48 protein-coding genes and 1 tRNA gene are annotated in these 47,905 nt (G+C 56.6%); 15 read left to right on the top strand and 34 right to left on the bottom strand.

The genetic code is table 11. From position 1 onward, the window contains the following. The 3 genes from T363_RS0106030 to T363_RS0106020 form a co-directional block, all read right to left on the bottom strand. On the bottom strand, positions 1-221 hold a 221-nt coding region (locus T363_RS0106030; protein WP_031474218.1), incomplete at its 3' end, for a helix-turn-helix domain-containing protein. Positions 222-459: 238 nt separating this feature from the next. After that, a tRNA-Arg gene (locus T363_RS0106025) sits at positions 460-536 on the bottom strand. Positions 537-550: 14 nt separating this feature from the next. Beyond that, positions 551-1,132: an epoxyqueuosine reductase QueH gene (locus T363_RS0106020; protein ID WP_034971825.1), complete on the bottom strand. Its 582-nt coding sequence runs from the start codon at positions 1,130-1,132 to the stop codon at positions 551-553. Between the two features lie 105 nt (positions 1,133-1,237). Between T363_RS0106020 and T363_RS16705 the strand changes: the two genes are divergently transcribed. The 3 genes from T363_RS16705 to T363_RS0106005 are packed head-to-tail and all read left to right on the top strand — an operon-like array spanning position 1,238 to position 3,117. Next, positions 1,238-1,363 (top strand): hypothetical protein, encoded by a 126-nt coding sequence (locus T363_RS16705; RefSeq protein ID WP_278246991.1) that lies wholly within the window; start codon positions 1,238-1,240, stop codon positions 1,361-1,363. Between the two features lie 30 nt (positions 1,364-1,393). Then, complete coding sequence (locus T363_RS0106010; RefSeq protein ID WP_031474214.1) at positions 1,394-2,236, top strand: aminotransferase class IV; 843 nt, start codon at positions 1,394-1,396, stop codon at positions 2,234-2,236. Positions 2,237-2,259: 23 nt separating this feature from the next. Continuing rightward, complete coding sequence (locus tag T363_RS0106005) at positions 2,260-3,117, top strand: NAD(P)/FAD-dependent oxidoreductase (protein WP_031474212.1); 858 nt, start codon at positions 2,260-2,262, stop codon at positions 3,115-3,117. 168 nt (positions 3,118-3,285) lie between these two features. On the opposite strand, the gene trxA is transcribed toward T363_RS0106005, so the two are convergent. From trxA to T363_RS0105990, 3 genes are read right to left on the bottom strand one after another with little or no spacing between them, the layout of a single operon-like run. Further along, positions 3,286-3,591, bottom strand: coding sequence for a thioredoxin (gene trxA, locus T363_RS0106000; protein ID WP_031474210.1), 306 nt, complete (start codon positions 3,589-3,591; stop codon positions 3,286-3,288). 18 nt (positions 3,592-3,609) lie between these two features. Continuing rightward, entirely contained in the window at positions 3,610-4,419 is an 810-nt protein-coding gene (locus T363_RS0105995; RefSeq protein ID WP_031474208.1) for a DNA-3-methyladenine glycosylase family protein, read from the bottom strand. After that, on the bottom strand, positions 4,416-4,793 hold the full coding sequence (locus tag T363_RS0105990; RefSeq protein ID WP_031474206.1) for a DUF3783 domain-containing protein: 378 nt from the start codon (positions 4,791-4,793) through the stop codon (positions 4,416-4,418). Before T363_RS0105990 ends, T363_RS0105995 begins: the two co-directional genes overlap by 4 nt. 195 nt (positions 4,794-4,988) lie before the next feature. Between T363_RS0105990 and T363_RS0105985 the strand changes: the two genes are divergently transcribed. After that, positions 4,989-5,783 carry a ZIP family metal transporter gene (locus T363_RS0105985; RefSeq protein WP_031474204.1) on the top strand — a complete coding sequence of 265 codons (795 nt, stop codon included), beginning with the start codon at positions 4,989-4,991 and terminating at the stop codon, positions 5,781-5,783. Positions 5,784-5,860: 77 nt separating this feature from the next. On the opposite strand, the gene T363_RS0105980 is transcribed toward T363_RS0105985, so the two are convergent. Both T363_RS0105980 and T363_RS0105975 read right to left on the bottom strand, forming a co-directional pair. After that, positions 5,861-7,198: an MATE family efflux transporter gene (locus tag T363_RS0105980; protein ID WP_034971821.1), complete on the bottom strand. Its 1,338-nt coding sequence runs from the start codon at positions 7,196-7,198 to the stop codon at positions 5,861-5,863. 16 nt (positions 7,199-7,214) lie between these two features. Continuing rightward, positions 7,215-8,222, bottom strand: a complete 1,008-nt coding sequence (locus T363_RS0105975; RefSeq protein ID WP_031474200.1) for a linear amide C-N hydrolase — start codon at positions 8,220-8,222, stop codon at positions 7,215-7,217. Positions 8,223-8,354: 132 nt separating this feature from the next. On the opposite strand from T363_RS0105975, the gene T363_RS0105970 reads away from it, so the two are divergent. Beyond that, positions 8,355-9,203 carry a MerR family transcriptional regulator gene (locus tag T363_RS0105970; protein WP_031474198.1) on the top strand — a complete coding sequence of 283 codons (849 nt, stop codon included), beginning with the start codon at positions 8,355-8,357 and terminating at the stop codon, positions 9,201-9,203. A 63-nt stretch (positions 9,204-9,266) separates the two neighbouring features. On the opposite strand, the gene rlmD is transcribed toward T363_RS0105970, so the two are convergent. Continuing rightward, positions 9,267-10,619, bottom strand: coding sequence for a 23S rRNA (uracil(1939)-C(5))-methyltransferase RlmD (rlmD, locus tag T363_RS0105965; RefSeq protein WP_031474196.1), 1,353 nt, complete (start codon positions 10,617-10,619; stop codon positions 9,267-9,269). An 81-nt stretch (positions 10,620-10,700) separates the two neighbouring features. Between rlmD and T363_RS0105960 the strand changes: the two genes are divergently transcribed. Further along, positions 10,701-10,925, top strand: coding sequence for a hypothetical protein (locus tag T363_RS0105960; RefSeq protein WP_031474194.1), 225 nt, complete (start codon positions 10,701-10,703; stop codon positions 10,923-10,925). Positions 10,926-10,976: 51 nt separating this feature from the next. Here T363_RS0105960 and T363_RS0105955 read toward each other — a convergent pair whose 3' ends face one another. The 3 genes from T363_RS0105955 to T363_RS0105945 form a co-directional block, all read right to left on the bottom strand. Further along, positions 10,977-14,294: an S-layer homology domain-containing protein gene (locus T363_RS0105955; protein ID WP_031474192.1), complete on the bottom strand. Its 3,318-nt coding sequence runs from the start codon at positions 14,292-14,294 to the stop codon at positions 10,977-10,979. A 101-nt stretch (positions 14,295-14,395) separates the two neighbouring features. Then, positions 14,396-15,181 carry a hypothetical protein gene (locus T363_RS0105950; RefSeq protein ID WP_031474190.1) on the bottom strand — a complete coding sequence of 262 codons (786 nt, stop codon included), beginning with the start codon at positions 15,179-15,181 and terminating at the stop codon, positions 14,396-14,398. Next, positions 15,174-15,731 carry an RNA polymerase sigma factor gene (locus T363_RS0105945; RefSeq protein ID WP_031474188.1) on the bottom strand — a complete coding sequence of 186 codons (558 nt, stop codon included), beginning with the start codon at positions 15,729-15,731 and terminating at the stop codon, positions 15,174-15,176. Before T363_RS0105945 ends, T363_RS0105950 begins: the two co-directional genes overlap by 8 nt. Positions 15,732-15,966: 235 nt before the next feature. Here T363_RS0105945 and glgB point away from each other — a divergent pair, with 235 nt between their 5' ends. Then, positions 15,967-17,733: a 1,4-alpha-glucan branching protein GlgB gene (gene glgB, locus T363_RS0105940; RefSeq protein WP_031474186.1), complete on the top strand. Its 1,767-nt coding sequence runs from the start codon at positions 15,967-15,969 to the stop codon at positions 17,731-17,733. Positions 17,734-18,032: 299 nt separating this feature from the next. Here glgB and T363_RS0105930 read toward each other — a convergent pair whose 3' ends face one another. The 13 genes from T363_RS0105930 to csaB all read right to left on the bottom strand — a co-directional run bounded on the left by T363_RS0105930 (position 18,033) and on the right by csaB (position 31,328). Next, entirely contained in the window at positions 18,033-18,554 is a 522-nt protein-coding gene (locus T363_RS0105930) for a type III secretion system chaperone family protein (RefSeq protein WP_031474182.1), read from the bottom strand. Between the two features lie 100 nt (positions 18,555-18,654). Next, a complete protein-coding gene (gene purD / locus T363_RS0105925) occupies positions 18,655-19,905 on the bottom strand; it encodes a phosphoribosylamine--glycine ligase (RefSeq protein WP_031474180.1) in 1,251 nt (416 codons plus the stop codon). Further along, a complete protein-coding gene (locus T363_RS0105920; protein WP_031474178.1) occupies positions 19,902-20,441 on the bottom strand; it encodes a hypothetical protein in 540 nt (179 codons plus the stop codon). Before T363_RS0105920 ends, purD begins: the two co-directional genes overlap by 4 nt. Continuing rightward, on the bottom strand, positions 20,438-21,022 hold the full coding sequence (locus T363_RS0105915) for a hypothetical protein (RefSeq protein WP_031474176.1): 585 nt from the start codon (positions 21,020-21,022) through the stop codon (positions 20,438-20,440). Before T363_RS0105915 ends, T363_RS0105920 begins: the two co-directional genes overlap by 4 nt. Next, positions 21,019-22,194 carry a phosphoribosylaminoimidazolecarboxamide formyltransferase gene (locus T363_RS0105910; protein ID WP_031474174.1) on the bottom strand — a complete coding sequence of 392 codons (1,176 nt, stop codon included), beginning with the start codon at positions 22,192-22,194 and terminating at the stop codon, positions 21,019-21,021. The genes T363_RS0105915 and T363_RS0105910 overlap by 4 nt, the downstream gene beginning before the upstream one ends. After that, positions 22,191-22,916 carry an IMP cyclohydrolase gene (locus T363_RS0105905; RefSeq protein WP_031474172.1) on the bottom strand — a complete coding sequence of 242 codons (726 nt, stop codon included), beginning with the start codon at positions 22,914-22,916 and terminating at the stop codon, positions 22,191-22,193. Before T363_RS0105905 ends, T363_RS0105910 begins: the two co-directional genes overlap by 4 nt. Before the next feature lie 18 nt (positions 22,917-22,934). Further along, positions 22,935-23,558 carry a phosphoribosylglycinamide formyltransferase gene (purN, locus tag T363_RS0105900; RefSeq protein ID WP_031474170.1) on the bottom strand — a complete coding sequence of 208 codons (624 nt, stop codon included), beginning with the start codon at positions 23,556-23,558 and terminating at the stop codon, positions 22,935-22,937. Positions 23,559-23,685: 127 nt separating this feature from the next. Further along, positions 23,686-24,723, bottom strand: coding sequence for a phosphoribosylformylglycinamidine cyclo-ligase (purM, locus tag T363_RS0105895; protein WP_031474168.1), 1,038 nt, complete (start codon positions 24,721-24,723; stop codon positions 23,686-23,688). A 52-nt stretch (positions 24,724-24,775) separates the two neighbouring features. Beyond that, positions 24,776-26,197, bottom strand: a complete 1,422-nt coding sequence (locus T363_RS0105890; RefSeq protein ID WP_031474166.1) for an amidophosphoribosyltransferase — start codon at positions 26,195-26,197, stop codon at positions 24,776-24,778. A gap of 81 nt (positions 26,198-26,278) precedes the next feature. Further along, entirely contained in the window at positions 26,279-26,989 is a 711-nt protein-coding gene (gene purC / locus T363_RS0105885) for a phosphoribosylaminoimidazolesuccinocarboxamide synthase (protein WP_031474164.1), read from the bottom strand. Between the two features lie 123 nt (positions 26,990-27,112). Continuing rightward, a complete protein-coding gene (gene purE / locus T363_RS0105880; protein ID WP_031474162.1) occupies positions 27,113-27,604 on the bottom strand; it encodes a 5-(carboxyamino)imidazole ribonucleotide mutase in 492 nt (163 codons plus the stop codon). A gap of 286 nt (positions 27,605-27,890) precedes the next feature. After that, positions 27,891-29,078, bottom strand: a complete 1,188-nt coding sequence (locus tag T363_RS0105870; protein ID WP_031474160.1) for a glycosyltransferase — start codon at positions 29,076-29,078, stop codon at positions 27,891-27,893. Between the two features lie 30 nt (positions 29,079-29,108). Beyond that, positions 29,109-31,328, bottom strand: coding sequence for a polysaccharide pyruvyl transferase CsaB (gene csaB, locus T363_RS0105865; RefSeq protein WP_051643126.1), 2,220 nt, complete (start codon positions 31,326-31,328; stop codon positions 29,109-29,111). 182 nt (positions 31,329-31,510) lie between these two features. Between csaB and T363_RS0105860 the strand changes: the two genes are divergently transcribed. The 6 genes from T363_RS0105860 (at position 31,511) to T363_RS0105830 (ending at position 38,053) form a co-directional block, all read left to right on the top strand. Then, positions 31,511-32,956: a lipopolysaccharide biosynthesis protein gene (locus tag T363_RS0105860; protein WP_031474156.1), complete on the top strand. Its 1,446-nt coding sequence runs from the start codon at positions 31,511-31,513 to the stop codon at positions 32,954-32,956. Positions 32,957-33,135: 179 nt separating this feature from the next. Then, entirely contained in the window at positions 33,136-33,825 is a 690-nt protein-coding gene (locus T363_RS0105855; protein ID WP_031474154.1) for a phosphoribosylaminoimidazolesuccinocarboxamide synthase, read from the top strand. A gap of 280 nt (positions 33,826-34,105) precedes the next feature. Then, on the top strand, positions 34,106-35,431 hold the full coding sequence (aspS, locus tag T363_RS0105845; protein ID WP_031474150.1) for an aspartate--tRNA(Asn) ligase: 1,326 nt from the start codon (positions 34,106-34,108) through the stop codon (positions 35,429-35,431). A 182-nt stretch (positions 35,432-35,613) separates the two neighbouring features. Beyond that, positions 35,614-36,150, top strand: coding sequence for an RNA polymerase sigma factor (locus tag T363_RS0105840; RefSeq protein WP_031474148.1), 537 nt, complete (start codon positions 35,614-35,616; stop codon positions 36,148-36,150). Beyond that, positions 36,128-37,495 (top strand): hypothetical protein, encoded by a 1,368-nt coding sequence (locus tag T363_RS0105835; RefSeq protein ID WP_031474146.1) that lies wholly within the window; start codon positions 36,128-36,130, stop codon positions 37,493-37,495. Before T363_RS0105840 ends, T363_RS0105835 begins: the two co-directional genes overlap by 23 nt. A gap of 315 nt (positions 37,496-37,810) precedes the next feature. Further along, positions 37,811-38,053 (top strand): hypothetical protein, encoded by a 243-nt coding sequence (locus T363_RS0105830; RefSeq protein WP_031474144.1) that lies wholly within the window; start codon positions 37,811-37,813, stop codon positions 38,051-38,053. Positions 38,054-38,338: 285 nt separating this feature from the next. Here T363_RS0105830 and T363_RS0105825 read toward each other — a convergent pair whose 3' ends face one another. The 5 genes from T363_RS0105825 to T363_RS16235 form a co-directional block, all read right to left on the bottom strand. Continuing rightward, the gene (locus T363_RS0105825) at positions 38,339-39,094 is read right to left on the bottom strand and encodes a GNAT family N-acetyltransferase (protein WP_078096932.1); all 756 of its coding nucleotides are present in this window, start codon (positions 39,092-39,094) and stop codon (positions 38,339-38,341) included. Next, positions 39,091-40,155 carry an aminopeptidase P family protein gene (locus tag T363_RS0105820; protein ID WP_031474140.1) on the bottom strand — a complete coding sequence of 355 codons (1,065 nt, stop codon included), beginning with the start codon at positions 40,153-40,155 and terminating at the stop codon, positions 39,091-39,093. The genes T363_RS0105825 and T363_RS0105820 overlap by 4 nt, the downstream gene beginning before the upstream one ends. A 10-nt stretch (positions 40,156-40,165) precedes the next feature. Continuing rightward, on the bottom strand, positions 40,166-40,600 hold the full coding sequence (gene aroQ / locus T363_RS0105815) for a type II 3-dehydroquinate dehydratase (RefSeq protein WP_031474139.1): 435 nt from the start codon (positions 40,598-40,600) through the stop codon (positions 40,166-40,168). 65 nt (positions 40,601-40,665) lie between these two features. Beyond that, complete coding sequence (locus T363_RS0105810) at positions 40,666-41,532, bottom strand: TIM barrel protein (protein WP_031474138.1); 867 nt, start codon at positions 41,530-41,532, stop codon at positions 40,666-40,668. Beyond that, on the bottom strand, positions 41,525-42,037 hold the full coding sequence (locus tag T363_RS16235; RefSeq protein WP_051643125.1) for a YqeG family HAD IIIA-type phosphatase: 513 nt from the start codon (positions 42,035-42,037) through the stop codon (positions 41,525-41,527). Before T363_RS16235 ends, T363_RS0105810 begins: the two co-directional genes overlap by 8 nt. 159 nt (positions 42,038-42,196) lie before the next feature. Between T363_RS16235 and T363_RS15505 the strand changes: the two genes are divergently transcribed. Next, positions 42,197-42,970 (top strand): glycoside hydrolase family 18 protein, encoded by a 774-nt coding sequence (locus T363_RS15505; RefSeq protein ID WP_051643124.1) that lies wholly within the window; start codon positions 42,197-42,199, stop codon positions 42,968-42,970. On the opposite strand, the gene ybaK is transcribed toward T363_RS15505, so the two are convergent. From ybaK to T363_RS0105775, 4 genes are all read right to left on the bottom strand, one after another. Then, on the bottom strand, positions 42,954-43,436 hold the full coding sequence (gene ybaK / locus T363_RS0105795) for a Cys-tRNA(Pro) deacylase (protein ID WP_031474133.1): 483 nt from the start codon (positions 43,434-43,436) through the stop codon (positions 42,954-42,956). The genes T363_RS15505 and ybaK overlap by 17 nt on opposite strands. 390 nt (positions 43,437-43,826) lie before the next feature. Further along, positions 43,827-45,095 (bottom strand): DNA recombination protein RmuC, encoded by a 1,269-nt coding sequence (locus T363_RS0105785; RefSeq protein WP_031474131.1) that lies wholly within the window; start codon positions 45,093-45,095, stop codon positions 43,827-43,829. Positions 45,096-45,118: 23 nt separating this feature from the next. Continuing rightward, entirely contained in the window at positions 45,119-45,784 is a 666-nt protein-coding gene (locus tag T363_RS0105780; RefSeq protein WP_051643123.1) for a GTP pyrophosphokinase, read from the bottom strand. Between the two features lie 430 nt (positions 45,785-46,214). Next, positions 46,215-47,456, bottom strand: a complete 1,242-nt coding sequence (locus T363_RS0105775; protein WP_031474127.1) for a tyrosine-type recombinase/integrase — start codon at positions 47,454-47,456, stop codon at positions 46,215-46,217. A 172-nt stretch (positions 47,457-47,628) separates the two neighbouring features. On the opposite strand from T363_RS0105775, the gene T363_RS0105770 reads away from it, so the two are divergent. Continuing rightward, the coding region (locus T363_RS0105770) for a helix-turn-helix domain-containing protein (protein WP_031473167.1) at positions 47,629-47,905 on the top strand (277 nt) is incomplete at its 3' end.

Genomic DNA, 47,905 nt, shown 5'->3' with positions numbered 1-47,905 from the left:
AGATACTCTTCAATGCAATGAATCTTAAATTCCTTGGAATACCTTCTGTTTCCACTTACAAAGGCTTCAATACCGTTCGCTTCGTACTTGGATATCCATCTATATATCTCGTCACGATTCATTCCATAAACATCTTGTAATTGAGAATAGGCAACCTTACCCGACTTATACGCTTCTATGATTTCTATTTTCTTCTCTGGAGTGAATTTTATTTTGCCCATAAAAAATCCTCCTAAAGTAGATTTTGGTTTTTTCCATGGTCTACTTTAGGAGGATCATATCATGTTTTACAGGCGGCAGCCTTGCTTTTTGTGTTTGAACGGGTCTCTCACCGCTCCGGTTATGCACCTTTTCGGTACTTCAATAGATGCCGCAAAAAACGCTAACTTTTCGTTTCGGTTTCCAATATCAAAAAAGTTACAAAAAAGCCGCCGTTTCAAACGAAACAGCGGCTTAATTTGGTACGCCCGATGCGATTCGAACGCACGGCCTTTGGAGTCGGAGTCCAACGCTCTATCCAGCTGAGCTACGGGCGCGGGTACAAATAGTATTATACCATTTCTCCTGCGTTTTGTAAAGTGTTCTCATCAGGCTTTTTCTTTTTCCGTTTTTTATAGCGATCCTCTTCCGAAAAGACGCAGCCGCAATACTTCTGCATATACAGCCCCAGTTCCCGTGCTTTCTCCTGTCCTTCCCGAAAACGGGGCGAAAAATCACGGTGCAGATAGGTCACGCCATACTTTTCGGCTGCCCGCTCCGCAGCGCGGCGCATCAGTTCGTGGTTTTGATACGGGCTGACAAACAGTGTCGAAGTAAACTGATCAAACCCATGCTCCGCCGCATAGCGCGCGGTTGCATCAAACCGCAGATCATAGCAAAATGTGCACCGGTTATCAAAATTCGGATATACGCCTTGAATAAACCGCCGCAAACCGTATTCATTTTCGATCTCCAGCTTAAGATCTATGCTCTTCGCATACTCCACCAGCGTATTTTTACGCATTTTATATTCGGTGAACGGATGGATATTCGGATTAAACCAAAAGCCCACCGGTTCAATGCCCTCCTGCCGCAGCGTGTCGATACAGGCGATCGAGCATGGCGCACAACAGATGTGCAGTAGTGTTTTCATACAAAATCACTCTCCTGTCGGATATTCTATCACATTTTCCGCCGCTTGCAAAGCCCGCCCGAAACCGCTATACTGTTCTTACAGAATAATGAAGGAGGCAGTCCCATGCAAGCATATCAATTTTTGATCGGCGCTATGTTTATTGCAGCCGCGATCCTGATCGCCGGAGTGCTGATCGCCGACGCGATCGCAGGCGGTCCGTTTTCTGCTATGCTCGCTACCCTGCACTAACCAAACACCTAAACTGGAGGTTTACCGAGCATGAAAGATATCGCATATTACAACGGGCAGATCGGCCCGATCGACGAGGTGAAAGCGCCGGTCACCGACCGCGGCTTTTATTTCGGAGACGGCGTGTATGAAGCCGCCATTGTCCGCGGCGGACGCATTTTTGCACTGTCCGACCACCTCGACCGCTTTTACAGCAGCCTTTCCCTGCTGCGCATCGCGCCGCCGCTGGAAAGGGACGCATTTGCCGCGCTGCTGCTCAACTTATGTCAAAAAGTCGATGGCGACGGCATCCATGTCCTTTACTGGCAGGTCACACGCGGCAATGCACACCGCCGCCACACCTTCCCGCAGGATGTTAAGCCCAGCCTGATGGCCTTTGTGGAACCGGCCGGCCTTGATCCGGTGGACAAGCCCATGCGTCTGCTCTCCATGGAGGATACGCGCTTTTTCCACTGCAACATCAAAACCCTCAATCTGGTGCCCAATGTGATGGCGCTGCAGCAGGCTGCCGAAGCCGGCTGCGAAGAGGTCGTCTATCACCGCGGCGACCGGGTAACCGAAGGCGCGCATTCCGGCCTTGCCATCCTGAAGGACGGCGTATTCTGCACCCCGCCGGCGGACGAGCTGATCCTGCCCAGCGTGACCCGCCTGCACTGCCTGCAGCTATGCGATCAGTTGGGTATCCCGGTGCGCATCGCGCCTTTTACCGTGGACGAACTGAAAAATGCGGATGAAGTTCTCATCCTATCCACCGGCTCGCACTGTGTGCCTGCCTGTGCGCTGGACGGACAGCCCATCGGCGGCAAGGACCCTGCGCTGCTGCACCGGCTCCAGCAGGCCTATCAGGAAAAGTTCACAGCCGAAATGGGCTGACCCCACCAAAAGGAGAACCAATCATGCCTTCTATTGTCATCATCGGCGGCGGACCGGCCGGACTGAGCGCTGCGATTTATGCGGCCCGCGCCAATGTACCGACCACCGTCCTTTATCAGGACGGTGGCGCGCTTGCCAAAACCGATCGCATCGAAAACTACTTCGGCTTCCCCCAGCCGCTCAGCGGCGCCGAGCTGCTGGCACAAGGCCAAGCACAGGCCGCACGTTTGGGCGCTGCACTGGTGCAGACCGAAGTGACCGGCATCGAATATGCGGCGCAGGGCTTTTCCGTCAGAACCACGGCGGGTACTTACGAAGCAGATGCTGTCATCCTTGCCACCGGTGCACCGCGTTCCGCCCCCAAGCTGCCGGGCATTGCCGAGCTGGAAGGGCGCGGCGTGAGCTACTGTGCGGTGTGCGATGCTTTCTTCTACCGCGGCAAGGCCGTCGCCGTACTTGGTCAAGGCGAATATGCGCTGGAGGAAGCGCGCGTGCTGCTGCCGGTAGCTGCTTCGGTCACCCTGCTGACCAACGGCAGCACTGCACCCGCGTCCCTGCCGGACGGACTGCAGCTCGATCCCCGTCCGGTTGCCGCCATTACCGGCACAGATAAAGTGACACAGATCGACTTTGCAGACGGCGCTCCCCTGCCGGTAGACGGGGTCTTTATCGCCTACGGCACCGCCGGCAGCGGCGATTTTGCCCGCAAGCTGGGTGCACAAACCGAAAACGGAAAAATTGTAACCGATGCGGACGGCGCAACCGCCGTGCCCGGCTTATTTGCCGCAGGCGACTGCACCGGCGGTTTGCTTCAGGTTGCCAAGGCTGTGGCGGACGGTGCGCAGGCCGCGCTCCGTGCCGTCAAGTTTATCCGTACATAGCACCGTGGCAGTCAACTGCATCCTGCCGTAAACGAAAAAAGGTCAGGTATATATGCCTGACCTTGCGCCTGTCTAAAAGCTTCGTTTTCCGACAATCGACAATCTATGTTTGGAGCTTGCCAAACGCGGAAGAAAAAAGTTCCCTTAGGGGAACTTTTTTTCTTTTCCTTACAGCAGCGACAGTATCTGCGCCTTGGGCATAGCGCCGACCGCCTTATTGACGACCGCACCTTCCCGCATAACGACCAATGTCGGAATACTCATCACACCAAACTGCTGCGCCAGCGCGGGCTGCTCATCCACATTGATCTTGCCGACCTTGATATCATCGCGTTCGTCCGCAATCTCATCCACGATCGGCGAAACCATGCGGCAGGGACCGCACCAGCTTGCCCAAAAATCCAGCAGCACGGGCTTGTCCGACTGCATGACCTCGCTTTGGAAATTATCCATCGTGATTGTAAGAACTGCCATAGCAAACACTCCTTTATATTAGTTTGTCATCAATTCATAATAAAATGCATATTGCTGCATCACACCCGCAAAGCCTTTATACCGACGCATCGGGAACCCCTTGGGATAATGCGCGTCGAGCATCTGCCGGATATGCGTATCAACCGGAAACGCATCAATGTGGTGCAGCGCAAACAGGCAGATGCATTCCGCCACCTTGACGCCCACGCCGGTCAGCCGCATCAGCTCCGCCCGTGCAGCGGTGTATTTCATGCCGCGCACAGCATCCAGATCCACCTCGCCCGCGGCGACCTGCCGGGCCGCTGCCGCAATGTACTTCGCACGATACCCCAAACGGATTGGCGCCAGATCTTCCGCCGTGCAGCCCGCCAGCCGTTCCGCTGTGGGAAAGGCATGATATACCTCTCCATGCTTATTATAACAGGTTTCGCCAAAAAGGGTACACAAGTTTTCCACACATTTCGTGATGCGTCCGATATGGTTCTGTTGGGAAATGATAAAACATACTATCGTTTCCCACAGCTCCTGCCGCAGGATACGCAGACCGCTGCCCACATGAACGGCAGCCTGCAAATACGCATCCCGTTTGGCCACTGCCTGCTTGTAATGTCCGTAATCTGCATCCAAATCGAAATACGGCCGCCACACTGTTTCGAACTCTGCTTCTGTGCATTCGAATCCTACCATCTGCCCACGCTGTACGATCTCTATATACCGTCCGCCTGCAACCAGGGCATACCGTCCCTCCGCCAGCGGGCGGAAGCGGAAGCACTGTCCCGATCGTGCGATTTGCCCGATATCAAAATCCGCAAGCACCTGCTCGGTCATGGACGCATCGCCTCATGCTCCGCAGCCAGCTCTTCATAAAGCTGATGGAACAGCCATCCCAGATTGGTCTCGGTCACAACCGCCTTATACGGCACGGATACCCCATGCTGCCGCATTTCACGCAGCAGAATCTCCAGCCGTTTATCAGTGAAGCCGTCCATCACCAGCACCGGCTCCGCCAACACCGGCGTTTCCGGCTGTTCCCGCACATCGAACCCTTTCCGGCCCAGCAGAAAGCCCACGGTCTGCCCCACTGCGTCCGGCGCAACATTGCGGATACGCGCCCCCATCCGCACCAGAATGGATTTGAGCGCTGTGGTCCGCCCGCCGCCCTTTGGGTCGTAATATAACACTGTTTCACGGGATACCGGCATATCGGCCCCCTCCTTATCCTGTTGGATTGGGCGGTGTGCCGCCCTCTATCGGTATTGTAGCACAGACAATCAGGTCTGTCATCCCTGTCTCCGCTTGACACCACAATTATATACCCTTATAATATATAATTAGCATAGGCTAACCGAGTTGTCAACCCTTGTCCCGGATTTTTTCCCTATGCAGGAGGTCTTTTGATGAAACAAGCTTTGCTTTGGGCAGCAGTCGGCACCGGCTTCACTTTTTTGATGACCGCGCTCGGCTCTGCCATGGTATTTTTTGTTCGGCGCCGCGCCGGCACACAGATGCAGCAGATTTTTCTCGGTTTTGCGGCCGGTGTGATGATCGCCGCCTCGGTGTGGAGCCTGCTGATCCCCGCCATCGAAGAGGCAGAAGCCGCCGGTTTGACCGGCTGGCTTCCGGCTGCCGGCGGGCTGGTGCTGGGCATTGCACTGATGCTGCTGCTCGACGGTCTGCTCCCTCATCTGCACAGCGGCGCGGCACAAGCCGAGGGTTTGCCCAGCTCGCTGCGGCGCACTACACTGCTGGTGCTGGCTGTCACACTGCACAATATTCCGGAAGGGATGGCGGTCGGCCTGTCCTTTGCCCGCGCAGCACAGCACAGCGGAGACACCGGCCTGCTGGCTGCTGCCGGTGCGCTTGCCCTCGGCATCGGCATACAGAACTTTCCCGAGGGGGCAGCGGTTTCACTGCCGCTGTGTCAGGAGGGGCTGTCCCGCCCGCGCGCCTTTTTGCGCGGTGCTGCCAGCGGTCTGGTGGAGCCTATTTTTGGCGTACTGGTTGTGCTGGCAGCGGCTCAGCTCACCCCGGTCATGCCATGGCTGCTGTCCGCAGCAGCCGGTGCGATGCTGTATGTGGTGGTTGAGGAGTTGATTCCCGCTGCCCACCTCGGCGAACACTCTCATACCGGTACGCTTGGCGTAATGGCCGGTTTTCTGGTGATGATGATTTTGGATGTTGCACTGGGATAAACGAGAAAAAGTCAGGCATATATCCTGACTTTTTCTGCATTTATGCCGCAAATATTGCTTTGTGCACGCTGCCGCGCTTAATACCGGTACCGCTTCCGATACCGGAAAAATGCTGCCGCCGACAGAACCAGCGCCATCAGCTCTGCCGCAGGCGTTGCCAGCCAGATACCGTTTACGCCGAACAGGGCAGGCAGTGCCAGCATGGTGATCAGCATGAACACGAACGAACGCGAGAACGCCAGTACCGCGGAAACCACACCGTTGGATAGGGCGGTAAACAGGCCGCTTGCAAAAATATTAAACCCGATAAACGCCAGTGCAGCCGTACAGATTCGATTCCCCGTCACCGCCAGCTGATACACCGGATGATCCGGACGGGTGAACACCGATACCAACGGCTCGGTTACCGCAAAGGAAAGCACCATCGTTGCCACCGAGATCACCGCGATCACCAGCAAGCTGGTATGCACCAGCCGATGCAGCTTTTCATGGTTCTGTTCCCCATAATAATAGCTGATCATCGGCGCAACGCCATAGGAGTAACCGGTATACAGCGAGCTGGCGAACATCAATACGTACATGATAATGGTAATGGCTGCAACGCCATCCTCCCCCACATAGTGCAGCATGGTCCAGTTAAACAGCAGGGTGATGATGCCGGTCACCAGCGTTGTGGCCATCTCGGATGAACCGTTAACGGCGGCCTCCCGCAGCACACCCAGCCGGAACACCGGCTTTTGGAAATGCAGCAGCCCATCCCGGCGGGCAAATACCACCAGCCCCACCACCGCTGTGACTGAGTACCCCAGCCCGGTCGCTACCGCCGCGCCGCCGATACCGGTATCCAGCAAAGCCAGGAACACATAATCGAGCACGATATTGAGCACGCCGCCCGACACCGAACAAACCATGGACAGCATCGACTTGCCCGCGGCAATCATATACAGGGTAAAATTATTCATCAGCAGGATCGGCACCGTAAAAATCAGATACCTGCTGAGATAGGTGCGGCAGTAAGCTGCAACCGCTTCGGACAGACCTGCGCGGCTGAATATCAGATCCAGACACAGGTAACCCAACCCGCACATCACCAATCCCACAACCGCATTCACGATGATCAGCGCGGTAAAATCCTGCCGGGCTTCCTCCTGCCGTCCGCCGCCCATTTTGCGCATGATAACCGCACTGCCGCCCGTTGCCAGCATGGTGGAAATTGCTGTGACCAGCGAGATCACCGGCGCTGTCAGGTTGATGGCGGAAAGCGCCTCCGTTCCAATCAAGTTGGAAACAAACAATCCATCCACCATCGTATAAAAGGACATAAACACGGTCATCGCAATGGTCGGCACCGCGAACTTCATAATATTGCCCAATGTCACCGGTTTTTGGTATACACTGTTTTCCGGCTGCTGCATAACATCCTCCCTCATCTCAATTCATATAGTCGATATCCTGCTGCGCGCGCAGGTCATAATAGCATAAATCGGTCTGCCGTTCCCGCTCCACACACAGTGCACGGATGCGCCGGTTGGACGGTGTGGCAAAATAATAGGTGCGGCTTTCCGCACACATAGCACTGGTGCACAGCGTCTGCTCGTAGGCTTCGTAGTCCGGATGCGCCTTCTGGATCCCATCCGGCAGATCGACTGCTGCAAACGCATGCATCATCCGGCCCACGCCGTCGATCTCATCCGCCCCCTTGACTGCATAGTGCTTGACAAAGGCCATGCGTACAAACCGGGACGGGGAGGAATAATCCCCCGGCAGGCCAAATCCGCCGCCGTGTCCCTCACCCAAACTGACCAGCTGCTCACCCAGCAGATCGCGCGGCGGCTTATACAGGTTATCGACCGCCACATAATTGCGCAGATTGGTGCGGTGCCAGCTGTATTCCGGGCTGTTTGCCAGCACTCCCAGCGTGCGGCGGTATACCCGCTGTCCGTCCGCATCCGGCTCGATCAGCATCGCCTCGCCGGTTTCATCCGAAAAGATATAGTGCACCGGCATCTCCTTGCCAAAAATCGGCTCTGCCGTCAGGTTGATGTGCTCCATTTGCGCGCATACCTCATCCACCGTGCGGCATTGTCCCAGCAGATAAGCAGTCAGATAAGCCGGGTGCACATCCAACTGCCCCGCGCCCGCCGCCGTATCATAATGTGCAAACCCCGGATAGTGCAGCAGCGCACCCATCAGCCCCGCATCGTTGATGCCGTCTACCATCACCGGCACCGGCAGCCCCTGCACCGCCATACCGACAAAGCGGTGCTGCACCGTTACCGTTTTGCCCCGCGTCGGTTCTGCCGCGGTATGCATTGCAAAGCCCTGCGGTACCGAAGCAATGCGGTTGCCGGACAAATCACCGTACTGGTCATATGTTCGCCCAAGCAGATGCTTTCCATCCCGCGTGTCCCATGAAAGCGCTGTACATCCAAATTTCATCCTGCTTCTCTCCTGTTCCTTGCATTTTCTCTTGCTGTATTTCCTTCTGATTGCTATAATAAACTATGTGGTAACCACACAGTCAACCATTTTTCTTTGATTTACAAAAAATTTTTTCAGAAAGGATTTTCTATGAGTCTTCCGCATCCTGCCATGACCTCCGGCGCATTTGCCGCACTGTGCCGCACCTCCAAGGAAACCCTTCGGCATTATAAGGATATCGGCCTGCTGCTGCCTGCCGCAGAAGGAGACAACGGCTATCAGTATTATGAGCCGGAACAGTTTTTTGATTACTATTTGATCCACATTTTGAAAAAAACCGGCACACCGCTTGCGCAGATCCGCTCTTACATGCAGCACCAAACACTTGGCTCACTGCTGGAGCTGCTGGAACAGCAGCAGCAAAAGCTCACGCAGGAGATCCATGAGCTGTCCCAGATGCAGCAGGTACTGCATCACGCAGCCAGCAGCATCCGGGAAGGGCTGTCCGGCCGTTACCCCACGGAGCAGCCCGCCGTGCTGCAGTTGGAAGAGGAACATCTGATCGCCATTCCGGTCACAGAGCTGGAGCACAGCCCGGACGATACCGACCGTGCACTGATCTCCCTGCTGCACAAATACGTGTCCGTCTGCCGTCAGGAGGGATTGGCTGCAGATTATCAAACCGGCGCGATCCTGCCGCTGGACAGCCTGCTGCACGGCACCCATAACGCGACCCATATCTACACCCGGGTGGATGCCCCCTCACACAGCTGCTATTACCGGAACAAGCCCGCAGGCCGCTATCTGACACTGCTTGACCGCGGCCACTGGGACACCACCGGCGCCTATCGAACACTGGCTGCGTACATCCGCACCCATGCGCTTACCGTCACAGGCCCGGTATATGCCTACGATCTGGCCGGCTATCTGCTCAACGGCGTGGAGGAAAACACCATGTCTCTGCTGATGATCCCCTTATCAGAGAATGACGGACGGTAAGCAAAATAAGGGACAGACATAGCGCAAAAGCGTGTATGCCTGTCCCTCGTTCTCTAAGCTGTTTTATCGCACCAGCAGCGCAGCGGTTTCGACATGATTGGTTCGCGGGAACAAATCAAATGCCTGCGCCCGTTCCAGCCGATACCCCGTGCCGCACAACTCCGCCACGTCACGCGCCAATGTTGCGGGATCACACGATACATAAACTACCCGCGGCGGCGGCATTTTCAAAATCGCATCCCGCGCTGTCTCATCCAATCCTTTGCGGGGCGGATCGACCACCAGCACATCCACCGGACGGGCTGCCAGACGCTGCGCCGCCTGTCCCGCATCCGCGCACAGAAACTCCACGTTCTCTACCCCATTGCGCTGTGCATTCCGGCGGGCATTCTCCACAGCCTCCGGCACGATTTCCACGCCGATCACGGTTTTGGCCTGCTCCGCCAGCGCCAGCGTGATCGTTCCCGCACCGCAGTACAGGTCGATCACGGTTTCCTGCCCGGTCAGCCCCGCAAACGCAACCGCGCAGCGGTACAACTGCTCCGCCTGCGCATGATTGACCTGATAAAACGCCTCGGGCGACAGCAGGAACGAATGGCCGCACAAGCGGTCCTCCAGCATTGGCTCACCCCACAGCACATCGGTCCGATCGCCCATGATCACATTATCCTCCCGCTGGTTATGGTTCAGCAGGATACCGGTCAGCGATGGCTCACATGCGCACAGGCGCTGCACCAGAACATCCAACGCCGGCATTTTGCGGGTCGCTGCAATTAGGGTAAGCTGGCTCTCCCCGCTTTTTTCGCCTACGCGCACATAAATGTGCCGTACCGCTCCGCGTTTTTTCGCATGGTCATATGGCGACACGCCGAATTCCTGCATCCATTCCCGTACAACAGCAGTAATACGGTCCGCCGTTTCGGACTGGATCAGGCAGCGCTCCACCGGCACAATATCATGGCTGCGCGGCCGATAAAATCCAGTCACGACCCGACCGTCCGCATCCAGTCCGACCGGATACTGCGCCTTATTGCGGTAATGCTCGGTTGTCGGAGCGCCCGTGATCCCAAGGAGCTTCGCGCCGTCCTGCCCGCCGATACGGGTAAGCGCGTCACGCACTTTTTTCTCCTTGGCACGCAGCTCCGCCTCGTAGCTGATATGCTGATAACAGCAGCCGCCGCACCGGTCCGCTGCCGGACAGGCAGGAGCGATCCGATCCCCCGAGGGCACGATCAGTTTTTCCATTCGGGCAAAAGCCACATTTTTGGTCACCTTCACGATGCGCACATCACACTGATCGCCGATTGCGGTGCGCGGTACAAAAACCGCACGGCCGTCGATGCGGGCAAAACCGGTGCCGTCTGCCGTATAATCCGTGATCTGACAACGGTAAATTTTATTTTTAACAAGCTCCATGTATGCGGCGCTCCTTTTTCATATGGTATGTGTATTATATCACGCCGGCAGTGCATACTGCAATCGAAAGGAGCGGCAGACATGGAGAATCACAGCAAAAAGAAAATCTCAGCGGATATCCCCTTTTCTTTTCTGCATGAAATGGGGCATAACACCCGTGCAATGGATCGTTTTTTCGAGCTTCCGCGCGAGGCGCGCAGCACACTGACCGACGCAGTTTCCACCGCAGACGACCCGGAACACCGCGCCGAGCAGGCACTCAAATCCCTTGCCAACGGCGGCGAGGGCTACTGCGACCGATTCTGAGTTTGCATAAAGCAAAGAAAAACGTCCTAACGGACGTTTTTCTTTATTCTGTTACATTTTCCGCGCTAAACGCTGTAAAATCAGCGTTACTTCCTGATGTGTGATCGTATCATTCGGCTCAAATTTTCCGTTCCCCTTCCCCTGCAAAATGCCCTGCGCTGCCATTTTTGCAATCACCGGATACGCCCAGTGTCCGCGGGGCACATCGGTAAAGGCCGGTGCATCCGCCGCCGAACCATCCGCCGACAGCGCCGACGCGATCGCGCAGAACTCTGCCCGGGTAATCGGCGCCTCCGGACGGAACGAGCCGTCCTCATATCCTTGCAGCAGTCCGCGATCATACAGCTTTGCCAGCGCCCGCTGTACTTCGGCCGGTACCGAGCCGGTATCGGTAAAGCGCGGCCGGTCGGGCTGTTCCGCCGCTGTCCGGTCGGCCAGGCTGTCCGCCAATAACACTGCCATTTCTCCGCGTGTCACGGGGGAACGATCCGCCGACACCGTCAGATCATCCCGCAGCAGCGGCGTTACCCGGCCGGTAGCAGCATCCGCACGGGCCGCAAACGGAAAGCGTGTCCCAGCTGCCGCAGCCGCCGTTGTGTGTGCAAACACGTGCCCCTGTGAGAGCATTTCTTCCAAATCCGCAGCACAGGCGCGCAGATCCTGCACGGTAACTTGCAGAATCCCTTTTCGTTCCGCGGCATACTCCGCCTGCGTGCGGCCTGAACGTGCCAGCGCCGCACCGCTGCCGCGCTCCCACGCGCCATACTGGTCAAACTCATTCAATGCGTTTACTTTGAAGCCGGCCAATTCGCCCTCAGAAAGCTCGAGCGTGCGCAGATACGCTGCTGCACCGCGGAACACTGCAACCGCCTCATCCACCGACACGCCGCCCGCACAACTGACGGTCACACCGGCGGCATCAAAGCGCAGACCCGCTCCATACGCACCGCGGCGGTCACGCAATTCCGGCAAAATGTACTTTGCGGTCAAAACCGGCGCGAGCACATCATATACCGCCATATTTTCCGGAATTTTCGCAAACGCACCGGTCATCATCACATGATTGGCGTCCTGCGTGCCGCGTGTCACGACCAGCGCCGACGGCCAGCCGCCTGCCAGCCAGTCGCAGGAAGCCGTCCCCGTGCCCTCCGGAAGCGCTGCCAGCAGCGCGGCTGCTTCCCGCCGGAACACGCGGTACGCTGTATCCGATCCGGTCAGCTCCGCCGATACGCCGGTCTTAGTCAGCGCCTGCTTCCACAGGGCGCGCATCTGCTCCAGCAGCGCCGCGTCACCACCGGGATTGGCCGCTGCCGCATCCACAAACGACTTATACGAAAGCGATGACCCCACAAAGCCCGCCGGCAGACGATTCAAAAACCGGTTTTCCTGCGTGCTGGCCTGCAGCATCAGGCCGTACTCGGTTTGATATGGATCAAGATACAGGTCGCGCAGACTGCTGCGCCGTGCGGTCAAAAACTGCCGCAGGGCTGCCACATCCTCCAGCGGCGGCGCCTGCAGCCACGCAGACAGCTTGCGTACACACGCCTCTATCTGCTCGGGATCGGCTCCGCCGCCGATACACAGGCGCGGATGCAGCGTTTCCGGCTCCCGATACGCTTGCCCTGCGGACAGCCCGATCGAGCAGCCCAGCTTTTCCTGTTCCATGCGGTCATTCAGATATTCGCACAACAGGGTCCATAGCGCAGCGTCCTCCTCCTGCACGGTAATCGGGAACTCCAACGAAAAGGAAGCCTGCCCGTCGCCCTCATTCCAGTACCAGTTGACACCGTTTTCCTGTTCCTGCGTCTGCCGAATAGCAAACGGATCGTCCGCAAAGCCGGACAGGTCGAGCCGCGGCAGCCTGCTTAATACCGCCGGGTCGTCCGGCTGGCTGAGCCATGCCTCAAACTGCGCGGTATCCTGCTTGACCTGCTCCAATTCTGCTGCATCCAGCACCGGTTCCGGCAATGCCGGCTTGGGCGCACCATTCCCCGATACAACAACCGTTTGGTACGGACTATCCAGCCATTCCTGCGCTAATTCCTTAAAATACGCCTGATCATGTCTCAAATCCTCAAAAACGTCCGACTGGTCAAGCCCCGCAAAGGGATCGTCGTCATACACAAATCCCATAAAGATATCTTCCCGGCCGAGCTGCCTTGCATTCTGCTGATCGTCCACCGCAGTGTGCAAAGCCGCTTCATCAATGCCGTTCTGCACGATTTCGCGCAACGCCTGCTCGACCGCTTTGGCGGCCTCCGCTCTGTCTGTCGCGGGTATGCCTGACAAAATGATCCCCACATTGTAGATGCCGCCTGCATTGCTGCCTACGGTATACGGCAGCGCATCCGGGAAGCGTTCCTTCATCATACCATGCAGCACTGTGACCAGCGCACCCCAGCCGTTTTTCTTTTTGGCGTCCAGCACACTCGGTCCGTGTGCCATAAACCCGATATCCACCGTTCTGGTGGACGCGCTGACGTTGTACTCCTGCACCCGCTGCGCAGGTGCCACCGGTTCGGCGCCCACGTGGATCTCCGCCCCGGCGCTGTGATCCGCCTGATCCAGATACCCGTCGATCATGCGGAGCATCTTCCCCAGTTCCTGCTGCCCGGACAGATAGATCAGCATATTGGAAGGCTTATAGTAACGCTCCCACACACGCATCACATCCTCATAGGTCAGGTCAAGCAGCTCGGGCAGCCCGCCGCCGGTATCATAGGTGGCCGGACTATCCCCATACAGATTGCGATACATCTGGTCGGACACAAAATTCAGAGAATTCTGCTCGGTTTCCAGACTGTTCAGCTTCAATTCACTGAAAACGATCCCGTTATACCGTGCTTTGCCATCCTGATATTCCACGCGGATCCCCTGCTGCTTGAAAATATTCGGCTCTTCCCGCAGACGGGGAAACAGCACGCAGCTCATGTAAATATCGGCCAGATTATAATAATCCTGCTCATTCGCCGTGCGGAATACATACGCTGTATGATCCTCGCTGGTGTAGGCGTTCAGCTCCTCCGCCACCGAACTGTTGCGCAGAATGTGCATCAGGTCATTGAGCGGATACTGCTCGCTGCCGCACAGCAGCGAATGCTCCAGCACATGGTTTGCACCTTTGCTGTCCTCCGGCGGGGTGCGGAAGCCGACTGCAAAATCGCGCGACGCCGCATCATTCTCCAGCCAGACCACCTGCGCACCTGTATCCGTGTGGTGCAGCAGATGATAGGTTCCGTCCTTTGTCTCCTGTGTCCTGCTCTCCGTAAAGCCATACTGCCCGTAGCTGCCCGCAGCATAGGCCTGCACCGGGGCAAGCGGAACCAGCAGCGCGATGGCTGCCGCCCATGCCATCAACCGTGTTTTCATTCGATCACCTCATCTATCCGTATTGTTTGTACTATGCGTTATAGTACAGTTAATATATTAGCAAACCGCTGCCGGTCTGTCAACAGCGGTTTGCCTGATTTTTAGGATTCGATGACCTCCTGCGCCATCTGGAAGAAGTCATTCTCCGTCAGCGTACCGGGATCGTAGGTACCGATCGAGTACGCCAGCCCGTCCCGGATCCACGAAACACGGTAAAAGGTATTTTCCTCCCGCGTCTGCGTACCATACGAAATATTGATTTCGCCATTCTCCTGCTGTTCCAGTTCCTCTGCGGTCGGCTGCACGCTGCCATCCGCCGGCAGGAAAATGCAGGGCATTTCACGGTAATGCACCTCAATATCCGCTATGGTCCGCACGGTGTCATACGGCGAGGTATACACAGCCTCCTCCTGCACAGGATCGATGTCTGCCGTCACGGTTGCACCGTCCTTCTGATAGGTCAACAGAAGGCCGGTAAAGCTTTCCAGCGTATGGTTGCCGTCATCCCGCTTATCGGTCGTGCTCTCACTGCCTGTAACAAATTCATAGCCATTGGTGAACGATGACACATACTGCGCACCTGCCACATGCTCCTGCGCATACTGTGCCGTTTGTGCAAAATCCTTCCAGCTCTTGTCCCACCGGGTAGCGGAAAACCACCCCGTAACGCCGCTGCCTGCGACTGCGCCGGTTACCGCGAGCGCCGCCACCAAGCATGCAGCAGCCAGCTTTTTACCCCACTGCGGGCGGCGGCGCACAGACGCCTGCTGCTCCCCGCTGCGCAGTGCAAAGTCGATGCGCGTCTTAAGCCGCTCGGGCGCCTGCAAGCCCTCTGCACAGTTGTTCAATGTCTCCCGGAGCGTCCGCTCCATCTTAATTTCATCCATTTGTATGAGCCTCCTTCGGCTTCCCCTCTTTTTCGGTCAGCGCCTGCCGCAGATGGCGGCGGGCGGAAAACAGGCGGGATTTGACCGTCCCCTCGGTCACGCCGAGCGTGCGCGCGATCTCCCGCACCGGCAAATCGTCGAAGTAGTACAATACCACCACCGTGCGCCGCTTTTCATCCAATGTGTCCAGCGCCGCATACAACCGCCGCTGCTCATCCGTGCGCAGCACAGCAGATAATGCGCTTTCGCTTTCACCGGTTTCAAAAAAATCCGCAACCGGCGTTTCACGTTTTGACTTGCGGCAGTATTTCCATGCCGCACGGGACAGCGTCCTCAGCAGCCACGAGCGGAATTTTGTCCCGTCCCGCAGTGAGCCGATCGACTGTGCCGCGATGACAAATGCCTCCTGCGTCAGATCCTCGCCGTCTGTCCGGCTTCCCGTGATCAGGCAGGCAACGCGGTATGCGTCGTTTTTATAACGCTCATACAGCATGTCAAACGCCTGCATATCGCCCTGCTGCATCCGCCGGACGAGTTCTTCATCGCTCATGTCTCCATATCCTTCCTTTGCATTTTGGTGCACCTGTCTATAAGAGCCGCTGACAGGCCGATCGGTTCATTAAATTTTTATTTTTTATCCGGTGCCCGCTATCCTGAAAGTCAGCCTCTTCCACCCGTTTCGGACAGTACCGAACACTTGCGCGGTGGATTGGCGGTTGCGTTTCCCGTATCCGTACCCTATACTGATACTATACTCCAAACCATAGAAGGAGGGAATCCCCACGATGGACAAGCAGGCTTTTTTTGATGGACAAGTGTTTGATGCTTACCGCTGGTTTGGCGCTCACATTGAGAACCAATCGGTCATTTTTCGAGTTTTCGCACCAAATGCCGCTAAAATAACTGTTACCGGCGCATTTAATAGCTGGAAAGAGGATGCACTTCAACAGGATGGCCGCAGCGGCTTCTGGTCGGTATCCGTCCCCGGGGCGCAGGTGGGACAGTTTTATAAGTACCGCATTTACGCGCAGGATGGTACGGTCACCGAGCACTGTGACCCCTACGGTTTCGCCATGGAGCTGCGCCCGGGCTGCTGCTCGGTCATTACCGACCTTTCAGCCTATACCTTCACCGATGCCGACTGGATGGCTGCCCGCACGGCTTCGCCGGCAGCACCGGTCAACATCTATGAGCTGCATCTTGGCTCCTGGCTGCAGGATGCGACGGATCAAAACGGCTGGTATCGTTACGATACGATCGCCGACCGGCTGATCCCTTACCTGCGCGAGCATGGCTTCACCCATGTTGAATTTCTTCCACTGTCCGAGCATCCGTTCGACGGTTCATGGGGCTATCAAAACACTGGTTTTTTCGCCCCGACGTCACGATACGGCACCCCCGCCCAACTCAAGGCACTGATCGACCGGCTGCACCATGCGGGGATCGGCGCGATCATGGATTTTGTTCCGGTGCATTTTGCGGTGGACAGCTACGGTCTCGCCCGGTTCGACGGGACTCCCCTATATGAATATCCACACGCCGATGTTGGAGAAAGCGAATGGGGCAGCTATAATTTCATTCATTCCCGGCGTGAAGTACGCTGCTTTCTGCAATCCGCCGCCAACTACTGGCTGGAGGAATTCCACTTTGACGGCCTGCGTATGGATGCCGTTTCACGGCTGATCTACTGGCAGGGGGATCCTGCCCGCGGTGTCAACGGGGACACACTGGAATTTTTGAAAAACCTGAACCGCGGCCTGAAGGAGCGGCATCCCACCGCCCTGCTGATCGCAGAGGACTCGACCACCTATCCGGGCGTTACCCATCCGATCGATGCGGACGGACTGGGATTTGATTACAAATGGGATCTCGGTTGGATGCACGACACGCTCTGCTATTTTCAAACACCGCCGGAGGAACGTCCGCAGCACCGTGACCAACTGCTGTTCTCCATGCAGTATTTTTCCAACGAGCAATATCTGCTGCCGTTTTCACACGATGAGGTAGTACACGGCAAAGCTGCTATCGTACAAAAAATGTGGGGCGCTGATTTGACCGATAAATACGCACAGGCTCGGGCGCTTTATCTGTATATGTTCACCCATCCGGGTAAGAAGCTCAACTTCATGGGAAACGAACTGGGGCTGCTCACCGAATGGAACGAAGCAGCTGCGCTTGACCACAGCTTCGAACACGGTCCCTTCCACACATTTTTCTGCGCCCTTGGTCAGGTGTACCGCGCCCACCCCGCCTTGCACTGTGATTATGAAACGGACAATTTCCGCTGGATCGAGCCGCAGGATGGTGCCCCCTGCGTATTTGCATGGGAACGCCGCGGCGGCGGAGAACGGCTGCTGGCGGTATGCAATCTTTCCGATCAAGCGCAGCCCTTTTCCGCTGCACCGCCGTCCGTCCGTTTGCTGCTGCACACGGACTGGACACGCTTCGGCGGCGGCACAAAAGAGACCGATCCGTTATTTTTCAATATTTCAGACAATATATCAATTTCTTTGCCGAAATTCAGCGCTGTTTTGCTGCAAATAGATGCATAATAAAATTCCCCGGGAGAATATCTCCCGGGGAATCAGTCTGTCGAAGAAGTATTTTGTTGATGCGTTTCACCAATACGCGCGGCAGCGCGCATAAAACAGCATTTGCAGCGCAAATGCATAAAAAGTCAGGACATGTGCCTGACTTTTTATACTTTGAGAGAGAAAAAGTTTCTGCACAGGAACTTTTTCTCGTCCATGTTTGGCGCAGTCCAAACATAGATTGTCGGAAAAACGAAGTTTTTCGACAGTCTCATTCCCCGGGAGAATATCTCCCGGGGAATTTTGCATCCGTCTGCCGATCACATCTTCGGAAACAGCTCCTGATCGAGCACGGCATCCAACGTCATGCCGGCGTAGGCGATCTGCGCCATACCGTCGATAAACCGGCCGACAGCCGCCAGCAGCACCGAAATGTTGTCCGCCACAAACGGAATATTCTTTTCCAGCTCCAGCGAGCCGTCCACCAATGTATTGTGCTTAAGATAGATCTGCCCGGCCTGCTCAAACAAACCGAAAGCGCCCAGTGCACAAAAATCATTGCAGTAGATACACGCCTTGCGAAGCTGCGCCAAATTGGTATCCGGCGCGCCCTGAAACAGCGTTACAAAAAACTGCAGCAGCCCCATTTCCTCATTCGGCAGCTGCATTGGGATGAAGCAGCACTCTATCACCACATCCTTGGCCACCTTGCCCTGCCGCATTGCCTCGCAGCGCAGCAAAGTGGGCGCGCCTTCCTTGCGCATGACCTCCGCACGGAACCCATTCTGACCCAGCACCTCGGCCATGCAATCCAAAATCTGATCCTGCTTTTCGGTTTTCATTTGGAACCTCCTGAAAAATCAAATACAGACAGCGGAAAATGGAGAACCACCGCGCACATCCGTTCTATCCACGCCCGGCATTCTCCATTTTTCGCCTTTTTTACTTTACACCAATATCTGTGCGGTAATGCGCCTTGTCAAAGCGGATCTTTTCCACATCCGTGTAGGCCTTGCGGATGGCTTCCTCCAGCGTCGGTGCGACCGCCGTTACGCCGAGCACACGCCCGCCGCTTGTCACGAATTTGCCATCCTGCACCGCAGTACCGGCATGGAAAACAAAGGAACCGTCCACATCGTCCAGCCCGGTGATCTCCTTTCCCTTTTCATACGCCTTGGGATATCCGCCCGAGGCCATGCACACACAGCAGGCCGCGTTATCCGTCCAGCGGATGTCGATCTCATGCAGGCGCTCATCGATCACCGCGTTGAAAATATCAAACAAATCGGTATCCAGACGGGAAAGCACCGCCTGCGTTTCCGGATCGCCGAAACGAGCATTGTATTCGATCACCTTGGGACCTTTTGGGGTCAGCATCAGTCCAAAATACAGCACGCCCTTGAAAGGACGCCCCTCTGCCGCCATCGCTGCGACCGTCGGCTTGAAAATCGTCTCCATACAGGTCTGCGCCACTTCCTCGGTATAAAAACGCGAGGGAGAGAACGCACCCATACCACCGGTATTCGGGCCTTCATCGTGGTCATAAGCGCGCTTATGATCCTGCGCAGAGGGCATGGTCTTGAGATGCGTACCGTCCACAAATGCCAGCACGGACACCTCCGGACCGGTCAAGTACTCCTCAATCACCACACGGGCGCCCGCGCCGCCAAACGCGCCGCCGTCGATCGCGTCCCTGACCGCTTCGATCGCCTCATCCTCGGTCATGGCAACCGTTACGCCTTTGCCGAGCGCAAGACCGTCCGCCTTCACAACGATCGGTGCGCCCTGTTCCTTGATATAAGCGATCGCCTCCGCAGAATCCTCAAATACCGCGTAGCCCGCCGTCGGGATATGGTACTTCTGCATCAGATCCTTCGCAAACGACTTGGAGCCTTCGATCATCGCCGCATTTTTGCGCGGACCGAACGCGCGGATGCCCGCCGCTTCGAGCGCATCCACCATGCCGAGCGCCAACGGATCATCCGGCGCGACCATGACCAGATCCGGCTGGTTTTCCTGCGCAAACGCTACCACGCCGTCAATATCCGTCGCCTTAATGGCAACGCACTCTGCCTCCTGCGCGATTCCGCCGTTGCCCGGCGCGCACCAGATATGATCCACTTTGGGGCTTTTCTTCAAAGTATGCACAATGGCATGTTCGCGGCCGCCGCCGCCAATTACCAAAACTTTCATGTTTTTTCCGCCTCCGTACGAAGATATTCCCGCTGCGCACGGAACGTATCCGCCAGCAGCGCAATGTGACCCAGCACCGTCAGGGTGTTGACCACAGTCGTCAGCAGTCCCATCGCCGCCTCATTACTGCATCCGAGCGCCATCAGGATCGTCAGGATATACCCTGCGCTCCACACGATAAGTACCGCCCACTCAAATACTGTGCCGCGTCCCGCGCCGCGCATCTGCTCCATAAAGGCCATCAGCAGCAGGCAGCCGGTCAGCAATACGGGCACAAGCGATGCGTATTCCAACACGATGCGCAGCAGCCCCGGCGGGATCAGAGCCGGAGCACAGATCAGCCGCAGCCCGATACACACATCTGCTGCAATGCTCGCGCGAAAAAACCAGCGTGAGACCTGCTGCAGCGACCATGCGCCTACGGAAATCAGTGCCAGCGCCACGATTTGCAGCATCCAGTTACTCTGCATGACCAACCGCAGCAGCACACCGCCTGCAATAGCCAGATAGGCATAATAACCCTTCAGCATATTCATACCGATTCCTCCCCGAGCAGCACACGGGCGCGCCAAAGGTAGCGCACCATCCAGATATAGGACACCATCGCCGCCAGCAGCGCAATGATCTCCAGCCCAAGCTGCACCCGGAACAGTGCCGTATACCCACCCTGCTGCAGGGACAGCACCGCCTGCTGCTGTAAAACCGGCAAACAGCCCATCATGGAAGCGCCGCGCTGGATCAGAGCCGTGACCGCCCATATCCGCCCCAGCCGCCGGGTCTGCTCAGAGACATCCGCCGCCTGCATCATCCGGTCAAAGCTGCGCTGCATCGGCAAATATTGCAGCAAAAACAGCAGGTTGAGCAGCAGATCATCTGCCCAGCCGGCAGACAGGCCGCCCAGCCGCAGCGCCGACAGCGCAGCGCCGCTCACGGCAGCGGCCAGCGCCACCGGACACCGCAGCAGATGTGACGCCCACATTTGCATGGCATAGCAGGCCAGCATCAGAACCGCACCGGGCAGAGGAGCTGCCCGATACAGGAAAAACGATGCAGCCAACTGCGCTGCCAACGCCCCCAACGCCCAGTTTGCCGCTGCTGCGCCGCGCGCCGGTTTCAATGGTGGAACAGGCGCATACCGGTGAACGCCATGGTAATGCCGTATTTATTCGCGGTTTCGATCACATTATCATCGCGGATCGAGCCGCCCGGCTGCACAATATACTGCACGCCCGATTTACGCGCACGCTCTACATTATCACCAAAGGGGAAGAAGGCATCCGAACCGACGGTTACACCCGTGTTTTGGGCGATCCATTCCTTCTTTTCCGCAAGCGTCAGCACCTCGGGCTTGACCTTAAAGGTGTTCTGCCACACGCCTTCGGCCAGCACATCTTCGTACTCATCCGAAAGATATACGTCGATCGCGTTATCGCGGTCCGGACGGCGGATCCCATCCTTAAACTGCAGCCCCAGCACCTTGGGATGCTGCCGCAGGAACCAGTTGTCCGCCTTCTGTCCCGCCAGACGGGTGCAGTGGATACGGCTCTGCTGCCCCGCGCCGACGCCGATGGTCATGCCATCCTTCGCATAGCAGACCGAATTGGACTGCGTGTACTTGAGTGTGATGAGCGACAGGATCATATCATGCCGTGCAGACTCCGGCAGATCCTTGCACTCAGTCACGATATTGGTCAGCAGACTTTCGTTGATCTCATAGTCATTATAGCCCTGTTCAAAGCGAATGCCGAAAATATCGCGCTGCTCAATCGGCCCCGGCACATAATCCGGGTCGATCTTGACCACATTATAGCCGCCCTTGCGCTTGGTCTTGAGAATTTCCAGCGCTTCCGCCGTATAGTCCGGCGCAATGATGCCGTCCGACACTTCGCCTGCCAGATACCGCGCGGTATCCGCATCGCAGGGATCGCTCAGCGCCGCCCAGTCGCCATACGAGCACAGACGATCCGCACCACGGGCACGGATATATGCGCAGGCGATCGGAGACAGCTCATGATCGGCCTCGACAAAATACATCTGCTTTTCCACTGCGGTCAGCGGCTTGCCCAGTGCCGCGCCCGCGGGCGAAACATGCTTAAAGGATGCCGCCGCCGGCATACCGGTCGCCTTTTTCAGCGCCTTGACCAACTGCCAGGAGTTAAACGCATCGCAGAAGTTGATGTACCCCGGCTTGCCGTTGAGTACCTCGATCGGCAGTTCGCCCTCGGTCATAAAAATGCGCGCGGGCTTCTGGTTGGGGTTGCAGCCGTATTTGAGTGCCAGTTCCTTCATGCGTTTTTTCCCTCCTCATGCTTGTTGCGGATCTCCTGCCAGTACGCGCCGGTTTCCAGATCAATGTAACGCACAAACAATGCAACCTTGTTTTGCTCGTTCATGCTGGTCCACAGCATTTCGGTAAACTGCTTGATCGGCTTTTCGATGCGGATGCACTTCGGCTCCCCGCGGAAGGGCGGCAGCGGATCGCCGTCGCACTGATAGGTATGGATGAAGTGACCCAACCCGGCAACCGGCTTGTCGTATTCATAGAAAAAGCGCTTGTTCGCTGTGCGGTCCGAGGTAAAATTCTTCAAAATAGACAGGCTGTACGAACCATCCTCGTTGATCACGCCCGAAATACGCGAGGTGTAGTTCGGGGGGTCCGGCTCAAACTGACGGGTACGCAGCGCATCGATATAGCTCTTGCCTTCCCGCAAATAGTCGCAGATCGTATCGGTCTGATCGCCGTTGGTCACAACCAGCTTGCCGCCGCACTGGCGAACCGGATGATAGATGATCAGCGACGGATCGGTCATTTTGGAAGGATCATACGCTTGCGTGCGGATCCCGTCCTCGGTTTCCACAAAAACACGGTTGCGGCTGTTTTCCGACCGGCCCATGATAAAATACGCCACAACATTCTGCTTGTTGTCCGGTGTGCGGCCAAAAATAATGCCGCGGCCCGGATAGGCGTTGCTCAGCAGCTCGTGGCTGATATTGAACACGTTTTTACTCATAACGCTTTTCACTCCTTTTTATTTTCTGGCGACCCATGTACCCTGCACAGAAAGGCGCCCGGCGCAGAAATCCGATACTGCCTGCGGCAGCAGCAGCCATTCGGCCTCGGCCATCACACGCTTCTGCAAACGTTCCGGCGTATCGCCATCTTCCACCTGCACTGCTTTTTGGGCAATAATCGCGCCTCCATCCACCACTTCGGATACAAAATGCACGGTAGCCCCAGTCACTTTTACCCCTTTGGCAAGTGCGGCCTCGTGCACGCGCAGCCCGTAATACCCTTCTCCGCAAAACGAGGGGATGAGCGACGGATGCACATTGATAATACGGTTCTCATACCGGCGGCAGAAGCTGTCCGGCAGCACGGTCATAAACCCGGCCAGCACGACCAGACCGATCTCCTGCTGCTGCAGCAAGGCGTCCAGCGCTTCGCTGTATGTCTCTGCGCTGCTGTATTCCCTGCGGCGCAGCACGGCAGACGGAATCCCCGCCTGCGCCGCCCGTTCGATCGCATATGCCTGCGGATTGGAGGAAACCACCAGCGCAATGCGCCCGTTTTCGATTTTTCCCGCCTGCTGTGCATCGATCAGCGCCTGCAGGTTCGTGCCGCCGCCCGAAACCAAAACTGCGATATTTATCATAGTTATTGTTCTCCGAAAAATAATAATTGAGAACGGAAAATGGAAAATTGCAGAACCGGCGCGCAGCACCAACCAGATCATCGCGCTTTGCACGACACCGCCATTCTCCATGCTCCATTATCCATTCTTAAACGAGTTCTACGCCCTTATCACCGGCAGCACATTCACCGATGATATATGCCTGCTCGCCCGCAGCCGAGATCGCCGCCACCGCGCGGGACGCATCCTCCGCCGCGACCGCCAGCACCAAACCGGCGCCCATATTGAAGGTGTTATACATATCACGCTCCGGGATCTTGCCGGTCTTGGCAATCAGCTCAAACACCGGCGGCACCGGCATAGCTGCCTTTTCAATTTTAGCACACACGTTTTCCGGCAGCATGCGCGGCACGTTTTCGTAGAAACCACCGCCCGTGATGTGGCTGATGCCCTTGACCTCGACCTTGCCGATCAGCGACTGGATCGCCTTGACATAGATCTTGGTCGGGGTGAGCAGCTCCTCTCCCAGCGTCTTGCCGAATTCGTCAATATAGCGGCGCACGGATTTTTCATTGATGCCCAGCGTTTTGCGCACCAGCGAATAACCGTTGGAATGTACGCCCGAGGACGCCACGCCGATCAGCGCATCGCCCGGGCGGATGTTCGTGCCGTCGATCATCTTTTCCTTATCGACCATACCGACCGAGAAGCCTGCCATATCGTACTCATCCTCCGGATAAAAGCCGGGCATTTCGGCAGTCTCGCCGCCGATCAGTGCACAGCCTGCCTGACGGCAGCCCTCCGCAATGCCGGCCACCATCTGCGCGATCTTATTCGGATGATTTTTGCCTACCGCAATATAATCAAGGAAAAACAACGGCTGCGCCCCGCAGCATGCGATATCGTTAACGCACATCGCCACACAGTCGATACCGACGGTATCATGCTTGTCCATCAGGAAGGCCAGCTTGAGCTTGGTGCCAACACCATCCGTACCGGATACCAAAATCGGATCGGCCATGCCCTTAAAGTCCGGGCGGAACATGCCGCCGAACCCGCCGAGTGTTCCCATGACCCCCTTGGTAAAGGTGGATTCGACCATCGGCTTCATCAGCTTGACCGCCTCATACCCTGCGGTTACGTCTACGCCTGCGGCCTTGTAGCTTTCAGAACGGCTCTCACTCATCGTTATACACTCACTTTCCCATTTCATCATTATCTGTCACTGTAAACGGCATTTATTCCTTGCCGTTCCAGCAATAGGTACATACCTTATCACGGTCCAGCCCAATTGCCTCAAGCAGGCCGTCGAGCGACTGGTAGCCCAGCGAGCTGAAGCCGAACTTCTCACAGATCGACTTGAGCATGCACTGGCCGCGCTCGGTATTCGCATCTGCATATTCCTCCAGATGCTTCTGTCCTTCATCGCCCTCCAGTTCCTGCACCGTGCGGCGGGCAAGCAGCTCCATTTCGGAATTGCTGGAAGAGAAGTTCAGGTATTTGCAGCCGTACATGATCGGCGGGCAGGCCGACCGCATGTGAACCTCCTTCGCACCGGATTCATACAGAAATTCAACGGTTTCGCGCAGTTGGGTGCCGCGCACGATGGAATCATCTACAAACAGCAGTTTTTTGCCCTCGATCAGCTCCGGCACCGGAATCTGCTTCATTTTAGCAACCTGCTTGCGCAGCTTCTGGTTGCTCGGCATAAAGGAGCGCGGCCAGGTCGGCGTATACTTGACAAACGGACGCGCAAACGGACGGCTGCACGCATTTGCATAGCCGATCGCGTGCGGCACGCCGGAATCCGGCACACCGGCTACAAAATCAACATCTTCTGCCAAGCCGCGCTTTTTATCCTCCCGTGCAAGGATCTCGCCGTTGCGGTAACGCATCACCTCAACATTGACTCCCTCATAATTCGAGTTGGGATAACCGTAATATGTCCAAAGGAACGAACAGATTTTCATTTCCGTACCGGCAGGGGAAAGCGTTTCAAACCCTTCTGCCGTAACCTTGACGATCTCACGCGGGCCAAGCTCATAGGCATCCTCATAGCCCAGCTTATGATACGCAAAGGACTCGAAGGAAATGCAGCAGCCCTCCTCGTTCCGTCCAATCAGCACCGGCAGGCGGCCCAGACGGTCGCGCGCAGCGATGATGCCCTCATCGGTCAAAACCAGCACGGTCAGCGAACCGTCGATCAGTTCCTGCGCATGCAGGATACCGGATACCAGATCGTCCTTCTGGTTGATCAATGCCGCGACCAGCTCGGTGCAGTTGACCTTGCCCGAGCTCATTGCCATAAACTGATGACCGTGATCCGAAAAATACCGGGCGATCAAATCTTCCGCATTGTTAATGATGCCAACCGTGGTCAGTGCGTACAGGCCGAGATGCGACCGCACCAGCAGCGGCTGCGGATCGGTATCACTGATGCAGCCGATACCGCTGTTTCCCGAAAAATCCGGCAGATCCTTTTCGAATTTCGTGCGGAACGGGGTGTTCTCAATATTATGGATCTGCCGCTGAAAGCCGCGTTCCTGATCATACAGGATCATGCCGCCGCGGCGTGTACCCAAATGCGAATGATAATCTACTCCAAAGAAAATGTCCAATACGCAGTCCCGCTTGGAAACTGCGCCAAAAAATCCTCCCATGGTTACTCCTTTTCCGATCCCCGCCGCCTGCGGCAGGAGCCTGTTAAAATTGATTCGTCTATTGTGCCGGAGCCGTCGGCTTTACTGGCCCATCACGCGGGACAGTATCTCCTGATATGCCTGCTCTACGCCGCCCATATTCCGGCGGAATCGATCCTTATCCAGCTTTTCTCCCGTTGTTTTATCCCACAACCGGCAGGTATCCGGGCTGATCTCATCCGCCAGTACGATCGTACCGTCCGCCGTCCGGCCAAATTCCAGCTTGAAATCCACCAGACGGACGTTCAGCGTATCAAAGTAGGCACACAGCACCTCGTTGACCCGAAACGCCGTCCGTTTGATCGTCTCAAGCTCTGCCTGCGTTGCCAGCCCCAACGCCAACGCGTGGTAAGTATTGATCAGCGGATCTCCCAGCGCATCGTTTTTATAGGAAAACTCGATCGTCGGCGCAGCAAACGCAGTGCCTTCCTCCACACCGTACCTTTTGGCAAACGAACCGGCCGCCACATTGCGTACGATCACCTCCAGCGGTACGATAGCAACCTTCTCCACCACGGTTTCACGGTCGGAAAGCTGCTCAATGAAATGGGTTCGCACGCCCTGCTGCTCCAGCAGCCGGAACAGGTGGTTGCTCATCACATTGTTGATTGCGCCCTTGCCTGCGATCGTTCCTTTTTTCTCTCCGTTGAACGCAGTCGCATCATCCTTATAGGATACAATAACCCGACGCGGATCATCGGTTGCAAACACCTTTTTTGCTTTGCCCTCATACAGCTGTGTTTGCTTTTCCATGTTCAGATTCCTCCATTATATGAATAATTTAAAAACAAAGTTGTTTTAAGGTTATACCCGGCCCGGCAATGGAAGCGCAGGCCGCGCCTTTACCCTGTTTTCCCGCCCACTGCGAGAACAAACTTACGAAAACTGTGCGCGCACCTTTTCATCCTTGGCGGCTACTTCCGCCGCCATCTCTGCCTTGAACTGCGCCAGACGGCCGGCCAGCGCTTCATCGGACAGCGCGATCATCTGCGCGGCCAAAATCGCCGCGTTATCCGCACCGTCGATTGCAACTGTTGCCACCGGAATGCCCTTTGGCATCTGCACAATGGACAGCAGGCTGTCCATGCCGCCCATCACACTGGTCGCCATCGGCACACCGATGACCGGCAGCGTGGTATAAGCCGCCAGCACACCACCCAGATGCGCCGCCTTACCGGCTGCTGCAATAATTACACCGAAGCCTTCTGCCGCGGCGTTCTTCGCCAGCTGTTCAGCCGCCGCCGGGGTTCGGTGCGCAGATACGATGCGCACCTCTGCCGGGATCTCAAACGACCGCAGACGGTCCACGCACTTTTCCATTACCTTAAGATCGCTGTCCGATCCCATTACAACCAGTACCTTTTTCATTCGCTTTTCCTCCTTGAAAACAAATGAGGACACGGATAGACCCGTGTCCTTATATTCGCTCATTCAGATGCACCGATGCCCGAAAACGTGCACGAATGCCCGAGCTTAAAAAACTGCATACGGATAGAACGCTTCTTGCAATTCAAAAAAACGCTGCCGGTCATACGCCCACCTCTTTCTGCCTTCGATCGGTGAAAATACACTTTTATTTTATCCAATCGAGCCGTGTATTGCAAGCATTTTACAAGGTTTTTTCCGCTTTCGTACAAATGCCCAAAGAAGTGTTTTAAGTGTCCCCGCTTTCGTGCAGAACGCCTTTTCCATACAGCACCTGTTCCATCTGGCGTACCCGCTCGCTCCACGAGCACTGTGCGCCGTAGGCCAGCCGTTTTTCCGTTTTCTCCGGATCATGTTCAGCCGCCGCCGCATCGCACAGGGCAAGGAACTCGTCCTCATGATGCGCGATATAGACCACGTCCTTAAAATCCTCCACCTGCAGCGGTTCGCGGGTCGATACAACCGGCTTGCCGGTCGCCAGATATTCATAAAACTTCAGCGGCGATACATCGCGGCTGAGCGCCCCCGGACGGAACACATTCAGGCACACGTCCATCTGCGCCAGATATGCCGGCAGCTCAGGCTGCGGCACCAGACCGTGAAACACGATATTCGGATACTGCTGCAAATGCGTCAGATCCACGCCCGGCAGCGTGCGCCCGATCAGGAAAACCGTCGCGTCCGGCCGTTCCTTTGCCAGCTTTTCGATCAGTGCATAGTCAATGCACTCCTGCAGCATGCCGACAAAGCCGAACACCGGATGCTTCAGGTTTTTCATATCCGCCGGGCAAGGGAGCGCCCCTTTCTCCGTCTGCACCCGGGAAAAGATCTCATATGCCGCGCCGTTCGGGATCATCCGTGTTGTGGGATTGATCTGCTCCAGCGTTTCTGCCAGACCGACCGCCGTGGCAAATACCTGATCGGCTGGCTTTGCCAGATCGCGCTCCATCCCATCAACCACCGCCGGGGTGATGTGCCCCTTATAGGCCGAATGACGGTCCACGCAGTCATACACCAGCGCGCGGTGCGGCACATGCTCCACAATATCGCACGAGGAGGGAGAATAACACCAGAGAACGCTCTCCTCCCCAAAGCCGTGTTCCTGCATCTTCCGTCGCACGAATTTGGCCTGCCGCTTCTGATTGAGCCGGTTCACCCACCGGAATTTATTGAAAAACGGCAGCACCGGCGGCAAGGCATATACCGTAATGTTCTCATGCCCTTCCACCTTTTCGCCGGGCTGACGGTATTTCCGGATATAGGCTGCCGCTTTTTTATCCTTCAGCGGCGCGATGACCGATACCGGCGGGTCAAAATACAGCACCTCGCTGTTCCGCAGGCGGCTCATCACATTCTGCTTGCGGGTTGGAAGCGGATGATAATTGGTCGTCGAAAGACAAACCACATGATTTTTCATAATGTTACAGATCCTTCCGTTGTTCTCCGGTCAATTCTCAATGCCGAGCAGCTTGGCCGCACCGCGCACATTTTCCTGTTCGCGCTCGCGCAGCATTTCGGCTGTGCGGCACACCTCCCCATCCAGTGCGCCCGAAACACATTCGTCAATCAGGCGGCACAGCTCGTCCGCCCGCACCGAGCGGAGCTGCAGGCAGGTGCGGCTGCCGATGTATTTCAAAAAGCCGTCCACCTTGATATCATAGCTCATACCAACCACCGGCACACCCTGCCCTGCCGAAAACATCAGCGAATGCAGCCGGATCCCGACTACGGTCTGCATCCGTGCCAGAATACCGATGGTGGTTTCGATCGGCAGGCGCGTGCGCACTGCATGCCACGGGCAGGAAAGCAGCGCCCCAACACGCTCGGCGGGGGTCAGGTCGCTCGGAAACTCGATCGGCACAAACACCGGCGTCAGCCCGTGGCGGCGATAGGCATACTCCGCCGCTGCTGCGATCTCGGGCAGCGCACCATCCAGCCCCGGCCAGTTGCGCAGGCCGAAACCGATATACCGTCCGTCCGGATCGATGCCGCTTTGTTCCAGCGCTAAGCGCACGATCTCCTGCGGTGCAGGATCGAGGATGATGGTCGGATCGGCAGAAACGCGAATATCCGGACGCGTCACGCCCATTTCTGCCAGCAGCGCACGCGAATTATCATCGCGCAGCGTGATCCGGTCTACCGACCGGTCGATCGTCCGCGCGGCCATTTTCCGGTTGCCCATCCGGTTGATCGGCCCAATGCCGCAGCCGTACATCATCACCTTGCAGCCGCGCTTTTTCGCCGCATGCAGCGTATAGCAGTAATACCAGATCGACCGGGTCGAGGTCACATCCTGCATCAGCGAGCCGCCCCCGTTGATATACAGCGCCGCACGCCGGAAGCGCCGCAGCACTGACAGAACGTTGAACGTATACACCGCGCCCGTGCGGTAATTGAGCCGGGTCTCCTTCGGCCGGCGCGACATGACGCAGATCGTCCGCTCAGGTGCCAACGCGCGCATCTCGCGCACGATCGCCTCCAGAATCGCGTCGTCGCCCGCATTGCCGCGTCCGTAGGCGCCGCAGATCACGATGCTCTCCCGTTCTTCTTTGGGACGGTGGAAGCGGGCCAGCACGTGGCGGTAGTTGGCCTCCTGCCGTTCACACATTTTATCCTTGGAGAAATCGCGGGATGCCTTTTGATACAGCGCCTCCGCAAAGGCCTGCCGTTGTGCGGCATCGTTCGCCAGCCGCACCATATAACGCGCCAGCTGCTTATCATCCCCCACCGGGAAGATGTAACCGTTTTCCCCCGTATCGATCAGTTCGGGCATACCGCCGACATCCGAGCAGATCGTCGCGCAACCCGCGCAGATGCCTTCCAAAATGGAATACGGAAAGGTTTCTGACACAGAGGACAGCAAATTGATGTCCATTGCGCGGAAGAACGGCTCCACCGGCGCGACCCAGCCGCAGAACGTCACGCGTTCCGCCACGCCGAGCTGCGTGCACAGGCGGCGAAGCATCTCCTCATCCTCGCCCTCGCCCGCGATGAACAGACGAAGCTGCGGAGCTTCTTTGAGCGCCGCGGCAAAGCCGCGCACAGTCGTTGCAATATCCTTGACCGCTGTCAGACGCGCGGCAATACCGCACAGCACGTCCCCTTCCGCAATTTCCGCGCCAAAGGTCTCGCGCAGATACTGCGCACGGTCAAGCGCGCCTTCCGGCCGCTTGAATTCCATACCGTTATAGATTTTAACGATCCGCTCAGGATCAAACCCCCGCTCGATCAGGGTGCGGGCCATGCGGTCAGCCACCGGCTGGTAAAAATCCAAAAAGCGCAAAGCCACCGCATTGGCAGTGCCGAAGGTATGCTGTTTGAACGGATTTCCCATATAATCCAGTTTATAATCCGAGTGCACGGTTGTCAGCACGGGCACCCGGCGGGTACGGCGCACCATAGCGCCCATCAGATTGGCGCGGCCGCCGTGACAGTGGATGATATCCGGCTCAAATTCATCCACCAGATCGCGCATGGCGCGGGCGGCGCGAAAGGGGTTGTGCCGCTCGATCACGCGCACATCGATCCCGCGCTCGCGCGCCTCATCCGCAAACGGGCCCGCGCGGAAAGAAAGCAGCATCACGTCATTGCGTCTGGCAAGCCCCGTGACGGTATTCATAATTTGGGTTTTAGCGCCGCCGACATCGCCGCCGCCCATCACATGCATCACTCTCAAAACCATTCCTCCAGCCGAATCGTGATATACTCCGGTAAGTATACCACGAATCAGGCCGAAAAGCAAAACAAAGCCGCACCCGCAGACCGCCCGCCCCGCCAAACTTGCCGTTTGTTTTTCCGCAGCAACCATGCTATACTGTTGTTATCTGACCGAAAGTGAGGGTTTTGTCCTTGTCCTCGAAAAACACCATGACACGGGATGCCATGCTGTTCCTGCCCGCCAAAATCGCGGAAGGACTGCTGGTGATCGCGTGCTCCTCCCTGTACACCCATCTGTTTTATCAATCCACGGTCGGCACGTTCAACTTCATTAACTTCAACGTGCAGATCGCCTATCTCATACTGGCCGGCTGGATGGCCAACGCCGCCACCCGCTATGTTGGAGAAGAATTCCAACATGACCAGGGGCGCGGCCTGTTCTCCACCGTATCGACCGTTTATCTGCTGATCTGCGCCGCCGTGGCAGTGTTCTGCTGCACAGCGGCAGCCGTTACCGGAGACCGGCTGTACCTCGGCTTCCTCACCATGTTCTGCAGCTATACCGTATTTCAAATTCTAAACTCCGCGCTCATCCAGCTCGGACGGATGAAAGCATCCATTTCACTGAGCCTGCTCTCTGCGGTGCTCAAGCTTGCTGTTGCCTATGTGCTGGTATACGGCATGGACAACCCCGCCTCCCCTTTCCCGGCCATTGCCGCCAATACCGTGGCGGATGGGCTTGCCGGACTTGGCGCGATCGCGGCGCTCGGTCTGCCTGCCATCGTCCGGCTGCGCTGGTTTTCCCGCGCATTATTCGGCAGGTTCCTCAAATACGGCCTGCCGCTGATGGGCGTTTCCATTTCGGTCACCCTGCTCAACCAGATCGATAAATACCTTGTCGTCGGCTTTTTCAATATGGATGTGTACGGCATCTATTCAAGCAATAACTCGATTGCCGCCGGGCTGTTCACCATGATCTCGGTCGGCATCATGCGCGGGGTCTACCCCGCCGTGCTGCGTGCGTGGCGCGAAGGCGGCCAAACCGCTGCCAAGCCCCTGCTCGATCAGGGCGTGCGCCTGTATCTGCTGATCGCCGCCCCCGCCGTTGCGGGACTGACCGCAGTTTCGCTCCCCATGTCGCGCTTCCTGTTCGCGGAAGGCTATGAGGCCGGTGCACCGGTCATCGCCTATACCGCGCTTGCCATGCTGTTTATGGGACTGACCGAATACGCCAACAAAGCCTATGAGCTGGAGCAGTCCACCGTACAGGTGCTGCAAAACAGCGCAGCCGCCGCAGTGATCAAGGTACTGTCCAGCATCGTGCTGCTGCGTGTGCTCGGCTTTACAGGCGGTGCGCTCGGTTCGGTCGTGGCATTCGCCTCATACTTTGTCATCACCTGTGTGCGGGTGCGCCGCCGCTTCCTGTTCCGCCTTGCACCGGCAAGCGTTCTGCGCATCCTGCTGTCCGCCCTGCTGTGCGGCACAGCGGCATACGGCTGCACCCTGCTGCCGGTCGGCAACCTGATGCGCCTTGTGCTGGCCGTCCCCGCCGGTGCGCTTGTCTATGCCGTCTGCATCATCGTCAGCGGCGAGGGCCGCGCCGAGCTGCAGGCCATCCGGCACCGCCTGCATCGTTGAGTTCTGTACGCGTGTGTCAAAAAAAGCGCCCCTTTCCACCGGATTTTCTCCAACCGGATCACAGGGAAACAGTTGTTGCTTTCCATAATCCTGTGCTATAATAGCGTTGTTCCACAATAAACGACCCGCTTCGCCCAATGCGGCAGCGCGGCCGACCTGAATGAAGGGAGAACCTGCACATGAAAACTCTGTACAACGGCAAAACCAAAACCGTTCTGCTCGACGAGACGACCAACGTCGTCAACCTGTTCTTCAAGGACAGCGCGACCGGTGAAAACGGTGTATTCGATCCCGGCTCCAACACCGTAGGCGGCAGCGTCGAGGGCAAGGGCCGCATCGGCCTGACGGTCTCCAAGTATTTCTTCGAGCTGATGGAGCGCAACGGCATCCCGACCCACTATCTGGGTGCGGATATCGACAAGGGTCTGATGCAGGTGCGTAACCTGACCGTTCCCAAGCTGGAGTTTGTTCTGCGCTATTTCACCGCGGGCAGCATGTGCCGCCGCTTCACGCTGGAGGAAGGCATCGTTTTCGATCCCCCGTACACCGAAGTCACCCTCAAGGATGATGAGCAGGGCGACCCGCTGATCTCCGAGCGTCTGTGCATCATGAAGGGTCTGCTGCACGAAGGCCAGTACGACGAAGCGCTTGATATCCTCGTCCGCGTAGGCGAAGTGCTCCGCGCCGAGCTGAAAAAGCTGAACCTGACCCTGATCGACTTCAAGATCGAGGTCGGCTACGATGAGAACGGCAAGATGTATGTTGTCGATGAGATCACGCCCGACATCTGGCGCGTGCGCGATGAAAACGGCAATATCCCGAACCAGATCGACTGTGCCAAGCTCATTCTCGAGCGCATCGGCCAGTGATCCCACCGCCGAAAACCAAATACAAAAAAGTCAGGCTGCAGCCTGACTTTTTTGATGCTGTCGATCGAAACCACGCAGCAGCAAGCTGCAATTTTCTATTTTATGCGCACTGCGGTGCCAAAACTTTTGTGTTTTCTGCCCAGCAGCCGGAAAACGCCGGAATACCATCGGTTTTGTCCGCCCTTTCCGCACATTTTATCCGAAAAACCTTGTCCAAACCGCAAAACCATGCTATAATATTAACCTGTATAAAAATGCTGAACAGAGAGGCGTTGTTATAATGGAAATGATTCATGAAGCAGGCCGCTACGTCGATACCGTCAAGCGCGTCTGCGATGCAGTCGGCAGCGAAGTGACCTTCCGCGGCACAGTGCACCGTGTGCGCGATATGTCGGATTTTGCTTTCGTTGTCATGCGCGTCGAGCGCGGCTTGATCCAGTGCACCTTCCAAGGGGACGAGATCGGCGGCATCAAGCGGGCAGAGATCAAGGACGCGATGGTGCTGGAAGTGACCGGTGCCGTGCACGAGGAGTCCCGCGCCGAGCACGGCGTGGAAGTGGTGCTTAGCGCAGTCAAGGTGCTCGGCCGTCCGTACGACCAGCTTCCCGTGCCGCTCGGTAAAAAATATATGGGTCTGTCGCTCGATGTTGACCTGCCGCTGCGACCGATCACCCTGCGTCATCCGATCAAGCAGGCGGTGTTCCGTGTGCAGGCAGCCATCGCGGATGGGTTTGCGCAGTATATGCAGTCGCAGGGCTTTACCCACATCCATACGCCCAAAATTGTTGTGGCCGGTGCGGAAGGCGGCGCTAACCTCTTCAAGCTGGACTACTTCGGCAATCCGGCCTATCTGGCGCAGTCCCCGCAGTTCCACAAGCAGTATCTGGCAGGCGCGCTCGGCCGCGTGTTCGAGATCGGCTCGGTCTACCGCGCCGAACGGCATAATACCTCGCGCCACTTGAACGAATATATCGGCTTGGACTTTGAAATGGCCTATATCGACTCCATGTACGATGTAATGGAGATGGAAACCGGCATGCTCAAATCCGTTATGGCTTATGTAAAGGAGCATTGCGCGGAAGAACTGGCACTGCTCAAGGCGGATATTCCCGAGATCACCGAGATCCCGACCATCCGTTTCCATGAAGCCAAGCAGATCATGGAAGAAAAGTACGGCCACAAATCCAAAAACCGTTACGACCTCAACCCGGATGAAGAAGTGCTGCTGTGCCAGTGGGCCAAGGAAGAATACGGCAGCGAGTTCGTGTTCGTCACCCACTTCCCGTCCGCCAAGCGCCCGTTCTATGCGATGGACGATCCCGAAGATCCCAAGCTGGCGCTTTCGTTCGACCTGCTGTTCCGCGGGCTGGAGATCACGACCGGCGGCCAGCGTATCCACGACTATCAGGAGCAGCTGGACAAGCTCGAGGCCCGTAAAATGAACGCCGAGCTGTTCGAATCCTTCACCATGCTGCATAAATACGGCATGCCCCCGCACGGCGGTCTGGGCATCGGTCTGGAGCGTCTGACCATGCAGCTGCTGAAGCTGAACAACGTGCGCGATGCTTCCATGTTCCCGCGTGATATGAACCGTCTGGAACCGTAATTCGACTTATTTTTCCCCCTTCTCTGCATCTTCGGAGAAGGGGGTTTTGTTTTCCACACCTAACGCCCGAGCCATCCTGCGCACAATAATGACAAAATGGAAACATTTTTGCCGGCCGTGTCACAAAAGCACGAAGTAATCCGTTATATAGGGTGAACATGTTCCTGAAAGGGGGCCGCAGGATGAACGCCCAGTCCCTTGAAGCACGCTTTGCCGATGGCTGCGAGCAGGCGCTGAATGAAGCCGTCGCGCTGTATGGCCAGCCGCTGCTGCGCTACTGCCATCACATTCTGTGCAACTACCACGATGCACAGGATGCCGTGCAGACCACCTTTATCAAAGCGTATGACAATCACAAACGCTTCCAGCCAGGTACCAGCCTGAGCGCATGGCTGTACCGGATCGCCTATACCACCTGCGTGGACATGCTGCGGCGGCGCAAGCTGCAGTTGATGTCCCCGCCGCCCGCAGCCGTCGATCCTGATTACATCGGCGAGGATGTACGCCGCGCACTGAACACGCTGACACCCGAACAGCGCGCACTGGTTTACAGCCGTGTGATCGAACAGCGCAGCTTTGACGCACTTGCCGTGATCTACGGTAAACCAGCCGCTACCCTGCGCAAGCGATATGAACGCGCCCGCAAAAAATTGGCGCAGGCGCTTGCCGGCACCCCGGCAGAAAGGAGGAAGCCGGATGAGCAATCTCACACCGGATGAACAGCGTATCCGCAATGCACTGGAACAAATCGAAACCCCGATGTACGATATCCTCAGCGCGGTCCATGCCCAGCGCGCCTGCCGCCGCGCACCGCTTCGTCTGCGCAGTCCGCAGCGGCTGCTGGCCGCCGCGCTCGTCGGCGCGCTGCTCACGGTGACCGCAGCAGCAGCCGTTGTGCAGCTTTCGGGCGGCTGGCAGGTGCTTTTCGGACAGGATGTGGTGCTGCCCGAGGATCTCGCCGTCCCGCTGCAGCAGGCGCAGACCATTGACAGCTGCACCCTGACGCTGGAAGATGCGATCGTCAGCCAAAACGATGTCGGTATCATCTATTCACTGCAGCAGGCCGATGGTACGCCTTTTCCCGAACCCGTGGATCTGGAAGAAGTCTCCCTGCTGATAGATGGCGCAGACCGGTCTACATCTTCTCAAGGGCAGACCCTGTTTACCGATGAAAATGCCGCCAAGCAATATGTGTACTATGAATTCGAACTGGATTCCGATCCCGGTGGTCATACCCTGACCCTTTCTGCCGGTCCGGCCTTCCGCACCGAGCTGAGCGATACGCTGACGACAGCGATCGATCTGTCCGCAATTTTCCGCACGCATCCGCTTCGTCTGCGTGCGGATGAAGATGCCGCCGCCCTTTATGCACAGCAGGACGCTGCCGGCGCACACCTGCCGCAATTCGGCGCCCTGCCCGCGGTATCTATGGGCGGCGTAGCGGTGGATGATACCGGGCTGCGCCTTGCGCTGTGTACGCCCTGCGAATCCGCGGCGCACACCCTATCCGCCGACATCGTCTCCGTTCTGGATACCCGCACCGGGAAAAGCATCCCAAACGATGGCAGCAGCTACTGCGAAGCGAACGGCCAGACCGTTGGTATCCGGGAATCCCGCTTTCTCGGGCTGCGTGAGGAGGATCTTCCCTTCCTGCTGCCGCAGATCATTTACACCTACCGCGAACCTGTCACAAGCCGCGCGTGGACGATCGACTTCACCGCCGCCAGTCTTCCGGCATGCAACCGGCAGATCGATCTCTCCCTGCCAGACGGGCTGCAGGTTGACCGTCTGCTCCTCTCGCCGCTCGGTCTGGAACTGGAGGGCAGCCAGCCGCCTGCGGATGACATACCGCCGGCCCCGGAGGTGCAGGTCATCCTGCGGGATGGCACCACCCTGCATACCGGCTCGGAATTCACCGGCACAAGCGGCAGCGACAACAGCAACCGCGAATGCTTCACGATCCAGTATTATTATCAATCCGACCGGCAGGGAAGGCAATTCCTGTCCACCCCCGATGTGACCGCAGTGCGCATCGGCAGCACCACCATTACGATAGCAGAGTAGAAAGCCCTGTGGGGCGAAATACCGGCAGCGCGGTGTGGGGCCGCTCTGCCGGGCTGCGGCAGCCTGTTCGTCTGAGGCTGCCGCTTTTTTCTCCCCCGCGAACCGTCCTGCGCCAGTCCAATCTACGTATTGCACAATCAGAATTGAATTTATTTGTGCAAACCTTACAAAGCGCATCCCTTTCTCCGCAAATACGGACTCAAAATGATGAAAATACAAAAAAGCGAAAATAATCCTTTTCTTTCTCATGGTTTCTGTTATAATGATAGCAGAAAAAGATTTCAGCGAACCATCATTATCAGGAGGTAATTGATTATGACCAGAGGTATCCGCGTAAAGAATACAGATGACATCCAGAAGATCAACAAGATCGTTTCCAAATATGGTTTCGATATCTGGATTCACGGCAAGAGCGGCATGGTAGATGCCAAGAGCCTGCTCGGCATGTTCCTGCTTTCGCTCAACGAGCCGCTGCAGATCGTGCTGGAGGATGACGTTGATCCGTCCGCCCTGTTCAAGGATCTGGCTGATTATCTGGAAATCGACGACGAAGAATAAAATAGATCTGTCAACCAACAAAGCCGCAGGCAATGCCTGCGGCTCAGCTTGTCGAAAAAGTCTTCGCGCCGCAGCGCGCATCAAATAGAAAATTGCAACAAGTTGCAATTTTCATAAAAACCGGGAGCATGTATCTCGGTTTTTATACAAACCGCTGTCAAGTGTGCCTGAAAGGCGCGCGCAGACAGCGAAATTTTCGATCGGAAACGTGGTTCCGATCGAGAGGCTGTTCGAAAAACCATGTTTTTCGACAGCCTCAGCCGCAGGCAATGCCTGCGGCTTTTGTTATTTTGTGATCTCATACGCGGTATAGGAATCCGCCGGCGTATATCCCAGCGTCTGCGCCAAATGCGCTGAAACCGCATTCGCCGCATCCCAAGAAGGATGCAGGCCGCGCGCCAGACAATCCAGCACCAATGCTGCGGCGCAGGCACGTGCCAGCCCCCGGCGGCGGTGCGCCGGATGGCAGTCGATCTCGATCTCGATACCGCCCGGCCAGTCCGCATAGCTCGAAGCGCCGCAGACCAACGCCCCGCCGTGCCACACCGCATATCCTGCTCCATGTGCGGCATAGGCAGCCGCATCCGGATACCCGGATACCAGATCACGGCTCCACTCACGCTGGCGGGCGGCGTAGTAATCCGCTTCCTCCATCCGCCGCAGCAGATACCCTTGCGGCAAACAGGCGGCAAAGCGGCGCAGCCGGGCAGCATCAAACGAATTATGCTTTGCAAACGCATAACGCGTGACCGGTTTGCTGCGCGGACAGTGCGTTTCCACGCACAATGCCCATGCCGGGGTGCGCGGCACCACGATCGTAAATGCCCTCTGCTGCAGCGGCAGACAAGCGGCCAGCGCTACATTTTCCTCCCCGGCCAAAAAGGTGAAATCGCCCACGCATACCGCCACCGACCGCGGCGCTGCAGCGTGATCGGCATAGCCCTTTCCCATCCGTCCGGACAAATACGACCACACCATCGGCTGTTCCCAACCGGTAAGCAGCGCTGCCGCAGCAGCCGGATCTGTCAGCGGTTCCATCATAGGATCGTCAGGGACTTAGGCGCTTCGGTCAAATTGATGCAGCCGTCCTCGATCACATACAGCATATCCTCGATCCGCACGCCAAACCGCCCCGGCAGATAGATTCCCGGCTCTGCCGTTACGACCGAACCTGCGGGCAGCGGCGCTTCTCCGCGCAGCCCGGCAGTCGGCGCCTCATGGATCTCCAGCCCGACCCCGTGACCAAAGCCGTGGCCGAACGCATCACCGTATCCCGCCTCTGTGATGACGCGACGGGCCGCGGCATCGACCGCTTTGCCGGTCACCCCCGCCTTGCAGCACGCGATACCCGCAAGCTGCGCCTGCAAAACCGTATCGTAAACCGTCTGCATTTCGTCGGTCACATGTCCGAGTGCGACCGTGCGCGTCATATCCGAACAGTACCCCTCCACAATGCAGCCAAAGTCCATTGTAATAAAATCGCCCGCCGCAAATGGCTTATCCCCGGGTACGCCGTGCGGTTTTGAGCTGTTCGCCCCTGATACCACGATCGGGTCAAACGACATGTTCTCCGCCCCATAGTGCAGCATCAGATAGGTCAGGCGCGCGGCGATCTCCCGCTCGGTCACGCCCACGCGGATATCGTTCAGCACTTCCTCATACGCCTGCTCTGCAATCCGCTGCGCGGCTGCGATCCGGCTTACCTCCTCATCCTCTTTGCACAGCCGCAGACGCTCTACGCCATCCTCCAGCCGCACCGCGGAAGCGTGCAGTGCCGCCGCCCATGTCATATATGCGGCATGCGTCAGCATCTTATCCTCAAGCGCTACGGTTTTTACGCCGTCCTGCCCGATCCGCTCGTTGACCAGCGCCGTATAGCTTGTACCACTGCTGACCTCGCAAACCTCAAACCCGGTCACCGCAGCGCGCGCCGCCTCCGCATACCGAAAATCCGTGAACAATACTGCCTGCTGCGCCGACAGGTACACCACCCCCGCAGATGACGGAAAGCCGGTCGCGTAGCGCCGGCTGATCTCGCTGGTCAGCACCATCGCGTCATATGGTGCCTGCTGCAGCAAAGCGCGCAATTCTTCAAGTTTCATTCCATGCACCTCATCCGATGATCGACTTGACCGCATCTACGGCCAGCAGATAACTGTGCTTGCCGAAGCCGGCAATCACCCCTGCACATACCGGCCCGATGACCGACTTGTGACGGAACTCCTCCCGCGCGTGTACATTGGACATATGCACCTCCACACAGGGCAGGCGCACCGCAGCAATCGCATCACGGAGGGCATAGCTGTAATGCGTGTAGGCCCCGGCGTTAATAATGATCGCGCTGCAATCCTCACGCGCCGCATGGATTCGGTCGATCAGCGCCCCTTCCGAGTTGGACTGAAAAACCGCACACGCCATACCCAGCCGTTCGCATTTGGTCACCACCTCCGCGTTGATGGCAGCCAGCGTATCCGAACCGTAAATGCCAGGCTCGCGCTGTCCGGTCAGATTCAGATTGGGTCCGTGGATCAAAAGCACTTTTTTCATCTTCGTTTCCTCCCTGTTTTTCGGATCGGGTGTTGTTTTGCCGCACAGACAATATACACACCTGTTTACGCTGTGCCGCCCTCTTGCTGCCGGAACAGCCGCTGCATTGCCACCGCATCCTCCGCCTGTGTACCGGCTGACTCACAGATAAAGGTCGGCGCATAGCCGCGGGCGGCAGCCTCCTGTGCGACCGGCAGAAAATCCGGCCCATATACCGTATCGGCAAAGGTCAGGTGCCGCACCTCGCCCTTGTCGTTATATTCGATATGAGAAAAATGCGCATGCATTTGGCGGGTGCGCTCAATACCGATGGTGTTTTCCAGCAGATCAAATAGCTGCGCGGCATCCGCCCGTGTGGACATCCCGCCGCCCGTACGGCAGTTGAGATGGCCGAAATCGATACAGGGCAGCAGACGGTCATCCGCAGCGACCAGCTCTGCCACCTCCTCCGCCGAACCAAGCACGCTTTTCTTGCCCATGGTTTCCAAACATACCGTGCAGCCGGTCAAATGCGCCTCATCAAGCGCCCGCAGGATCTGCCGCACATTTTCACGGGAATTGCGCATAGCGCGCTCACGCGTCAGCTTGCCCTGTCCGCCGCAGTGCACCACCATGCGCACCGCACCGAGCGGCACGGCAAAACGTGCGGTATCCAGCACATAGCCGATGTTTTTCTCCATACGCTCGTGCTCTTCCGAGGAAAGATTGATAAAATACGGCGCGTGTATGCTCATCTGTATCCCGTGCTGTGCTGCTGCTGCGCCGATCCGCTGCGCGGTTTCTTCCCCGCAGCGCACCCCGCGTCCACACTGGTATTCAAATGCAGTAAGACCCATGGCAGCCAGCCACGCCGGCGCGTCCTCACTTTTCTTGTAGCCTGCCGCCGTAAAAGACTCCGCGTTGCCGGCCGGGCCGAATTTCGCTTCATTCATGGTTTACTCTCGCCTCCATTCTGCGGCGACCGCACGCAATAAAGCCGCGCTCTAACTGATACCGCAAGTTGATCCAGAACAGGCGGCGGTCGATCGTCTGCACATAGCAGCTCAGTGCGCCCACACGGTTAGCGCCGAACACATCGGTAAAAATCTGATCTCCTACCACCGCGCACTGAGAAAGCGGCACACCAAGCTGTTCCGCCGCCTGCCGGAATCCCCGGCGGAACGGTTTGCAGGCGCGGCTGATAAACGCTACCCCCAGCGCCCGGCAGAACGTGCGCACGCGGTTCTCCCGGTTGTTGGAAAGCACCAGCACCTGCATCCCGCCTTCCCGCAGGCTGCGGATAAAGCCGTGCAGCCGCTCCGGCGGCAGCGCCGCCCGGCACGAAGCCATCGTACCGTCCAGATCGATCAGCACGCCGCGCACCCCTCTTGCCCGCAGCATTGCGGGAGATATCTCATAAACCGATTCAAATACATAATCGGGAATCAATTTTCTCATCCGTTCACTCCTGTATGCCTGTCGAAAGGGGCTGTCCGCTGTTTCGCGCAGATCCGCGGTATTAGCCCCATGGGTTACTTCATATAGTGTAATAGAATTTGTCCAAAAAGTCCAGCGGACGGCACACACCACCTGCCGCCCCATGCAAGGGAGTCGATCATGATGGTATATACGAAAAATCTTATTCTGGTATGCACCGGCCGCGACGCGGCACAGGCAGCCGAACGCGGCCTGCCCGTTTTGCACCTTTGCCTTGGCATTACGCCCGGCGGCGCCCTGCAGCGGCTGCAGCTTCCCACCCGGCAGACGCATTGCCTGCTGGGGCTTTGCGATCCTCCAGCCGAAATGACCGATTTTGACCCCGCCCGGCTTGCTTCCGATCTGGTATTTGAAGCGCAGCGCACCGGCGCCCCCGGCGTGTTCGCGGATTTTGAACGGGATACGCCGCACAGCCGTGCCCTGCTTACCGCCTTCGACCATGCGCTGCACGATGCAGATCTGCCCTTTTACGTGCCGCTTGCCTGTGGGCGGGCACTGCCGCACGCCATCCTCACCACACCTACCGCGCTCTCCGGCGGCAGCCTGACGGCTTACATTTCCTCCCTGCAGGGGATGTACGGCGCCGCACGGATCGCAGCCTTTCTGCAGCCGGTCTCGCAGGATTTCACCCTGCCCTCCGCCACGCCGAACGGCAAAACGCTCACCCGCACCGAACGGGAAAACCTGCTGTCCCACACCGGCTCACAGACGTTTTTCTCACGCGAGCTGTGCGCCAAATACTTCACCTATACCGATGCGGAAAACCGCGCCCATTTTGTATTGTATGACGATGCTTCCACGCTGGAAGCCAAGCTGGCGCAGCTCTCCGGCTGCGGGGTGCATACCGTATTCGCCCTGTTTCCGGATGCCGCCGCCCTTATTGATCCAGCGTAAGCGGTGCGGTCGCTGCCCGGGTCAGCTCCAGCAGGTCGGACGGCGCGCACTCGATCTGCCAGCCGATCTTACCGGCGGAAACCATCACAGTTGACACCGCGTGCACGCTTTCATCAAATACCGTAGGAAACGCCTTTTTCATCCCCACCGGCGAGCAGCCGCCGCGCACATAGCCGGTCAGTCCAAGCAGCTCCTTTACGTGCACCAGCTCAACCGATTTTTCCCCCGCGGCTTTCGCTGCTTTTTTCAGATCCAGCTCGCACGCCACCGGGATCACAAATACGTAACAGCCGCCCGAACGCCCGCGCGCGACCAGCGTTTTGAACACCTGCGCCGGGTCCTGCCCCAGCAACTGTGCGACTGACACCCCGTCGACGGCCTCCTTGCCGTGCGGATAGGTATGCGCGGTATAGGCGATCCGGTGCTGTTCCAGCACCCGCATCACATTGGTTTTATCCGAAGCCATGATTCTCGCTCCCTGTCTGCATTTTATACAGATATTATATCCGCAGATTGTATAAAATGCAATATGAACGCCAAAAAGCCCTGCTGTCTGTACTGCACCAATCCGGCAGACAGACAGCAGGGCTTTGGAATTGTTGCAGCGTGCAAAAGCCGTGAAACAAATCAGATCACCAGCTACGGCTTTTCCCCTGCTCGATCGGGCCGAACCAAAACATGATCAGGGGTTTCACCCGTTCCCACACGCTGTGCATCTTTTTCCTGTATGATTTCATGCATCGAACCCTCCCCACATGGTGCTTTACCTCTGCTTGCAGTTTTATTTTACCCCATGTATCCGAAAGCTTCCCGCATAAAACGATAAAATATTTCTTAAGATTTTATGAAACCGCCCTTACAGCTCCTCTCCGCCGTCCTCGCCCAGCGCCAGCACGGTTTCGGATTCGGCTTCACTCAGCTCTGTCACGCTTTTCAGGCGGCGGCGGATCGCGCGCGTGCGTGTACCGACCAGCTTATCCAGTTCGCGGCTGGCCTGATCCAGCCGGGTCTGTGTTTGGGTCAGACAGGCTTCAAACTTATCAAATTCGGTCTTGACCGCGCCCAACACACTCCATACCTCGCCCGATCGCTTTTGGATCGCGATTGTGCGGAAGGACATCTGCAAACTGTTCAGCAGCGCTGCCATCGTGCTCGGTCCGGCAATATTGACATGATACTCCCGCTGCAGCACCTCCACCATACCGCGGCTGACCGCCTCGGCGTACAGCCCTTCAAACGGCAGAAACAAAATGCCGAAATCCGTTGTATACGGCGGCTCGAGATACTTGTCGCGGATATCCTTTGCCTCCGCCTTCAACGTTGCGATCAGCTGCTTGGCGCAGGCATCGATCTGTTCCCGCGTCCCGTCCTCATAGGCATCCCGCAGCGCACCGTAAGTATCCCCCGGGAATTTGGAGTCGATCGGCAGCCAGACATAACTGCCGTCCTCCACCGGCAGCTTGACCGCGTACTCCACCACATTGCGGCTGTTCGGCCGCGTGGCGACATTCACCGCATACTGCTCCGGCGCAAGGATATCCTCCAAAATGGCGCCGAGCTGGATCTCACCCACGATGCCGCGGGTTTTTACATTGGTCAGCACCTTTTTCAGATCGCCTACCCCCTGTGCCAGCGTCTGCATCTCGCCCAGCCCTTTATACACCTGCTCAAGCCGGTCATTGACCAGACGGAAGGATTCATTCATCCGCTCCGACAGCGTTTTCTGCAATTTCTCATCCACGATCTGGCGCATATCATCCAGCTTTTTATTATTGTCTGCCTGCATGGCCCGCAGGTTCTGATCGACCGTTGCCCGGATATTCTCCAGATTCTGCGTGGTTTCCGCGGTAAAGCCATGCAGCCGGCGTTCAAACTGGCCAAGCTGTTCGGTCACGCTGCCCATTTTGCCGGACAGGCTGCGGTCCATGGCAGAAAGCTGCGTTAGCTGTGCCTCGCGGCCCTCCTTCAGATTTTGGCTGACCAGCGCGCCCAGCGCAGTGATTGCGCTGCTGTCCTCCGCCCGAGCAGGCGGCACGGCAGGCGCAGGCCGCCGCAGCAGCAAAATGATCACCAGCACCAACAGTACCGCCACCAGTGCCAGCGTGATAAGGGGAATGTATTGCATAAAATCCGAAGTTCCTTTCCTTTTTATAATACGTGCAGTTCCTTTGCGATGCGCTGCATCTCCTCATCGGTCGCGGCGATCACATCAGCACACGCCTTCAGATCCGCCGAAACGTGCGGCGGCACTTCCACGTCCGACTTGTAGCGCAGCTGGTGCTCCAGACTCGCCCAGAAATCCATGGCGATCGTGCGCAGCTGCAGCTCGATGTGCACCGGTTGGGTACGATCGGACAAGAAGATCGGCACCTCTAAAATCAGATGCAGACTGCGGTAACCGTTCGGCTTTGGATTTTCGATATAATCCTTACGATCGATGAGCTTCAGGTCATCCTGCCGCATCAGCATATCGGCTACTGTGTAAATATCTTCGATAAACGGGCAGATCACGCGGATACCGCCGATATCGTTCAGGTTTTCCAGCATCGACTGCAGGGAAATAGGAAAGCCGCGCCGTTTGAGCTTTCCGATGATGCTCCGCGGCGTTTTGATGCGGCTTTTGATCGCATCGATCGGGCTGGGCTTGCCGCTCAAACGCGACTCATCGCTCAAAATATCCAGTTTTGTCTTGATCTCCCGAATACCGGATTCATACAGCATCATCACCTGCTGCATCTGCATTGCAGACCGGATCAGCATTTCCTCATCATGTTCCGATAACGTATCGATCGCAAAAAAATCAGCCAATTCCATTGTGATCCCTCCGAGGCAATCCTCAGCCCTTCTGCTTATTTTCCTGCCGGTGTGCGCGCATCTTCCGCGCCGCCGGCATTATTTGTTCTATCATACCACAAAACCCTGTGTAAGACAATCCATTCACATGGTACGTTTCCACAAGATACAGTAGGATAACCAACAAGCCGCCAGTCATTGTCTATTAGCGGAAACTTTTTGCGCCATTTCGCATATTCTGTCGTCTTGCCAGCCGCACATTTTCAATAAAAAACCACCCGGAACAATGTTCCGGGTGGTTGAGCCGCTTGATAATGATCCGATAAACGGAAATTTAGCGCTTGGAGAACTGCGGTGCGCGACGTGCAGCCTTGAGGCCGTATTGAAATTCTTTGATTGCCGTTTTTCCTTGATATTCCGGGCTTTTTCGCATTTTCTGTTGTTGGTTGTCCTATTCCTTAACCATAGAAATCGGTGATTTTTCATCGAAATTCTCCTGGTTCAAAGCATCATTCACTACCTCGAAAAGTTCCTCTGGTTTATTATACTTGACCCTCGCGTAAATGTCCATAGTTGTCTTACTATTCTCATGCCCTGCCAGATACTGAACTGTCTTAGGGTCAACGCCCGCATAGAGCAGATTCGTGATGTAGGTATGCCGCAACAAGTGCGGTGTTACATCGAAATTCAGGGTATAGCGAATCTTGGGATTGTTCCTCTGCCTTGTTCCTAATGTCGGCTTGACGGTATATTTAATGCTCTGTCCATTCACATATTTATAGTAGGTTCTCTCTTTTGCAGAACGAACAACTACATACTGCCAAACTCTCGTAAACTGAGAATAGGAAAGCGGCTGTCCTTCACTGTCGGCAATCACATACTCCGATATGGAATTTGCTTTTGCTTCCCGCAGACAGTCCACCAGACACTTCGGAATGGGAATATCCCTTTTAGCTGCCTTTGTCTTTAGGACGGTGGAAATCACCGGCCTGTTATGCTCCGCGCGCCATGCCCGCCGCACAGAAATGTATGGTGTGGATTCATCCAGGAATACACAGTCCCATTGCAATGCAAGAATTTCTTCCCGACGCAAGCCGGAATACAAACCAATCATAATAAAAAGATATGGCGGAAGCTCTTTCACCGTATCCAGCAGAATTGCAACCTGTTGATCTGTTAAGGCGTCTTTCTTTTTCGATGCTTTTCCGCCCTTTGCTGAAATTCCTACACACGGATTATCGGTTATCAGCTGACTGCGCTCTGCCGAATAAAACACACACTTAATCAGCATATTTACCGTATCATACAGTCCTTTCGATTTTTGAGACAGCGGAACAAGCGCCAGACGAATATCATCCGCAGTCACTTCCTCCATATACATATCTCCCAGAGAGCTAATGACATAATTCTTCATATTCTGTCTGTATCCTTTTATAGTGGCCGTAGACACCTTTGCTGACTGCATCAGCAGCCATTTCTCACAATACTCGGCAACCGTCGGATGCTTCCGGCGAAAGATAATTTCCTCCACCTGTCTCCGGCCCTCCAACTGCTTTTCATATAATTCTTCACAAGTGGTCGCATATAAGCTGACCTGCTTTCCATCGGCATCTGTAATTCTGGTTCTGTAATACAGTGTTCCTTTTCTTGTAACCGTTCCGTACTCTGGAACGCTTTGTTTTTTCTTAGCCATACAAATCTTCCTTTCCTGATAATGAGTGTTCTTAAATTCACACCTTCTTTTTATCAGAAAGCACTAACTTAATCAAAGATACGGATTATGAAAAACAAAGAGCGAGACATCTGAACTGCACCCCATTTGTTAGACAGTATGATATACTATCTAACAGATGGGGTGATTTTTTATGCCAAAGGGAGTTTCACAAAAACGATATGCACCAGAATTCAAGAAACTGGTAGTGGAAACTATGAGGAAAGAAAATCTCAGCTGCACAGAAACAGCTGAGAGATTCGGGATCCGCCACAAGCGAGTACAGGACTGGGAACGAATCTATCTGACCGAAGGTCCAGAAGGCTTGTATATTGAGCGGCGTGGTCGAGCAGCTACAGGCCGTCCTCATAAGATTTCCAAGGATGTAGAGGAAGACCTCATTGCAGAAAATCAGCGTCTACGTGCAGAGG

The organism is Agathobaculum desmolans ATCC 43058, from assembly GCF_000701665.1.
In the GTDB taxonomy this organism is placed as follows: Bacteria; Bacillota; Clostridia; order Oscillospirales; family Butyricicoccaceae; genus Agathobaculum; species Agathobaculum desmolans.
Note: the sequence above shows the minus strand (reverse complement) of the source record. Positions and strands in the feature narration are given on the sequence as shown.

Coding starts and splice junctions, on each gene's coding strand:
- T363_RS0105810 (WP_031474138.1), bottom strand. CDS start 41,532: ATGAATGAAGCGAAATTCGGCCCGGCCGGCAACGCGGAGTCTTTTACG.
- trxA (WP_031474210.1), bottom strand. CDS start 3,591: ATGGCAGTTCTTACAATCACGATGGATAATTTCCAAAGCGAGGTCATG.
- T363_RS0105970 (WP_031474198.1), top strand. CDS start 8,355: ATGAGTCTTCCGCATCCTGCCATGACCTCCGGCGCATTTGCCGCACTG.
- T363_RS0106005 (WP_031474212.1), top strand. CDS start 2,260: ATGCCTTCTATTGTCATCATCGGCGGCGGACCGGCCGGACTGAGCGCT.
- T363_RS0105785 (WP_031474131.1), bottom strand. CDS start 45,095: ATGCAATACATTCCCCTTATCACGCTGGCACTGGTGGCGGTACTGTTG.
- T363_RS0105780 (WP_051643123.1), bottom strand. CDS start 45,784: ATGGAATTGGCTGATTTTTTTGCGATCGATACGTTATCGGAACATGAT.
- ybaK (WP_031474133.1), bottom strand. CDS start 43,436: ATGGCTTCGGATAAAACCAATGTGATGCGGGTGCTGGAACAGCACCGG.
- purN (WP_031474170.1), bottom strand. CDS start 23,558: ATGATAAATATCGCAGTTTTGGTTTCGGGCGGCGGCACGAACCTGCAG.
- T363_RS0105775 (WP_031474127.1), bottom strand. CDS start 47,456: ATGGCTAAGAAAAAACAAAGCGTTCCAGAGTACGGAACGGTTACAAGA.
- T363_RS0105995 (WP_031474208.1), bottom strand. CDS start 4,419: ATGACCGAGCAGGTGCTTGCGGATTTTGATATCGGGCAAATCGCACGA.
- T363_RS0105960 (WP_031474194.1), top strand. CDS start 10,701: ATGGAGAATCACAGCAAAAAGAAAATCTCAGCGGATATCCCCTTTTCT.
- T363_RS0105870 (WP_031474160.1), bottom strand. CDS start 29,078: ATGAAAAATCATGTGGTTTGTCTTTCGACGACCAATTATCATCCGCTT.
- T363_RS0106020 (WP_034971825.1), bottom strand. CDS start 1,132: ATGAAAACACTACTGCACATCTGTTGTGCGCCATGCTCGATCGCCTGT.
- T363_RS0105820 (WP_031474140.1), bottom strand. CDS start 40,155: ATGAAACTTGAAGAATTGCGCGCTTTGCTGCAGCAGGCACCATATGAC.
- T363_RS0105825 (WP_078096932.1), bottom strand. CDS start 39,094: ATGATGGAACCGCTGACAGATCCGGCTGCTGCGGCAGCGCTGCTTACC.
- T363_RS0105980 (WP_034971821.1), bottom strand. CDS start 7,198: ATGCAGCAGCCGGAAAACAGTGTATACCAAAAACCGGTGACATTGGGC.
- T363_RS0105840 (WP_031474148.1), top strand. CDS start 35,614: ATGAACGCCCAGTCCCTTGAAGCACGCTTTGCCGATGGCTGCGAGCAG.
- T363_RS16705 (WP_278246991.1), top strand. CDS start 1,238: ATGCAAGCATATCAATTTTTGATCGGCGCTATGTTTATTGCAGCCGCG.
- T363_RS15505 (WP_051643124.1), top strand. CDS start 42,197: ATGATGGTATATACGAAAAATCTTATTCTGGTATGCACCGGCCGCGAC.
- T363_RS0105835 (WP_031474146.1), top strand. CDS start 36,128: ATGAGCAATCTCACACCGGATGAACAGCGTATCCGCAATGCACTGGAA.
- T363_RS0105950 (WP_031474190.1), bottom strand. CDS start 15,181: ATGGATGAAATTAAGATGGAGCGGACGCTCCGGGAGACATTGAACAAC.
- T363_RS0105985 (WP_031474204.1), top strand. CDS start 4,989: ATGAAACAAGCTTTGCTTTGGGCAGCAGTCGGCACCGGCTTCACTTTT.
- T363_RS0105920 (WP_031474178.1), bottom strand. CDS start 20,441: ATGAATATGCTGAAGGGTTATTATGCCTATCTGGCTATTGCAGGCGGT.
- T363_RS0105945 (WP_031474188.1), bottom strand. CDS start 15,731: ATGAGCGATGAAGAACTCGTCCGGCGGATGCAGCAGGGCGATATGCAG.
- purD (WP_031474180.1), bottom strand. CDS start 19,905: ATGAAAGTTTTGGTAATTGGCGGCGGCGGCCGCGAACATGCCATTGTG.
- T363_RS0105905 (WP_031474172.1), bottom strand. CDS start 22,916: ATGAGTAAAAACGTGTTCAATATCAGCCACGAGCTGCTGAGCAACGCC.
- T363_RS0105890 (WP_031474166.1), bottom strand. CDS start 26,197: ATGGGAGGATTTTTTGGCGCAGTTTCCAAGCGGGACTGCGTATTGGAC.
- aspS (WP_031474150.1), top strand. CDS start 34,106: ATGGAAATGATTCATGAAGCAGGCCGCTACGTCGATACCGTCAAGCGC.
- T363_RS0105930 (WP_031474182.1), bottom strand. CDS start 18,554: ATGAAAACCGAAAAGCAGGATCAGATTTTGGATTGCATGGCCGAGGTG.
- T363_RS0105975 (WP_031474200.1), bottom strand. CDS start 8,222: ATGAAATTTGGATGTACAGCGCTTTCATGGGACACGCGGGATGGAAAG.
- T363_RS0105910 (WP_031474174.1), bottom strand. CDS start 22,194: ATGAAGGAACTGGCACTCAAATACGGCTGCAACCCCAACCAGAAGCCC.
- T363_RS0105990 (WP_031474206.1), bottom strand. CDS start 4,793: ATGCCGGTATCCCGTGAAACAGTGTTATATTACGACCCAAAGGGCGGC.
- glgB (WP_031474186.1), top strand. CDS start 15,967: ATGGACAAGCAGGCTTTTTTTGATGGACAAGTGTTTGATGCTTACCGC.
- T363_RS16235 (WP_051643125.1), bottom strand. CDS start 42,037: ATGAGAAAATTGATTCCCGATTATGTATTTGAATCGGTTTATGAGATA.
- purE (WP_031474162.1), bottom strand. CDS start 27,604: ATGAAAAAGGTACTGGTTGTAATGGGATCGGACAGCGATCTTAAGGTA.
- T363_RS0105855 (WP_031474154.1), top strand. CDS start 33,136: ATGAAAACTCTGTACAACGGCAAAACCAAAACCGTTCTGCTCGACGAG.
- csaB (WP_051643126.1), bottom strand. CDS start 31,328: ATGCATGTGATGGGCGGCGGCGATGTCGGCGGCGCTAAAACCCAAATT.
- T363_RS0106010 (WP_031474214.1), top strand. CDS start 1,394: ATGAAAGATATCGCATATTACAACGGGCAGATCGGCCCGATCGACGAG.
- aroQ (WP_031474139.1), bottom strand. CDS start 40,600: ATGAAAAAAGTGCTTTTGATCCACGGACCCAATCTGAATCTGACCGGA.
- rlmD (WP_031474196.1), bottom strand. CDS start 10,619: ATGGAGCTTGTTAAAAATAAAATTTACCGTTGTCAGATCACGGATTAT.
- purC (WP_031474164.1), bottom strand. CDS start 26,989: ATGGAAAAGCAAACACAGCTGTATGAGGGCAAAGCAAAAAAGGTGTTT.
- T363_RS0105955 (WP_031474192.1), bottom strand. CDS start 14,294: ATGAAAACACGGTTGATGGCATGGGCGGCAGCCATCGCGCTGCTGGTT.
- T363_RS0105830 (WP_031474144.1), top strand. CDS start 37,811: ATGACCAGAGGTATCCGCGTAAAGAATACAGATGACATCCAGAAGATC.
- purM (WP_031474168.1), bottom strand. CDS start 24,723: ATGAGTGAGAGCCGTTCTGAAAGCTACAAGGCCGCAGGCGTAGACGTA.